Here is a 57,671-nt window from a genome sequence, read left to right as displayed (position 1 = left end):
TGCGATCTATGGTTTGATCATTTCAATCATGATTATCGGAAGTCTATAAAAATGAAATCTTATGTTATCAGTGAGAACCGTGATTCCTATCTGGGAATGCAGCTGGCTGGCATCGAAGGAGCTTATTTAAAAACAAAATCAGAGATTGAAGCAGCATTTAAGGAAGCCTTGAAAGATAAAGACATTGGGATAATTTTTCTGACCGAAAAAGCATCTTTAATGATTGAAGATTTGGTTCTAGAAGCAAAAAAGAAGTATTTTTCACCTTTAATTACGGTCATTCCCGATCGCTATGGATATCAGCGCAGTGAAGGGATGATTATGCAGTATATTAAAGAATCTGTGGGATTGTAAGGATGTGATAAAATGATATCAGTAGAAGAAAAACTCCGGGTATTTACCCAATATCTTTTAGGAAAAGAACGAAAATGGGGAAAAGATATCATCTACGAAGCAAAGGATAAAAAGAAAGCGTTGCTGATTGACTCCGAACAGAAAATTATAAAAGAAAAGCGCGCCATCGAGGAGCGGAGTTATCATACGATATTCAGAGATAAAAATAAAATTATTGCCGAAGGCAAGAATAAAGCTAAAACCCTGGAACTGGAAGAAAAGAATCGAATCCTGCTGGATTTTAATCAGATGATCCGGGAGAAAGCCCGTGATTATCTGACTGAAGATGTGTACGGTAATTATCTGCGCGATTGTGCGATTCAAATTCCCCATGTTTTTGGCGATATAAAGGATATTATTGTCTTTGTCAATGAACAGGATTTCGATCAGATTAAAACCATTATGGATGAAGCATTAGACAGTTTTACCATCGAATACCGCCAGGAATGTACTGATTGCATCGGTGGATTTATTGCGGAAGATGCCGAAGGTCGACTGCATTGTGATTTTACGGTTGAAAATCTGATTAAAAGCAATTATAAACTCATCGGAATGACACTGAACGGGTTTATGGAAAAGCAGGTGAATTAAGTGGCAGTTAAGGAAGAAAACAAAGAAAAGGGCATTATATCTGCTATTAACGGTCCCGTTATCAAAGGAAAAAATATGACAACCTTTAAGATGCGGGAAATGGTAACCGTCGGCGAACAGCGTTTAATCGGTGAAGTCATTGTTTTAGAAGGGGATGTCGGTACCATCCAGGTTTATGAAGAAACCGAAGGGCTGAAAACCGGCGAGGAAATTACCCCCACTGGCAGACCCCTCAGTCTGAAGCTGGGACCAGGGATGCTGAAAAACATGTTTGACGGGATTCAGCGGCCACTGGAGAAAATCCAGGAGATTTCGCCGATTTTCATCCCCGAAGGAATCGGCCTTCTATCCATTGATGACAAAAAACTGTGGCCGGCCGTCATGACCGTTAAACCTGGGGATCTGTTATTGGCCGGCAGCATTTTTGGAACCGTGGAGGAAACTCAAGTCATTCAAAATCGCCTCCTGGTACCACCGAATGTATCAGGGACTGTTATTGATGTGGTGCCGGATGGCTCTTATACCATCGAAGACGTACTGGTAACCATCAGAGATGCCAAAAATGAGCTTCATGAATTGAAGATGGCCCATGAATGGCCGGTTCGTACCCCCCGACCCAATGCCTATCGCCGGGAAACACTAGTGCCGCTGATTACCGGGCAACGGGTTATTGATATTTTCTTTCCCATCGCCAAAGGTGGAACAGCAGCGATCCCCGGCGGATTTGGAACCGGCAAGACGATGACCCAGCATCAATTGGCTAAATGGTCGGATGCGGATATTATTGTCTATATCGGTTGCGGCGAACGGGGCAACGAAATGACTGAAGTTATTGAAGATTTTCCCAAGCTTATCGATCCTCGCTCCGGCAAGTCGATTATGGAGCGAACCGTTTTGATCGCCAATACCTCAAATATGCCGGTGGCCGCCCGGGAAGCCAGTATCTACACGGGTGTTACCATCGCTGAATACTACCGGGATATGGGTTATGCTGTGGCGATGATGGCCGACTCAACCTCACGTTGGGCGGAAGCGCTACGCGAGATTTCTGGCCGCTTGGAAGAAATGCCGGCGGAAGAAGGCTATCCGGCTTATCTGCCATCACGAATTGCCGAGTTTTATGAGCGCGCCGGAAGTATTGAAACCCTGGGTGGCGATGACGGATCGATTACGATTATTGGTGCCGTGTCACCAGCCGGCGGGGATTTCTCCGAACCGGTGACAGAAAATACCAAGCGTTTTGTTAATGTCTTTCTGGCGTTGGACAAAAGCCTGGCCTATGCCAGACATTACCCAGCCATAAACTGGCTGGAAAGTTACAGCGGCTATATTAAAATACTATCAGACTGGTATGAGGACAATGTGGCCGAGGATTGCATCAGCCTGAGAAATAAAATGCTGGAGCTGATGTACGAAGAAAATAAACTTCAGGAAATGGTCATGCTGGTTGGGGAAGATGTACTCCCGGATGATCAGCGTTGGGTTCTGGAGATCGCTAAAATCATTAAAGTCGGTTATCTTCAGCAGAATGCCTATAATAAAGATGACACCTATGTGCCGCTGGAAAAACAGTATGCAATGTTAAAGGCGATTGAATATTTATATGATAGAGGACGGGAAGGGTTGAAATTGGGGGTCCCCACATCACGACTTAAAAACATTGATATTTTCAGTCAATTTATTAAAATGAAATATACCATTCCCAATGATGATTTAAGCGGGATTGACAAGCTGAAAGATGAGATTGACCAGTATTTTGACGTGCTCTTTAAAAAATATGAAAATTAAGGGGGAATAAAATGAAAAAAGAATATTTACAGATCGACAAAGTCGTTGGCCCCCTGATTCAGATCTCAGATGTTGATGATGTTTTCTATGGCGAAGTGGTTGATATTGTCGAAATCAGCACCGGGAACATTAAAAAGGGAAAAGTCATCAAAATTGAAGAGAAAAATGTCATCATCCAGGTGTTTCAAAACACCGCCGATCTGGCAGCGGGAAACAGCATCATCAAATTTACCGGGCAAGCATTTAATTTACCGATGTCGCTGGATTTGCAGGGGCGGATTTTTAATGGCATCGGCGAGCCGATTGACAACGGCAGCGATATCTTCAGCTTGGTTGAAGCAAACATTAATGGTCGCCCGATTAACCCGATGTCCCGGGAATATCCCCGTAACTTTATCCAGACCGGGATTTCATCCATTGATACGTTGGCGACATTGATTCGCGGTCAAAAACTGCCGATTTTTTCGGGAAATGGTCTGCCACATAATGAATTGGCGGCCCAGATTGTCAGACAGGCAAGACTCGGCGATAATGTTGATGAAGAATTTGGCGTGGTTTTTGCGGCTATTGGCGTTAAGCATGATGACGAAAAGTTTTTTAGAAAAAGTTTCGATGAAGCCAATGTAATGGATCGGGTGGTTATGTTTGTCAACTACGCTGATGATCCCATTGCCGAGCGAATCACGACACCGCGGTGCGCCCTGACGGCGGCTGAATACCTGGCGTTTGAAAAGCATATGCACATCCTGGTAGTCATGACCGATATCACCAGTTACTGTGAAGCTCTGCGGGAAATATCATCGGCTCGGGAAGAGGTGCCAAGTCGAAAAGGTTACCCTGGTTATATGTATTCGGATCTGGCCTCTCTCTATGAACGGGCGGGAATGTTAAAAGACCAGGTTGGTTCGATCACATTCTTACCGATCCTGACCATGCCGAATGACGATATTACTCATCCGATCCCGGATTTAACCGGTTATATCACCGAAGGTCAGATTGTTCTCGGCCGAGATTTGTTTCAACGAAGCATTTACCCACCGGTAGCCATTTTGCCCTCGCTGTCACGGTTAATGAAAGATGGCGTTGGGGAAGGATTTACCAGAGGGGATCATGCCGAAGTTGCCAACCAATTGTTTGCCTCTTACTCCAAGGTTCAGGAAGTCAGAGATTTGTCCCAGATTATTGGTGAAGAAGATTTAAGTTCCACCGATAAAAAATACATGGCCTTTGGACGAGCTTTTGAGGCGAAATTTTTGAACCAGGGTTTTGATGAGAGTCGAAATATTATTCAAAGCCTTGATTTAGGCTGGAAACTGCTGGCACTACTGCCATTAACGGAACTGGATCGACTCAGTCCCGAAAACATCGATAAGTATTTTCCCAAGGAAGCATAGGTGGTGTCATGGCCATTAAAATAACACCGACCAAGGCAAATTTGATTAAGGCCAAGGGACGGCTGAAGTTCTCGATCAAAGGTTATGAGTTGCTGGATAAAAAAAGAACCATCCTGATTCAGGAAATCATGCAGTTGGTCAAGGAAGCGGAGTTAATCGAGAAAGAAATCGGTCAGATGTTTCGGGATGCCTATGAGGCGCTGCAGCAGGTATGTATCAGCATGGGGCTCAATCACCTGGAAGAATTTGCCCTTTCGGTAACTCCGGAGATCCCGTTTGAGATTCGGGCCAAAGGGGTTATGGGGGTAGATATTCCCGAAGTTATTTATACCGAACGGCGGGAAAGAAACCTGGCCTTTGGCTTTAATGAAAACAACCCGGCGCTGGATATTGCTATTAAGAAATTCAATGATGTCAAGTATTTATCTTATCAATTGGCGCAGGTGGAGACGACCGCTTATAAACTGTCGCTGGAAATAAAAAAAACCCAGAAAAGCGCCAATGCGTTGGACAAGATCCAGATTCCCCGATTAAAAGGCGAAATAAAATATATTCAGGATACCATCGAAGAGAAAGAGCGGGAAGAGTTTTTCCGGCTTAAAAAAGTTAAAAACAGACGATAAAAAACAAAGCCGGAGCATTGCTCCGGCTTTTAGTTTGTCGCACAACTACCTACCGACCAATTGTTAATCTGTTGTTCGCCGCACCATGCGAAATTAGCTTCGCTCCTTTCGCATTGGTTGCGGGCAGTCGCCAACTATAAGCAAGCTTATGATTGGCTCGTTGCCTGCGCAAAGAATCGGACAGGCGATCCCGTGTCCGCTCCGATGCGTACAACATGATGTAACAATTGTCGGTACTGGGTTAGCTATCTAGCCGTTTTGAACATTATAGACGGCTTCTTTGGGAATCAGGCTGAAATCCGAGGCGGTCAGGAGGGCGATGGCTTTTTCCTGATCATCGGCTTTTAAAATAATCAGGGGCGCACCCTGGTTATTGGGCATGACGAAGGAATAGACGTATTCAATGTTGACGTCATTATCCGAAAGCAGGGCAAAGACATCATGCAGGCTGCCGACCTTGTCGGAGGGGTCAATGGCCAACACATAGCTTTGTTTAACGACGTGACCAGCTTTTTTCAGCGCCTCGGCACCCACTTCGGGTTTATCCACGACGATCCGTAAAATGCCGAATTCAGCGCTGTCAAAAACGGAAATAGCGCGAATATCCACCTGGGCATCTTTCAAGACTTTGGTGATCTTGCTGAGATGGCCTTTTTTATTTTCAATAAAGACCGACAATTGATTAATAAGCATGGTGTTCCTCCTATTGATTTTCTGATCGCAGATCGATGACGCGTTTGGCTTTTCCTTCAGAGCGAACCAGACTTTTTGGTTCGACCAGATGAATGCCGGCGTGAATGCCGAGGATGGTGTGGAGCTTGGACTCGATTTCTTTGTAAAGTTGATCCAGTAGGGTCACCGAGACCAGCAGATCCTGGTTGACTACTTCCACATCGATTTCGATACGATCTAAGTAGCCTTTTTTCAGCACCCGAATCTGGTAATTTGAGCCGATCCCCTTAATGCCCAGGAGCACCCCTTCAATTTGCGATGGGAAAACATTAACTCCACCGATAATCAGCATGTCATCGGTTCGTCCGGTGATCTTCGCCATTCGAACTGAGGTTCGGCCGCAATCGCAAGGGGTGGTGTCCAGCCGGGTGATATCCTTGGTGCGGTAGCGGATCAGTGGTAGTCCTTCTTTGGTAATCGGGGTGATGACCAATTCCCCCACTGAGCCTTCGGGAAGCACTTCCAGGGTATTGGGATCAATGATTTCAGCAATGAAGTGATCTTCATTAATGTGCATCCCTTTAAAAGCCAGACACTCGCCAGAAACGCCGGGCCCGATAAGCTCGCTCATGCCATAGTTTTCAGTGGCGACGATGCCCCAGGCTTCGTTGAGTTTGGCGCGCATTTCTTCAGTTGAACCTTCGCCGCCAAACAGACCGTATTTCAGAAACAGTTCTTCTTTGGGATCAATCCCCATTTCCTGGGCGGCTTCGGCCAGATGCAGGGCATAGGAGGGGGTTCCGATCAGCACGGTGGATTGGAAATCCTGCATGATCATGATCTGCTTCTGGGTATTTCCGGATGACATCGGGATCACCCCAGCGCCGACCTTTTCCAGCCCCTGCTGTAAGCCAAAGGCTCCGGTAAAGAGTCCGAAACCGAAGGTGATCTGGGCGGTATCTTCATTGGTAACGCCGCCCATGGTGGCAATCCGGGCAATCACTTCCCGCCAGACCTTTAGATCGTTTTTGGTATAACCGACCACGGTTGGTTTGCCGGTAGTGCCGGATGAGGCATGATAACGGACAATTTTATTTTTAGGTACGGCAAAGAGGTTAAAGGGATAGTTTTTCCGAAGATCTTCCTTGGTGGTCAGCGGCAATAGCCGCAAATCTTCCAGGGTTCGGATATCCACCGGTTTAACCCCGGCGGCTTTAAACTTTTCATGATAATAAGGCACGTTTTCATAAACGTGATGCAGGGTTTTCTTTAAACGCTTAAACTGGAGTTTTCGGGTTTCTTCCCGGGACATTTTTTCTTTATCAGACCATATTTTCATAAATTCTCCCCTCATCTAAAAGCAGCATGTTGCCAGCATTAATTTATTAGTTAGTTTGTCGGTTTCCAGGAACTTTTCAGTGAGACAATCTGGTTAAAAACCGGGGCGTCCGGTGTTGAATATTTGGGATCGACCGAGAAAAATCCGTTGCGGATAAACTGGAATTTTTCATAGGGGCTCGCCTTCAGCAGTTCCGGCTCAATATAAGCTTTGACAATTTCCAGGGATTTCTGATTGATCCGTTCCAGAAAATTGTCTTTACTAAGGCCGGCATCATCCTCGACCAGATAGTCATAGAGGTGGACTTCAACTTCGCTGGCATGGCTGGCATCTACCCAGTGGATGGTGCCTTTGACCTTACGCTCACAGCCCGCCCCGGATTTGGTGGCTGGGTCGTAGGTGCATTTTAACTCAATGACCTGGCCATCGGCATCTTTGATCACTTCCTGGCAAGTAATGAAATAGGCACCCCGCAGGCGAACCTCATTTCCAGGGAATAGCCGAAAATACTTTTTGGGAGGTATTTCCATAAAATCACTACGATCAATCAGTATTTCCCGACTAAATGGAGTAGAGTAGCTGCCCATCTCGTCATTTTCCTGATTAAGTGGTAGTTCAACCCATTCGGTTTGGTTTTCCGGGTAGTTGGTAATGGTCACCTTCAGAGGATCGACCACGGCCATTAAACGGGGCGCTTTGAGTTTCAGGTCATCCCGGATAAAATGTTCCAGCATCGCGATATCCACGGTGCTGTTGGTTTTGGCGACGCCAATAGCTTCGCAAAATGCCTGAATGGATTCGGGGGTAAAGCCGCGGCGACGCAAGCCAGAGATGGTGGCTAAACGGGGATCATCCCAGCCGTCGACAATTTTCTCATCTACCAGTTGTTTTAAAAAGCGTTTGCCGACAATAGTTTTGGTCAGGTTGAGCTTGGCGAATTCGATTTGTCGGGGCGGTTCGTTCTTAAAATCATCAATGTTCGCCAGCACCCAGTCATAGAAGGGACGGTGATCTTCAAATTCCAGGGTACACAGGGAATGGGTAATCCCTTCGATGGCATCCTCAATCGGATGGGCGTAATCATACATCGGATAAATATACCAGTCTTCGGTGGTGGAATGGTGTTTGGTGTGCAGAATCCGATAGATGGCCGGGTCCCGCATATTCATGTTGGGGCTGCCCATATCGATTTTGGCCCGCAGAATATAAGAGCCTTCCGGCAGTTTTCCGGCCTTCATCTGGGAAAACAGGTTCAGGTTTTCTTCGATAGGGCGGTTGCGGTAGGGACTTTCCTGGCCGGGTTCGGTCAGGGTGCCTCGATAATGGCGCATTTCCTCGGCTGAGAGTTCATCCACGAAGGCCAGGCCTTTGCTGATCAGCTCAACGGCGTACTCGGCCATTTTATCAAAATAGCTGGATGCGAAAAAGAGTCGCTCATCCCATTTGATTCCCAGCCAGCTAAGATCTTCCTTGATCGAATCCACATATTCCATATCTTCTTTAATGGGGTTGGTGTCGTCAAAGCGGAGATTGAATTTTCCATGGTACTGCTTAGCGATGCGATAGTTGAGAAGTGATGCCTTTGCATGACCTATATGTAAATATCCGTTTGGTTCGGGGGGGAAGCGGGTGTGAATGCGATCATTGGTGTAGACTTTGTTGGCAATGTCCTGATCGATTGCATTGGTGATAAAATTCGTCTTTTTTTCCGTGGTCTCCATTAATATCCTCCTGTTTTTCATATTTGCCAATAATACCATAAAGCCGTCTTTATTACAATAAATTGGGTGATGATCGATTTAAATGGGGATTATTTTTTGATGAACAGTCCGTTCTGATAAAAAAGCTCGCCATTGGCATAAATCTCGCCGCCGTCTTTCATGTCGCAGAGCATGTCCCAATGGAGCATCGAATCGTTGATGGGGCCGCATTCCGGGTAGGATTTGCCCAGTGCCACATGAATGGTGCCGCCGATTTTTTCGTCGAAAAGCATGTTGCGGGTGAATTGGGTGATGCCATAGTTGGTGCCAATGGCAAATTCACCAGCATAGTGGGAGCCCTCGTCGGTATTAAGAAGGGCGTGAAGCAAGGCTTCGCCACGTTTGGCACTGGCCTTTACAACCCGGCCGTCTTTAAAGGTCAGGCGGATGTCTTCAATTTCCTGGCCGCTGTAAATACCAGGAAAGGTGAAACGAATGGTTCCGTTTACGCTTTCTTTTACCGGTGCAGTAAAGACCTCACCGCTGGGGAAATTATGGTGGCCGTCGGAATTGATCCAGATCCGGTTTTCGGTGCTGAGGGTCAGATCGGTATCTTTGGCAATCACATGGAAGTCTGTTTTCTGATTTAAATAGGCAACCATGGCCGCTTGTTCATCACGGATTTTCTGCCAGGACGCAGTGGGGTTATCAGTATTCAGGAGACAGGCGTCAAAAACGAATTCTTCATAGTCGGATAGCGACATGTTGGCTTCCTGGGCGCCACTTTCAGTGGGGTAGAGACACAGCGTCCAATCCATTTTACCCCGGGCTACCCGGTCATTGTAAATTTTCGTGACTGGTGCGCTGGAACGGCGTTGCAGCGCAATGCGGTCGCTGGAAACCGCCGCCAGCGACTTCAGGTTATGATCCCCCAGAATGTTTAAAATCTTATCAGCTTTGGCATAGACGGCCATCATCATGGGGGCATTAAACTTCAGTTGGTCATCATTGCCTTCCATTAAAAGAATTTCTGAAAGGCCTTCCGGGTTGAGGATCACGGTGGGGTGAGCGCCGGCTTTTAATACCTCCCGGTAGCACTCTTTAATCAGGGGCATGGCTAAATCGGAGCCCCGGATCACAACCCACTCGTCTTGCTTAACGTAGAGGGAATAATTAACCAGGGTTTGGGCATATTTTATCAGTCGTTGATCTCTCATGATTTATCTCCTTATAATTGAAATAGTATTATTAAATATATCCGAAAAAAGAATTTAACTCAATAAAAAATTAAAAAAACAGGTGACAAATGTAAACGAACATTGTATAATGACCATAGTATAGTTAATGATTACAAGTTCATAAATGGTAAAAAATGTTCAGACAAAATTGTCCATGCTCCATTTAAAAAAGAATAATCAGATCCTGTACATTAAAATTAAGTGGAGGTAACTCATGGAAGACAGAACTTTAATTTGTCAAGATTGTGGCGAAGAATTTGTATTTACAGTAGGTGAACAAGAATTCTACCAGGAAAAAGGTTTTGACAATGAACCAAAAAGATGTCGTGAATGTCGAACAAAAAGAAAACAAACTAGAAGACCAAGAAACAGCAACTTCTAGGAAGTTCTAAAAAAAACAATTAAGATCCCTTTTAGGGATCTTTTTTTCTTGCCGAGCCGCTCAACCCAGGTATGGCAAGAATCATATAAATAAGTTGATGTGATCGATTGAACCCGTAAGAAAAATTCCCATTGAAACGGAAAGAAAGATAAACAAATGATAGACAAGGCTTATGTTTATATCGTAAAATGTAGTGATAATACCCTCTATACCGGATGGACCACCAATGTCGAAGCTCGGATCAAGGTTCATAATTCGGGGATCGGGGCAAAATATACCCGCGGCCGCTTACCAGTGACACTGGTTTATTGGGAAACTCTTGATACCCGGTCAGAAGCCCTTAGCCGGGAAGCGGTCATTAAAAAAATGTCCAAAGGGCAAAAAATAAAGTTGATTGAGAGCCATGAATCCCAAGATCAATAAAGGAGTTTTGATATGAATCGGTTTGTCAATGAATTTCCGGTATACGAAACCCTGGCTAATGGAAATGCCATTATTATTATTTATGATCTGTTTATCATGTTGCTTTTTTTGTTTGAGTTATTTTTATTTTATAATAAAGAACGAATTGCAGAGGAAGTAAAGCAAAATCAAACAAAAAAGATTAAACCGTTCCGACGTTTTCTGGTAAAATTGATTGTCAATTATGAGTATCAGGGGATTATAATGGTGACTGGGGTGTTGCTGGTTATTTCGCTGGTGGTAGTGTCCAGCCATCATCGGATCTTAGTCAGCGAATTGATGGGAATTTTAGGAAGCTTTGGCGTTTTTATTATCATTGTATTTCTGGTTCAGCATCTTTTTATGAAGATCGATCAGTTTCAGGATATCGTTGTCTCACGTTTTGTGGATCTGATCTTTTATCTGGTGCTGGGTCATTACTTTGTCCTGTTTGCGAATTTTATTTCGCCGCCGAGTCTGCCACTGGGTCTGATCGGACTTTCCTTTGCCTTGATTCTCTGTTTTTCGGTGATGATCCGGGCCATTGCCAATCCCAGCATTATCCGGAGTTCGGTTTCAAAGCGGCGAAAATATCATGAAACTGCCAGTATCTTAAAGGGCATGCTGGTACTGGTTGTCAGTGAAATGAGTATCCTCTATCTGATGGTCTATAATTGTTTTAAGATTAATCCAAATTTTTATGTGGCCAATTCAGACCGGGCCCTGGACGCCTTTGATATGCTCTATTATATGGTGATCTCTTTTGCTACCATTGGTTATGGGGATATCCACCCGGTCCGCTTGAATGGGATCATCTACGGCGAACTGGTGGCCATGGTGATCGGTTTAGCCAGTATGTTTAGTACTGCCTGCTTTGTCGGCGCGGTGGTCGCCGGGGCGGCGCAGATGAGCTGGAATCAGAGCCTGGAAAGTGGAAATCAGGATAATTCGACGGATCAGGAAGAACATAATGAACGGAAAAGCATGATCACCGTGGTTCGGGAAAAGTTAAAGAATAAAGAGCTGTAAAGCTCACAGCACGATCGAAATGATAACTACAAAAATAAAGAAAGGTATTAATAATGAAATTTTATCTTGCATTATGGTTTGCAAAATTAATGGGGATTGCCATTAATCTTGTCAGTAAGGATCGGGGAACCAACCTGCCAGGCGAAAAAGCGTTGACAATCGACCCTGATTTTGTAAAACATTTTAAAAATATTGATTACTCGAAGGTTATTTTCATTACCGGAACCAATGGGAAATCCTCGACAACTAACCTGGTTACCCACATTTTAAAAGAAAATGGAAAAAAGATTGTCTCGAATCTGGAGGGCGCCAATTTATTGGGCGGAATTGCCACGATTTTGGCCAAAGAAGCCAGTTTGTCGGGGAAACTCAAGGCAGACTATTATGTTTTTGAAACCGATGAGCGCTATCTGCCCTTGATTTATGCGCAACTGCCAGCTGAAAACATGCTGATCACCAATCTACAAAAAGACCAGGTCCAGAGAAATGGGGATCCGGATTTTATCATCCGTAAATTAAAAGAGGTTGTGAATCCCAAGATGACACTGATCCTCAATAACGAAGAACCGCGATCCCGATTTTTCGAGGAAATCGCCCGTCGCTCCATTTATTATGGGGTTTCCCGTCACGATGAATCATTCACTAAGGGGGCGGATTACCCAACCCAGGCTTGTCCGAAATGTCATCATGATATGAGTTTTGACTATTACAATGTTGACAGCATCGGTGCTTTTCATTGTGACTTTTGTGGTTTCGCTAGTAAAAGCACACCGGACTATCTGGTCACTGATCTGAATTTTGCAAAACAATCCTTTAAGTTGAAGAATGTGGACTTTCATATGCCTTATGATCTGCCCTTTATGTTTTATAATTATGCCGGTTCTCTGGCTGTTTGTGAAGAAATTTGTGGGATTGCTCCGGCCGCTGCGGCCAAGGCTTTTGAAAGTTTTAAAAACATCGGTGGCCGCTTTGAGGTATTGACCTATAAGAATAAAACCATAAAATACATGCGGATTAAACAGGAAAATCCCGATACCCTCCAGAGTGCTTTAAATATCATGGCTTCGGATCAGAGTGAAAAAATGGTCGCCCTGGGTTTGTATGTGGTCAATGATTTCGTACCCCATTACATCAATACTTTTTATGCCTTTGATTGTGATTTCAAACCGGTAGTTGATTCAAATGTGGAGCGATACCTGTGTTTCTCCGAGCACGTTTCTTATGATACCGCCAATCGGCTTATCTATGATGGGGTTTCAAAAGAAGCGATTACGATCATGGATAGTGACGATATTAACGAAATATTTGCCGAAATTGACAAGGCCGAAACCGATAATATTTATTTGATTACCTGGCTTTCTACCTTTGAAAAGATGAAAAAATTCATTGAAGGAGGACAGAATTAATGGAACAGACGATAAAAGTCGGCTGGCTTTTTAATAATATGTTTAACCTTCATGGGGATCGGGGCAATCTGTTGGCCATCCGAGCCGAAGGGCAACGTCGGGGATACCAAGTCGAAGTAACCCAGATTAATCTGGATACAGCGATCTTTAACCCCATGGATTTTGACTTTTTGTTTTGCCCGCCGGGGGAAATTGAGCATTTTGAGGTGGCAGCGATCTATCTTGAACCGCACCGCAAAGAACTGATGGACTATATTGAAACCCGCCCGATGCTGGTTACCGGCACGACGGTGGCTCTTTTCGGCGAAACAATCGAGCGGGATGATCAATCCACGATCAGAGGATTGGGCATTATCGAAATTGAAACCCAGGAAAATCACACTGTTTATGGCGACGATCTTTATTATAGCTGTCAATACAATGGCAAAGAAATGGAAATTGTTGGTAGCCAAATTCAGATGATCGATTTGGACATTAAGGAAGAATCGCCCTTTGGCCGGTTGAAATACGGTTATGGCAATAACGGCGAGACGCGATTTGAAGGCGTCATCAGCGGCAAAGGTATTTTTACCAATACCCTGGGTCCAGTGCTGATTTGTAACCCCTGGCTCACCGAAGAAATCATCAACTTAATCGAATCGAATAAGAACTGGCCGATCTGGGAAGACCATCGGGATAATTTGCTGGAACTGAAATCATTAAAATCCAAGATTGCCCATATTGATAAAAAAGAAATGCGGCTGAAAAAACTCAGCGAACGTTAAGATAAACAGTTGCAAGTAGTTAATTTAGCATTTAATGCAAATGAGAGAAAGAAATTAATCGTGAAAAAGAAAAAAGTAATTATCGGATTGAGCGGTGGCATCGACAGTGCGGCTTCCGCTTATCTGCTAAAAAATGAAGGTTACGAGGTAATTGGCGTAACCTTTAATTTTTTAAATGCCGAAAATACCATTAATGCCGCCAGAAAAGTGGCGGAAAAACTGAAAATTGAGCACCATGTGCTGGCGGCTCAAAGTCAATTTAAGGAAAAAGTCATTGATCCGTTTATAACTGGCTATAAGCAGGGAGAAACACCCAATCCCTGTTTGCTGTGCAATCAGAACATGAAGTTTAAACTGCTTGGTGAATTTGCCGCGGCTAATGATGACGCCATGATTGCCACTGGACATTATGCCGAAGTCCGCAAGTATGAAAATGGCTATCAGCTCTGGTCCAGTCCCAACCCGAATAAGGATCAGTCTTATTTTTTATATCATCTGGATCAGGAACTGCTCGGGCGCTTATTGTTTCCGCTGAATCGTTTTGAATCCAAAGCATCGGTGCGTGAAATAATTCTCGGTATACTGCCGGAGCTTTCCCGGGGTCAAGAAAGCCAGGGAATTTGTTTTATCCCGAAGAAGGGTCACGGTCTGTTCCTTAAGGACGCAGTGTTTGGAAACAACCCCACCGCTCCCGGCAATTTTGTCGATGCTACTGGTAAAATACTGGGCAGACACCCGGGAATTCATCAGTTTACCCTGGGTCAAACCCGTGGCTTGGGGATTAACAGCGATAAACGGCTGGCGGTGGTTGAAGTGAGCCCGGCGACCAATACCGTGGTGCTGGATGAGGAACAGGCTTTATATCAAAATAGCATATTGGTGGATGAGTTGATCGTTCAGTCCCCAAATGGCCTGCCAGAAACAGCTTTCACCTTTAAAACCTGCCGCTGGGGTCACGAATATGAAGGCCGCGTCGAACGACTTTCCCGAACCCGGGCCATCGTTCATAGCCAGGTTCCCGTCCGGGCGCCAGCCCCGGGTCAGGCGCTGGTCTTTTATCAGGGTCGTCAGGTTCTTGGGGGCGGAATCATAAAACGGTTTTAAATTAAGTCTCTTTAGGTTATAATGAGGCCAGTAATTTTTAAGTGAAGAGAAAAAAGACTAAGGAGTTTTATATAGATGGGAAAATTATTTGGTACCGACGGTGTACGCGGAGTATATGAAAAAGAACTGACCCTGGAGCTGGCCTATGGTTTAGGCCAGGCCGGAGCCAGCGTGTTGGGAAGAAACGCTCACCGCCCCAAAATTGTGATTGGTATGGATACCCGGGAATCCGGCAAGGCGCTGGAACAAGCCCTGGCCGAGGGCATTGTGTCCGTCGGCGGTGAGGTGGTGCTGGTTGGAGTCCTGCCAACCCCGGCGATTGCCGTGATCGCCAGAACGCTAAAAGCCGATGCCGGCGTGGTTATTTCAGCCTCCCACAATCCCTATGAATTTAATGGGATCAAATTCTTCAATGGTCAGGGATTTAAACTGGCAGACGCAGTGGAAAATGAAATTGAAACCATCATTCTGGAAAAACAGGAAGTGGTATTAAAAGCCGGCGGCAGTATCAGCCAACTGGAAAAACCGGAAGCCTTTTATCTAGATCATATCAAACGGGCAGTGAAGGGTGATTTTAGCGGGCTCAAGGTAGTGATGGACTGTGCTCATGGGGCATCCTATGCTATTGCGCCGGCGTTCTTCCGCAGCCTCGGTGCCGAGGTCGTGGTCATCGGGGATACCCCCGATGGCAAGAATATCAATGCCGGGTGCGGATCGACCCATTTACAGCCCTTGCAGAGCCGGGTAGTGGATGAAGAAGCCGATATCGGGATTGCCTTTGATGGCGATGCTGATCGTTGTCTGGCCGTGGATAACAGCGGCGAGATCATCGATGGCGATAAGATTATGAACCTGATCGGTGGTGCGATGAAGGCCACTAATACCCTGAAGAAAGATACCGTTGTGGTCACCGTAATGAGTAATATCGGACTGGATATGGCCTTGAATGCGGCCGGGTGCAAAACCATTAAAACCGATGTCGGTGACCGTTATGTTCTTGAGGCGATGATTGCCGGCGATTATAATCTGGGCGGCGAACAGTCTGGCCATTTGATTCTCCTGGATCATAATACCACCGGCGACGGGATGCTTACTGCCCTGATTCTCCTGGAGTTATTGAAACAAGATGGCCGGGATTCTAAGGTCTTAAGTGATTTAATGACAGTTTATCCCCAGATCCTCGTCAATGCCAGAGTCGAAAATACAAAAAAACAGGATTATCTAAAAGATGCTGAGATTCAGAAACGGATCCAGGAAGTTGAAACTCATTTTGCCGGACAGGGACGGGTACTGATTCGGCCTTCAGGAACCGAACCCTTGGTGCGGGTGATGATCGAAGGCAAGGATCAGAACGAATTAACAACCATTGCCAGAGAACTGGCAAGTTTGATCGAACAACGATTGGGCAGTTAAAAATACTGAACTGGCACAAAAGCGTAGTATAAAAAAGTGTTGTTTAGAAATATGAAAAATTAAAACTGTTTTAAGAAATGAGGGCTCTGGTCCTCATTTCTTTGTGTTAAGACCGCTTTTATGATAGAATAATCCAGTATGTATTTGGGTATAAAGAAATTATGGATCAAAACCAAAGACAGCAAAGAAGCGCCAGAACTCAAGTGATGATCCACACAGAAATTGAGTTGACGAGGTCAGGGAGTATCGAAAATTCGGCGGATGCCCTGGAGAATTGCCATGAAAAACTGAAGAGCGATTTTCAGGACAGAGATGGCATAAAAAAGAAAAACAGGTGAAAAAATGTGTGGAATTGTAGGTTATATCGGAAATAAACAGGCTCAGGACGTTTTAATTAACGGTCTTTCCCGATTGGAGTACCGGGGTTATGACTCGGCTGGAATTGCGACCTTGGAGAATGAAGTGATCCGGGTGGAAAAGAAAAAGGGACGGCTTAAAAATCTGGAAGATGTGCTGGCAAAAAACCCCCTTTCTGGCCAGGTCGGGATCGGTCACACTCGCTGGGCAACCCATGGGGTTCCTTCCGATGCCAATGCTCATCCCCATTCCAGTGTCAATAAAGAGATCTCGGTGGTTCATAATGGCATCATCGAAAACTATATGACTTTGAAAGATGAGCTGCAGGCGCTAGGCCATGTCTTTATTTCGGATACCGATACCGAAGTGATCGCCCATCTGCTGAATGAACTTTATACCGGCGATCTGGTTCAAACCATTGAAATCGCCCTGAAACGGATGAAGGGTTCCTATGCCCTGGCCGTGCTTTGTGCCAATGAACCAGATAAAATTGTGGCTGTCCGTAAAGACAGTCCGCTGATTGTCGGGCTGGGCGACGGGGAGAATTTTATTGCTTCGGATATTCCGGCGATTTTAAATTATACCCGGGAAGTTTATCTGCTGGATAACGGCGAAATGGCGGTGCTGACAGCTGACACAATTCAAGTCCTGGACAGTGCTGGCAACAGCATCGAAAAAGAAATCTTTGTCGTCGATTGGGATCCCGGGGATGCCGAAAAAGGTGGCTATGATCATTTTATGATGAAAGAAATGGTAGAACAGCCCAAAGCGATGATGGAAACTTTAATGGGTCGCTGTTGTGACAATGGCGCCTCCTTTACCGGGCTGAAGCTGGATGCAAAGATGATGAAGAACATTAACCGGATTCAGATTGTGGCCTGCGGAACCGCTTATCATGCGGGGATGGTGGGTAAATATTATTTTGAGAAATTTGCCCGAATCAGCGTCGAAACTGAAGCGGCTTCTGAGTATCGCTATAAAAACCCTATCGTTGATGAAAACACGTTGCTGATTGTTATTAGCCAATCCGGCGAAACCGCCGATACCCTGGCCGCAATTCGGTTGGCCAAAGAACGGGGCGCCTGGGTTTTGGCAGTTACCAATGTGGTGGGCAGTTCCATCGCCCGCGAAGCCGATGATGTTATTTATACCAATGCCGGACCGGAAATCGCTGTGGCTTCGACCAAGGCTTATGTCACCCAGGTGGGTTGTATGATGCTGTTGGCCTCATTTTTGGGAAATCTCAACGGGAAAATGGAGAAAGAAGATGCCGCCCGGATTTGTCACGGACTGATGATGACCCCGGGACTCATCGAAAAAGCGCTGGAAACCCAAGACGTGATTAAAGCGTTTGCCGATAAGAACTATAAAATATATGATCTCTTTTACATGGGCAGAGGCGTGGACTTGTATACCAGTATGGAAGGTTCGCTGAAACTCAAGGAGATTTCCTATATTCATTCCGAGGCCTATGCAGCCGGGGAACTGAAGCACGGCCCGATCGCCCTGATCGAAGAGGGCACAATTGTAGTGGCCGTCTGTACGCAGGAAAATGTGTTCGAAAAAATGCTCAGCAATATCAAAGAAGTGAAGGCCAGAGGCGCCCACGTATTGGCAATTGTTCAGGAAGGGCACGAAGATATTGCCTCGGAGGTGGATGAGGTGTGGGTGATTCCGGAGATGGACGATGATATCACCGCCATTCCCACCATCGTTTATCTGCAGCTATTGGCCTATTATCTGGCCGTTGCCAGAGGCTGTGATGTCGATAAGCCCAAAAATCTGGCCAAAAGTGTGACGGTGGAGTAAGTAATCGGGCGTTTTTATCATCTCAGCTCTAGAAATAAACCTTGCATATTTGCCAAATCTAGATTATAATAAAATGTCAAGTGATAAAGTAGCTGTATCTTCTGAGAATTCCCAGTGGATACGGCTTTTTAAATGGATTCGAATAAGTTTATAATAAAAATAGAAAGCAGAAAAACGTGATAAGTAAAAAGTTTAACCAGTACCAACTTAGTGATGAGCTCCTAAAAGCCATCGAAAAACTAAATTTTGAAAACCCTACCAAGGTTCAGGAAGCCGTGATTCCCGTTGCTTTGGAGAAAAAAGATATTCTCTGCAAGGCCCAAACCGGTAGTGGCAAAACTGCCGCCTTTGGCATTCCAATCTGTGAGCTTCTGGACTGGGAAGAAAACAAACCCCAGGCCCTGGTGCTGACCCCGACCCGGGAACTGGCGCTACAGGTTCATGAAGATATTTTTAACATCGGTCGATTTAAGCGCGTGAAGGTGTCAGCGCTTTATGGGAAATCCCCGATTCGCCGGCAGGAAAAAGAGCTGAAACAGAAAACCCATGTGGTGGTCGGAACCCCAGGCCGGGTCATGGATCATATTGAACGGGGAACCTTTATCACCGATGAGATCCGTTATCTGGTCATCGACGAAGCCGATGAGATGTTGAATATGGGTTTTATCGATCAGGTTGAGGAAATCATCAATGAAATGCCAAAAGATCGGGTGACCATGTTGTTTTCCGCAACGCTTGAAAATGAAATTCAGCGCTTGTCGAAAAAATATATGAAGGATCCTCAGATCATTGAGATTGAGGCCGAAGCCAAACGAACCGATGCGATTGAGCAATTTGTTTATAAAACGGGAAATGACGATAAATTGGATGTGTTAAAGGATGTGCTGGTGGTGGAAAACCCCGACAGCTGCATTATTTTCTGCAACACTCAAGAACGGGTCAATGCCATATACAATCTTTTAGGCAAGGATAATAAGGCCTGTGAAAGGATTCACGGCGGGATGGAACAGGATGATCGCACCCTGGTTATGCAGCGGTTTAAAAAGGGCGCCTTCCGCTATCTGATTGCCACCGATGTGGCGGCTCGGGGGATTGATGTACATGAGATTTCGCTGGTCATTAATTTTGATGTACCCTGGGAAAAGGAAACCTATGTCCATCGCATCGGTCGGACGGGTCGTCGGGGTACCAGTGGCAAAGCGATTACCCTGGTTTCGGCAAAAGAAGGCCGCTTATTCCGGGATATTGAGAATTATACCGACAAAGAAATTATTGAAAAAGAATGTCCTACTCTGTCCACGGTTCATTCTCTAAAATCGGCCTTTATGGAAAAGATGCAGGAGAAACCGGAGGAAAAGCTGGACAAAGCCCATGATCTGACCCGGGAAATCACCAAGATTCATATCAATGCCGGCAAAAAAACCAAAATGCGGCCAGTGGATATTGTCGGTACCCTGTGTAATCTGGAGGGTATGACCGCCGCTGATATCGGTGTGATCACCATCCTGGATGTCTCCACCTTTGTGGAAATCCTGAATAACAAAGGACCGCAGGTGTTAAAAGAGCTGCAAACCCGGAACATTAAGGGGCGGCCAAGAAAGGTAACCCTGGCTGAAGATAAGCCGGTTACCGTTGCCCGGAAGAAGCCGATTCGTCGATTTTACTAATTAAATTTAATCTAAGTGCTTAACGTTAAGATGATTATAGTGAGGTGCCCATGGACTATTTAACCGCCATCACCGAGTTTAAACCCAGATCAGCCCAGGAACAGGCCGATCAGCAGACTTTTTTACGATTCATCAAAAATAATCCCGATGTATTGCTGCGGGAAAATAAAATTGCCCATCTGACCAGCTCAGCCTTGATTTTTAATCCCGAACGGGATAAACTGTTAATGATTTACCATAATATTTATCAATCTTGGTCCTGGACCGGGGGGCATGCCGATGGTGAAGCGGATCTGTTGCAGGTGGCGATCCGGGAAGCTAAAGAAGAAACCGGATTAAAACAGGTAACAGCGGCAGTGGACAAAATTATTTCACTGGACATTTTACCGGTTTTTGGTCATGTCAAAAATAATCTTCCGGTTTCGGCTCATTTGCATTTGTCAGTGGCTTATTTACTTTCGGCTTCCGAGGACGAATCATTGACGATAAAGCCGGATGAAAATAGTGGAGTTAAATGGATCGCCATCAATGAACTGGCAAAATATGTCACCGAACCACATATGCAGGTGGTTTATAATAAGATTTTAAATAAGTGTTGATTACTTTTGGTTTGTCGTAATTATTTAGTTGAGATTTAAAAATCACGGAGGGTCTATGTCAATTTCAAAAGCAATTGAATTTTCTGCCAAAGCTCATGAAGGCCATGTCCGGAAGGGCTCTCAAGTTCCCTACATTACTCACCCCTTTGAGGTCGCCAAAATTCTCGGTGAGGCGGTGGATCCGGACAAAAACGAAGCCCTGATCTGTGCCGGATTGCTCCACGATACGGTGGAAGATACGGATACCAGCCTGGAGAGTATTCGCCAGGAATTTGGCGAAGTGGTGGCCGATCTGGTGGCCTCCGATTCTGAAAACAAACTGTTACCCTGGGAAAAACGCAAGCAGAATACCATCGATTTTCTCAAGAGTCGAGCAACTCGGGACATGCAGATGCTGGCCTGTGCCGATAAACTGGCCAACCTGAGAAGTGTCAAAGCAGACTATGCCAGAATCGGTGAAGATGTCTGGGATATTTTTGTCAGAGGTAAGGAAAAACAGGCCTGGTATTACAAAGGCGTTCTGGATGCATTGGCACCCCTGGAGGATTTGGGGATGTATCAGGAACTCAAAATATTGATTAAAGAAATTTTTGACTGAAATTCTGACTGATTTTATTTGATCCTATATCAATGAAGATAAAATATGTTATTTTAAAAAAAGCAGGCTGATTGATTCAGAATGCTTTTTTTTATTTAAAGCCGTATTTTGAAAACACGAATCTAAATATCATCTATTTAACAGAGTGTTAACAATCTCTTTACCTCCTCAAAACCTTTTATGGTTTTTTATTTGATAAGATAACCATGCAAACAACGAAAATAAAGGAAATTTAAAGGAGAAAAAAATGTCAAAAAGTTTAAAAAAAGTTTTAGTATCACTGTTAGTTGGTGCAACGGTGCTGACTCTCGCAGGATGCGGTTCTTCAGGAACAACAACTTCAACATCTAAAGAAGCGATTTCAGGAGAAATTAACGGCGGCGGTTCCACATCGGTACAGAAAATTATCGATGCGGCCGGTTCAGAATTTACCGCATTAAACCCGGAAGCCAAGTTCACCTACAGCGGAACTGGTTCATCTGATGGGATTAAAGGCGCTACAGCTGGTACCTATTCCTTTGGCTGTGCATCCCGAGAATTAAAAACCGAAGAAAAAGGCAGCCTAACTGAACTGATCTTTGCTTATGATGGGATTGCTATTGTTGTCAACCCAGCTAACACCGTAACAAACCTGACCAAAGAACAAATTGGAAAAATCTACATGGGCGAAATTACCAACTGGAGTGAAGTTGGCGGAGCAGATGCACCCATCGTTGTTGTTTCTCGTGAAGATGGTTCTGGAACCCGAAGTGCGGTTGAAGAATTAGTTGGTTTTGCTGAAAAACTGAAAGCCGATGCTACCATCAAAGAAGGTAACGGAAATGTTCAGACAACTGTAGCCGGAAATGCCAATGCTGTTGGTTATGTATCTTTAACCTTTGTCGACAAAACGGTAAAAGCAGTTGATGTTAATAGCGTTAAAGCGTCAGTAGACAATGTTAAGAATAAAAGCTACGCAATTTCAAGACCTTTCCTGGCAATGTATGATAAATCGAAAGTTGACGATGCAACCCTGGCATTTCTTGACTTCCTGATGAGCACCGAGGGACAGGCTATTGTTGAAGAACACGGCGGTATCGCAGTTTAATACAAAAAAACTGAGACTCCTGAAAAGGAGTCTCTCTTCATTAAAATAATCCCATGACAGATGTGACCAGCATGGGTATGAAAAGGAGCGTTTATTTTGCAGGCAATTAAACGTAAGAAACAAAAAGAAACAATAATCGAAGGCTTTTTTTTAATCTGTGCTTTCGTAGCTGTAATCAGCGTTCTGGCGATTACGGTTTTCGTTTTTTACAATGGACTTAAGCCATTTGTATCCAACAGTTATCCGCTTTGGGATTTTTTAACCGGCGTAGAATGGCGACCGGGTTCAAATATGTATGGGATCTTCTATATGATTGTGGGATCCATTTTTGCAACATTCGGTGCAATTCTGATTGGTGTTCCGGTAGCGATTCTCACCGCCGTATATATTTCTGAAATGGCTGGCTCCCGGGTCGGTAAGATGATCCGCTTTGCGGTGGAATTACTGGCGGGGATTCCATCGGTTTTGTATGGGGTTTTTGGTTTGGGAATCATCGTTCCCTATGTACTGAAAATTTCACCCATGGCACAGGGGGAATCTCTGCTGGCGACCATCATGGTGCTGGCCATTATGATTTTACCAACGGTGGTCAGCATTTCCGAAACATCCATCAGTGCGGTACCAAAAGAATATCGGGAAGGTTCCTATGCACTGGGAGCGTCAAAAATACAGACCATCTTCAAGGTTGTTCTGCCAGCGGGCAGATCCGGCATTATGACCGGTGTGATCCTGGGGATTGGCCGGGCTATCGGTGAAACCATGGCCGTCATGCTGGTATGCGGTAACCCCATCGCCGGTATTCCGACCAGTCTGTTTGATCAGATCCGTCCTCTAACCACTAACATTGCCCTGGAAATGGGTTATGCCTCGGGTGTCCATCAGGAACTTTTGTATTCGACCGGGGTGGTGTTATTTATCTTCATTATGATCATTAATCTGGCAGTGAATAAACTGGTTAAGGCAAAGGTAGGCAGTTAGATGGGTAGAAAAGCAAAAGATGTATTAGTCAAAGGTATTATTTATCTGGCCACCGGCATCACCTTAAGTGTATTGCTCTTTATTGTCGGGTTCATTTTTGTTAAAGGGATCGGGTTGGTCAATTGGGATTTTTTAACCCGGGATTACAACGAAAAGGTAGTCTATGCCTTTGTCGAGTCCAACGATGTACCACTAAACATTGACGAAGAAACCTTAAATGGAAAGAATCCCTATGATAAACGGTATGAGACCGCTATAGAAGGCCCCATTTATGTGGAAAATATTGGTGCCGCCATAGCTAAGGTTGCCTATAAAAATCACAGCACCGAGCGGGAGCAGTTCGTCATTACCTATATTGAAAAAGATTCGCCCTTAAAAAGTGCGATAGATTCAACTGGTAAAAGTATCACGATTGGTTGCGATTATATTTTGCAGAGTATCAACGGCAATGATTTTGCCGGGTTGACTCTGGAAGAAGTGGCAACAACCATTGCTGATGAATCCGGGGAACTCAAAATTAAAATAGTTCAGCCTGGCGGTGGGATTAAATCCAATATTATTACCACCCTATATATGGTATTGTTATCCCTTATCGTGGCATTACCCTTGGGGATTTTTGGAGCGATTTACCTGACCGAATATGCCAAGCCCGGCAGATTGGTGAATGCGATCCGCTTTGCCGCCGAGTGTCTGGCCGGCATACCATCGATTATTTTTGGTCTGTTTGGGATGGCTTTCTTTGTAGTCGCTCTAAACTTTCAAATTTCATTGATCTCGGGAAGCCTGACCGTGGCCATCATTCTACTGCCGGTCATCATCAGAAGTACCGAAGAAGCGCTCAAAACAGTGCCGATGGCATTTCGGGAAGGTTCTCTGGCCCTTGGAGCTACCAAGCTTCAAACCATTTTCAAGGTGGTGCTGCCCTGTGCGGTACCGGGTATTGCCACAGCAGTGCTGCTCAGCATCGGCCGGGTAGTCGGGGAGTCGGCGGCGTTACTATTAACCGCCGGAACAGTAGCACAAATTCCCGGGACCCTCTTTTCGCCTGGCAGTACCCTGACGGTACAAGCCTATTATGTGGCCAAAGAAGAAGGTAACATCGAATTGGCCTGTGCTATTGGGATTGTCATAATTGTAATTGTTATTGTACTGAACATCTTGTCCCGGATCACTTCCGACAAGTTGGATGTCTTTAATAAAAAATGAGGAGTAATATGGACGCAAATATAAAGTTTAACACCAAAAACCTGGATTTGTTTTATGGCGATTTTCAAGCTCTTAAATCAATCAATATGGAAATTCGCGAAAAGGAAGTCACTGCTTTCATCGGTCCCTCCGGTTGTGGGAAATCGACCTTTCTGCGCTGTCTCAATCGCATGAATGATCTCATTGATTCGGTAAAAATTAACGGCGAAATCATTTTTGATGGACAAGACATCAACGGGACGATTGATGTGATCAATTTGCGGACCCGGGTCGGGATGGTTTTTCAGAAACCCAATCCTTTTCCGATGAGCATTTATGAAAACATTGCCTATGGCCCGAAATGTCAGGGAATGAAGGATAAAAACCAGTTGGATACCCTGGTTAAAGAAAGCCTGGTGAAGGCGGCACTCTGGGATGAAGTTAAAGATCGGCTGAACAAATCGGCTCTGGGGCTGTCCGGTGGTCAGCAGCAGCGGCTTTGTATCGCCCGGACCATTGCCATGAATCCGGAAGTTATTTTAATGGATGAACCAACCTCGGCCCTAGATCCCATTGCGACAGCAAAGATCGAAGATCTGATGTCCAGCTTGAAAAAAGACTATACCATTATTATAGTCACCCATTCGATGCAACAGGCCGGGAGAATATCTGATAGAACGGCTTTCTTTCTGATGGGTGAGGTGATCGAATTTAATGAAACGCCGATAATTTTCACGAACCCCCTTGATAAAAGGACAGAGGACTATATTACAGGACGTTTCGGTTGATAAGGAGAAAATAAACCATGCGAGTAGAGTTTAATGAAGAACTAAGAATGATCAAAGATGAGATCTTACTGATGTCGGCCATGACCGAGAAAATGCTGTCAGATTCAGTTTTAGCCTTAAAAAGCAAGGACAATGAGTTGGCGCGCTCGGTGATTGACCGGGATGATCTGGTGGATGCCAAAGAAATTGAACTGCAACTGGTTGTCAGTAAAGTAATTGCCACCCAGGGTCCGGTAGCCACTGATCTGCGACGATTGGCTTCAACCTATAAGATTATTACCAATCTGGAACGGATTGCCGATCTGGCAGTGAATATTTCTAAACGGGTGCTGGAATTGTCAGATGTTGTTTATATGAAACGACTGGTTGATATTCCCCGGGCTTGTGAACTGGCCCAAACCTTGCTGAAGCTGTCGATGCAAGCCTTTGTTCACGAAGATATCACCCACCTTAGAGAAGTGGTGGATCTGGAAGACGAGATCGATGCGTTGAATATTCAGATTCATCATGACTGTCTGGCCTATATGATCGATAATACCAAAAATATCCATCAGGGTTCAGTGTTCATTTTTGTCGGCAGTTATCTGGAACGGATTGGCGATCATGCCACTAATATTTTTGAAACAGTCTTCTACATTGTCACTGGTGACTATATTGATTTTAATGATCTGGATGAAGAAACGATTGAACAGACCCTTGAACTACAAAAAAAGATCAATGCCATCGAAAATGAAAATTTGACTGAATAACTTTTTCAAGAAATAATCACATGACAAAGTCGGAGAATTAACTTTTCTGGCTTTTTTTTATTTAGTAATACGGAAGCTTGTTTGATAAGATCGCACTGATTTGGGTAAACTATATTCAAGTCAGAAGTGTAGTTGGGTTGAAATAAATAAGCGGAAAGCGGATAAAAGTATGGTAATTTCATCAAGATCTTATTATAATTGTTATAGGCAGAAAATGATTCTTTACTATTTTGATTGAGTCATTTCCGGATTGAATTTTCTCAAAAGGACTGGAAGCTATAATGAATAAAAAGGATGCACAAAACGCTGCAACAGCAAGTGATTGTAACAAAGACAGTGAAGAAAGATTAAGAAGGCTGGTGGATATCCTGCAGCATCCTTCCGAGTCCATTCAGGAATTTTTGGATTATGCCTTAAAACAGGCCATTGAGTTGACAGAAAGTCAGATTGGCTATATTTATCATTATCATGAAGATCGGAAAGAATTTGTTTTGAATACCTGGTCGGTGGAAGTCATGAAAGATTGTAAGGTCGAAAAACAGGAAACGACCTATAAGCTGGATAAAACCGGAATCTGGGGGGAAGCAGTGCGACAGCGGCGGCCGATTGTAATTAATGACTACCAGGAAAGAAATCCACTGAAAAAGGGTTGCCCCAAAGGACATGTTCCGTTGACAAATTTTTTGACGGTGCCAATTTTCAAAAATAAAAAAATTGTTGGGGTCGTGGGATTGGCCAATAAAGAAACCGATTATGATGAATCTGATATTCTTAACATTACATTGCTAATGAAAGCGGTCTGGACTGTTACTGAGAGTAAAAAAGTAGAAGAAGCGCTCCGCAGCAGTGAGGAAAAACTGAAGACCATTATCGAAACATCACCGGATGGCATTGCTATTTCATCGATGGACGGAATGGTTGAATTTGTTACGGCTCAATCGGTGGCAATGTGGGGATATGACTCGCCCGATGAGATGATTGGCCGGAATATTCTGGAGTTTGTTCATGAGAGTTATCACGAAAAAGCCATTTATTTTATGACTGAAATGATTAACGGTCATTTAACGGGTGCGGCAGAATATCTGATGGTTAAAAAAGACGGAAGTTTGTTTTACTGTGAAACCAATGCGAATGTACTCAAAGATAAGAATAAAAATGCGATTGGGGTTCTTCATATCGAACGCGATATTACTGAACGAAAAAAACTGGAAGAGGAACTAAAAGATCTGGCTATAAAAGATCAGCTCACGGGTCTTTATAATCGTCGTAAAATTGATCAAGTGCTGATGAAAGAAAAGGATGAGGCCGACTATTTAGCAGTGATTATGGCGGATATTGATATGTTTAAACTGGTGAATGACGAATATGGTCATTTGGTAGGGGATCAGGTATTGATGGAGATTGCGGCAATTCTGACAAAGGGTATCCGGAAAACAGATATTCTGGGTCGTTGGGGCGGAGAAGAATTTATTATTATCTGCACCGATACAGATCTGGAAGGGGCAACCGTTCTGGCAGAAAAACTAAGGGAATTAGTGGCTGCACATTATTTTAATGGTGTCGGAAAGAAGACCTGTTCGTTTGGAGTTGCCCAGTTGCGAAAAGATGAAACCATTGATGAATTGCTGCTCAGGTCTGATCTGGCCCTGTATCGGGCCAAAGAACGGGGCAGAAATCGAGTCGAACAAGAGATTTGTCGAGCGAATACAATAAAGAAATAAATTATCACAAAAAAAACAAGGGGTTAATAAACCCCTTGGACATGTTTAAAGACCTCGGTTTTTAATTTCTTCGTCGCACTCAGTGATGGATTCTTTGAGCTTTTTTGATTCAGCGTCAAATTCTTCCATTTGAGCGACAATTTTTCCGCTTGATACATGCATCCCGGATTGCTTAAAAATAAAGCTGCGTTCATTTTCAACATCTTCCAGGTCTTCTTTTAATTTGGCCATTTTATTCTTGAGTTCAATGTCGCTTAGTTTACTTAATTCTTCCATAGTTGTTCTCCTGTTATTTAAAATGATTCTTTTCTTAAGTATAACATGGTCAATTTTTTAATGCAACCGGTTAAACAAGTGACATTAAAATCGATTTAATTATTATCAAGTGTAAATCTTTCGCTTTTTTGTCAGACAGACGGTATAATAGAATTATTGAAATGAGGAATCCTGACCATCAAGAATAACGAAAAGTAACGAACAGGTGCATCCGATTTGTTAAACAATTCGGATGAACACTTGACTAAACGAAAGGAAGAAGGTAAAGAAGTGGCGATTTCAGAAAAACCGCTATTTAAAAAATTAATTCAATTTCTACAAGAAGACAGCATCTTAAATCAAACAGTAAAAAATGAAATGCTGACAAAAAATATGCAGCGGATCATCGGCTTTGAATTAGTCACCCTGCTGGTGAATCTGACAGTGATTGCAATCTTGTCATTTGCTTTTCAACCGACGACATCAGTCGAAACATGGTGGGCCAATCGCATTGTGATGCTCCATAGCGTAAGTGCAATCTGGGTCAGTCTGATGTGTATGATAACATTATATGGCAACCGCAAAAAAAATCGTCTGATCAACACGAAGATTATCCAGAATATATTTTTTATGTACATTCTGGTCTTCGGGATTGCGTTGGTGACGGTTGATCAGGCGATTACCAGTAATATCACGCCATTTCTGTTGGTGTGTACGATTATTGGGGTATTCATCCTCAACCGGCCTATCGATGCGTTTGTCCAATACCTGGTGGCATACATTTTCTTTTTTATTGCCATTGCTCAATACCAGACTGAACCGGCAGTTTTAACCAGTAATCGCCTCAATGGGCTGGTATTTGTGGCAATTGGTATCTGTGCCACAACGCTAATCTGGTATTCGGAAAGAAGCAATATCCTGCAAAAACGGGAGATTCTGGATCAACAGAAAAAACTGGAATTGGTGGCTTACTACGATGACCTGACAGGACTCATTAACAGGCGCAAATGGATTGAACAGCTTAATGAGGAGATTGAGCGAATGAAACGGTATCGTCATTCGAGCAGCATATTGTTACTGGATATCGACAATTTCAAGGCAATTAACGATCAATATGGACATCCGGTCGGAGATATCGTTCTTCAGGAAATAGCTGCTCTGGTAAAAAAAGAATTGCGGATTTGCGATCGTATTGGTCGATGGGGGGGCGAAGAATTTATTATTTTGCTCGTTGAAACCCCGATCAAAGAAGGCATTGCCATCGGCGAAAAAATGAGAACTGTGATTGAAACAATGACGATAGCGGTCGATTCACATTCGATTAAGATAACGCTCAGTATTGGGGTCGCCAGTCTGGATTGTGAAAAGGACTTTTTAACGAGTTATAAGAAGGTTGATCAAGCTCTTTACCTGGCAAAAAATAATGGCCGAAACCGGGTCGAGTTTTGTCAATAAAAATAATAATACAGGAAATTAACAGGAGGATACAATGGAAACTATTCATGAACAAAAAAACAAATTTTATATTGGTGTCAACGAAGAGGAACCCATTGGCTTATTAAATTATCATATAGAAGGTGAGCTATTTATTATTGAGCATGTCTATGTGACCAGGGAACTCAGAGGGCAGGAGCTGGGGGTCAAGCTGGTGGCCAAGGCGGTAGCATTTGCCCGAGAAAATAAGCTGAAAATTATCTCATGTTGTTCCTATGCGGAAAAGGTGCTGACCGAAAATCAGGACTATCATGATATTATGTCGGTTAGTAACGACTGAGCGACTAAAGAATAGCTATAGAATTATTTGATTTAATCATAAAAATAATCTAACTCAGGGAGTTACATATGAATGTTTTAGTTGCCGAAGATGAAAACGATATCCGAAACCTTTTAAAACTTCATCTTGAGGAAAATGGTTATACGGTCTTTAGTGCTGCTGATGGTTTGGAAGCCTTGGCGATTTTTAAAAATAATGCCATCAATTTAGGGATATTCGATGTGATGATGCCCCGGCTGGATGGGTTTAATCTGTTGCGAAAAATCCGGGAAACCAGTCAGATACCGGTAATCTTTCTGACCGCCCGGGGAAGTGAAATGGATAAGGTACTGGGGTTGGGTCTTGGTGGTGATGATTATCTGGTCAAGCCTTTCAGTATGGCCGAACTCATCGCCCGAGTTAGCGCTCATCTCAGACGTAACTATGAATATTCAGATAATAATCAGATGATGAAGCCCCACCTGAATGTTGGGAACTTATGTCTTGATGAGGACGGCTGTTGTCTTTATGTGGATGGCGTTTTGGTGGAACTCAGTGCCAAGGAGTATTTGATCCTACAGTTTTTAATGAAAAACCCGGACAAAGTTTTTACTAAAAAGCAGCTCTACCGGCAGGTTTGGGAAGAAGAGCTTTACTATGATGATAACACCATTATGGTTCATATCAGCCGGTTGCGCAATAAATTAGAAGCAGATCCCAGAAATCCGGAGTATATCAAGACAATTCGCGGAATTGGCTATAAATTCCAGCTACCCAAGGTTCCCTAGAATGAAAAAGAGGATTCAAAATCGCTTTGTCGCGGATTACATCCTGATGTTTTTAATCTCCACCCTGATTGGTGTTTTTGCGGTGACGCTGTTAAGCTTTGCCAGCGATGTGATCTCCAAGAATCTGGTTAATCATAACTACACGGCAGCAAAAATCATGACCGATGATCTGTCAGTTATGGATGTGGAGCCGGTGCTGGCAAATGGCGGTGGGGTTCAAGTGGTCACTAAAAATTACGAGGTCATTTTCAGCCAGGGAATAAACAATTTACCAGCGATGTTAAACCCGGAAACATTTACCGACTTTTTAACCGCCAGTCACGCCAAGGGTAACCCCTACAGTTACAGTATTGCTTATAATCCCAGAGCGGAATTCTGGTTAGTGGTCACCTTTCCCACCTCCATTCGCATTGATTTTGCGATTGTTCATAATCCTGATTTTTCATCGGTGGATACCCAGGGGGTTGTCGGCGTCATTCTGGCCATCATTTTGTTTTACTTAATTTTATTGGGAATCAGTACGGTTATTTATTCGAAGCTGACCTCACTGAGTATCATTAATCCCCTTAAAAAGCTGTGCAGCAGTGCCAGCCGGTTAAAAGCAGGGGATTATACATCACGCGTTGACTTGAATCTGGATAATGAATTCGGAGAACTGGAAACCATTTTTAATGAAATGGCTGATGAAATTGAAAAAGAAATTGCCTTAAGAAAACAAAGCGAAGAAAATCGGAAGAAGCTGATTTTGGACATTTCCCACGATCTCAAAAATCCCCTGGCCAGTATCATGGGCTATGCAGAACTCTGTTTAATTAAAAAGGAAATGACCACGGAACAGCGGCAGGCTTATCTGACCACGATCTATAATAACAGCAGCCGGGCTAACCGTCTGATGACTGATCTGTTTGAACTGTCTAAAATCGAAGCCCCGGACTACATATTAGTTAGGGAAAAGCTGGATTTTGTTGAATATCTGCGGGAACAAATGGGTGCAGCCGTGGCAGGTCTGGATAGCGCCGGATTTTTTTATGAATTCGAGCTTCCCGATCACGAGATTACGGCAGCAGTGGACCGACAGCAGATGAGTCGGGTGTTTGAAAATCTTGTAGATAACGCCATCAGCCATAACCCAGTCGGCACCCGGATTGACCTGATTATGATAGATCATCCTGATATGATTGAGGTTCGTTTTAAAGATAACGGGGTCGGAATCCCTGTGGAGTTAAGTGATCAGGTTTTTGAGCCCTTTGTTAGGGGCGATCCGGCCAGGTCTTCAGAAAACGGGCGGACCGGTTTGGGTTTAGCCATCGTCAGAAAAGTGATGGAAGCCCATGGCGGATCCATCAAACTGGCAATTGAGAATATGGTCGGGAGTGAATTCATTTTGCTTTTACCAAAGAGTTAAGATCGAGTTAAGATTAAAAACAGCTTCATGTATGAATCGCTTGCTATAGTAATGGTAAGGGATTACATGAAGCTTTTTCATGTGACTCCATTAAAATGTGGAGGTAGAGAAATTGGAAACATTGGACAGTCATTTTTATAATTGGTTTGGGGTATTATTTTTTATGGTACTTTACGGAGCGATCTTGTTGTTTATGCCATTTTACAAAAAAATGGATCAGAAGCCGGCGGGCACCTATCTGGCGTTTGTGATCGCCTTTGCCATCGAAATGCATGGAATCCCCTTCAGCATGTATGTGATTTCCTGGATGATTGGCAAAAATCTGCCCGAAGGGGTTTTATGGGGACACACGCTTTTTGATGCCATCGGTTATGGGGGGATGTACATTAATATTGCCTGTGGGGCAGTTGGCATATTTTTAATCATGAATGGCTGGTATAATATTTACAAAAAATACTGGTCCAAGGAAAATGGAACCGGAACCCTGGTGGAAACCGGAATTTATAAATATATTCGCCATCCCCAGTATACTGGTCTACTGTTATTATCATTCGGGATGATGGTGGAATGGGCGACCTTGCCGCTGTTGATTTTATACCCGGTGATGGTTTTTATGTATGTTCGACTGGCAAAAAAAGAAGAGCAGGATATGATTGCCGAATTTGGAACAGATTATCAGGATTATATGCAAGGTACAAAAATGTTTATTCCTTACCTTGTTTAATATATCAGTACGATAATAGGATATCAAACAGTAAAAAGACAGGTATTTACCTGTCTTTTTGCTGTTATACCATTGCTTTTAGTAATTTATAGCCGTATAATGAGCGAGCCGTGAAAAAATAACAAAGCAGTCTATAAAGCTTGGCGAAAAACGTTTACATGAATTCGAAAGTGGTATATTATTACAACGAGTTTGTTTAGGTATTAAAGATAAAATGCTTTGCGAAGCCAAGTGAAGCAGAACAATAAAAGGGAAAAGAAAGGGGAAACTATGAAATCAATCCGGCTACGTCTTATCACATTGTTTACCGCACTCGTTTTGGCAGTTACAGGCATTTTGGGGGTTGTCGTTGTCAATCAGTTTGCCAGTGTTCTGGAAGAGGATGCCCATGCAGAATTACAGAATATGGCAGAAGTACAAGCGCGATATATTCAAGCCAGAATAGATAATCAATTAAACTATATGGAGGGTCTGGCTCAAAATTCAATTATTCTGAATCCGGCTGTGCCTCAGGAACAGCGGGTTGCTTTTTTTGAAGGCGAAGCCGCACGAGTAGGCTATGATGCCTTTGTTTTAGCGGATTTGGCTGGCAACGGTGTTACCCAGAGTGCTGCTGGCGATACGGTTAACGTTGCTGACCGAAGTTATTTTAAAGGGGCGGCCGCTGGTGTTCCGACGGTATCTGATATCACAATCAGTCGGGTAACCGGAGAACCGGTACTGCTATTTGCGACGCCGGTCTATCAAAATGGCGTGATTACAGCAGTCCTTTATGGAAGACGAGAAGGGAAAACCTTAAGTAGTATTGTGAGCGAGGTTACCTATGGGGAAACGGGCTTTGGCTCGCTGATAAACAATGATGGAATTGTTGTGGGCAATGCGAATCTGGATCTGGTTAAGCAGCAATTTAGCTTTGCCAAAGCAGATGAAGAGAATTCAGATTATACCGAGTTAGCTGAATTGGTGCGAAGTAAGATAATAACCCGGGAACCGGGGTCTGGAGATTACAGCCTTGAAGGAAAAGAATTTTTAGTTGGTTTTGCCCCGGTCGAAGGTACCCCATGGATATTGTCAGTAGCCATGGATCAGGCTGAGCTCGATGCCCAGGTGGCAGAAGTCAGAAATACGATTATTACCGTAATTATTCTGGCAATTATTGCGGCGGCATTTGCTGTATTCCTGATCAGCGGCACGATCGCCAAACCGATTGTGGCAACGACCGAAGAATTAAACCGTCTGGCGGGCTTTGATTTTCGGCACAATGAACATTCCAATGCCGGTAAGTATATTAATCGTCAGGATGAAATTGGCACCATGCTCAAGGCTGTGGCAACCATGCAGCAGAATGTTCAGGATAATCTGATCGACAAACTTGAACATATTTCCCAGGGGAACCTGGATGACGAAATTATCATGGTCGGTGACAATGATCAGGTCGGACCAGCCTTGCAGGATACCCAGGGAGCCATCAAAACGCTGATCACTGACACCAATATGTTAGTTAGTGCTGCAGTTGAGGGCCGGCTGGATGAACGGGCTGATGCATCAAAGTATAACGGTGATTACCAGAAGGTTATCGCTGGGGTCAACCAGACCCTTGATGCGGTGGTTGAACCCATTAAAGAAGCCTCCGGTGTTCTGGAAGCCATGGCAAAAGGTGATCTGGAACAAGATATGCAGGGCGATTATAAAGGGGAACATGCCGCTATTAAAATCTCTGTCAACAAGACCTTCGCCAGCATTAAAATGCTGGTCAGCGATACCAATCATTTAGTGGATGCAGCCGTGGCTGGTGAGCTCGATACCCGGGCGGATCGATCCAAACATCAGGGCGAATACGCCAAAATTATTGCCGGTGTCAACGCCACCTTAGATGCGATGGCAGAACCCATTAAAGAAGCTTCCGGAGTGCTTGAAGAAATGGCGCAGGGTAATCTTGATCAAGGCATGGAAGGCAATTACAAAGGGGAATATGCCATTATCAAGGATTCCGTTAATCGTACCTTTGACAGCATCAAAATGCTGGTGGGTGACACCAATAGTCTGGTCGAATCGGCAGTCGCCGGGGATCTCAATGCCCGTGCCGACACACTCAAACACAGCGGTGAATATGCCCGGATTGTGGCCGGTATTAATGCCACACTGGAAGCCATGGTGGCACCGATACAGGAAGCCAATACGGTGCTGGAAGAAGTGGCCAATGGCAGCCTGAAACTGAGAATGGCAGGGGAATACAAGGGCGAGCATTCGGCCATCAAAGATTCACTCAACAGTACGCTGGACTTTTTACAAGGGATTGTTGATGAAGTCTCTGATATTTTAGATCAGATGGCCAATTCCAATATGGCCGTCAGCATCACTGGCGACTATAAAGGCGATTTTGAGCCAATAAAAACGGCCCTTAACCACATTATTGAATCTTTCAATGGGATCTTAAAAGATATGAACGAAGCGGCCGATCAGGTCTCGGCCGGAGCCTCACAGGTATCGGATGGCAGTCAGATGCTGGCTCAGGGTTCAACCGAACAGGCCGCCGCCATCCAGCAATTGAGTTCGTCGATTGATGAAATTGCGGATAAAACAAAAGACAATGCCAAACGAGCCAGTGAAGCTAACATGCTATCCACCACAGCTCAGGAAAAAGCGCAAAGAGGAAACGACAGCATGCGCCAGCTCCAGGAATCCATGGCTGAAATCAACCAGGCTTCTGGCAATATTTCAAAAATCATCAAGGTCATCGATGATATTGCTTTCCAGACCAATATCCTGTCGCTGAATGCCGCTGTGGAAGCAGCCAGAGCCGGCCAGCATGGCAAGGGTTTTGCTGTGGTAGCAGAAGAAGTTCGTTCCCTGGCCGCTCGAAGTGCGGAAGCAGCCAAAGAAACCACCGTCCTGATCGAAGGTTCGGTGAAAAAGACCGAAGGCGGTACGGTCATCGCTGATGAAACAGCCATTGCCCTGGAAGAAATTGTGGCAGAAATTACTAAAGCAGCCCAATTAGTTCAGGAAATTGCGGAAGCATCCAATGATCAGGCCACCAATATCACCCAGATTAATCTGGGCGTGGATCAGGTATCGCAAGTTGTTCAGGGAAATACGGCAACAGCCGAGCAATCGGCGGCAGCCAGTGAAGAATTATCCGGTCAGTCGCAGTTGCTCAAGGAAATGATCTCGCAATTTAAACTTAAGAGATAAAATTTAAAGTAAAATCAAAAACAAAAAGACAAGGAAAAATTTCCTTGTCTTTTTGTAGGTACAGGTGCTTTTTCCTTGGCAAATGAAAGCGCCGTCAGAGAAAATGCTTTTTATTCTTCTTTAGCCCAATCATCAAAGCCCTGCATGACCTTATCATAGGTCTGCTGGGAGATTTCGGGAAGTTCCCCGCCAAAGGCTTCTTTGGCACTTTCAAAACCTTCTTTAAAAGCATTTCGGAGGGTTTCAAGCTTGCTTTTATCACCGCCGGAGAGAGCCTTGGCAAAATCAACAATCCGTTCTGAAGTTTTGTTTACGCCAAAATAGCCGTCTTCGGAAATCGCTTCCTGGGCAGCCGCCTGAGTTTCAGAATCTACCGTGATTTCAACGTCTTTTCCGGCGGCTAGATCTTTCAGAACCTGATTAACCTTTTTGCCCTGTTTTTCAATCATGGCTTCAACCATTTTTTTGAATGACTCGGTATTGCGGGAAAAATCTGCCTTCATTTCGTTTATCTTTTTACGGTCGACGGTGTAGGTTCCGATGTCTTCGGAAGTAGCGGTGCCAAGCTCAATGGAGTCAAGTTTTTGCACAACTGGCTGGACTTTATCGACAGCCTCGGGTTCAACTTTGACGTCAGCATTCTGGGTGACTCCTTTTGTCTGAATCGCTTGATTCAAAGCTTTGTTCGCATCAATTGCATTTGTATTCATAACAGCCTCCTTTATAAATATTAAAATAGTTTATTAGCTTCTCTAGACTATATCGACAAAAAGCAGCTAAAAATAACATTATTTTTAAAATAATAACAGATTTTAAAAATGTCCCTTCAGCAGTTACACTGAAAGGACATTTTTTATAGTACCTGTTTTAAGGGGGACAGGGCTCTTAATGGTTTGTCAGGATGTTTTGCGTTTGCTTCACAGCTGTCACCGTGCTTTTTATATAGTAGATCAGATTCGCAGGAAACAGGTTTAATATGATCAGCTGCCACATTTTGCAGGTAAGTCGCAAAGTATTCATTAATTATGGCGGTGTCATCTGGTTCATTAGAGCTGCTCGCCGCAAATCCGGAAAGAAAAGCCAACCATGGCCGGGTATTTGCTTTCATGTCTTTAATCCACTTCATTTTTATGAACCTCCTGTTATGTAGTTGAAATTTTTGTAAAGGGAGACTTGAGTAGTCGCTGTGGTTTTTATCAAAGAAACTCTGATTTATATTCATTCGTTCTTACTATTAATATCGCCATTTTTTGATATTACTTTAGGTTAAATGATCAAATAAGACAAAACTGGGAAGAATATTAAAATAATTAAGATTCTGTATTGAGAAAAAGCAAAGGAAATTTAAAACGCTATTTTTAAATAAATAACGATAAAAGCAAAAAACAAGGTGATCGAGAGGCACATTTCATTAAAACCAAGTTCGAATGAATTAATGAAAGCCAGGCGATTTGTCTTTTTAAATAAGCCGCGATAAATAAGCAAGCCCAGGAGTATTGATCCAAAGAAAAGTAGCATTTTTATAACGTAAGACCGAAGGTCAACAGTCAAATCGACGTTAAAAAGGATGGCAATCAGTTGGCTGCCAAAAATACCACCGAGAAAACACAGTATGCTCAGGGTTAAGACAACCGCTTTTTCCAAAATATCGGAGTCGGCAGTTTCTTTTTTGCCCGAATGGCCGAAAAGCAACTGGCCATATTTAATAAAGACAACAATGGTTCCCAGATTGATTAGAATTAGACCATATTCAATCCAGGTACCGCTTGAACCAGAAGCGATTAAATATTTAGAGATACTGCCGTTAAATAAAGGGGCACCAATAATCCCCAGAATTGACAAGATGGTCGCCACCCCGACGGCTGGCATGTGTTCAAAGACACCGTTTACCTCGTTAAGATTCCGGGTCTTGTACTCAGAGATGATCATCCCGGCAGTGAGAAACAGGGTCGATTTAAAAATAGCATGATTCATCAGATGATAGAGTCCGCCCCAGTAAGCCACCGGATTGTCTAGGTTAATACCAATCATAATGACGCCAATCTGAGAAACGGTTGAATAAGCTAATAGGAGTTTGATATCTTTTTGAGCTAAGGCCAAGATAAAACCGGCGATGGCCGTGACAAATCCGAGGATCATAAAAAGTTCGGAGGTATCAATCAGGGGTGAAAAAGCTATCTGTAACCGCAGGAACACGTAGATGCCGGTTTTAACATATAAACCGGATAAGATGGCCGAAACCACCGACGGGGCACTAGGGGTACCGTGAGCCTTCGGCAGCCAGCTGAAAAGCGGCATTAAAGCAGCTTTTAAACTTACTGCGGTAATCATAAAGGCATAAGGCAGAATCAGGCTTTGGGGGTCTTTAACCTGGCTGAGAGCCGTTTCCAGAGCATAAAAATCGAGCACACCAATTTTTTTATAAAGCATCCCCAGACCCATCAGGAAAAATGACATCGCAACCACATTGATCAGAAAATACATCAGCCCATCATAAATTGCGACATTAGCCTTCTTATACATGATCAGAATGGTGATGATCAGGGTGGCGGCTTCAATCAGAACAAAAATGTTAAATAAATCATTTGAAAGAAAAATACCAATAATCAAGCTTTCCAGACTGAGAAAAAGAAAGAAAAAAAGGTGGTCGGCATAGTTTTTATTGTGAACAAAGATTACCATCGCCAGGAATAAAAAACAGCTCAGAAGAATCATCGCCGAGGCCAGTAGATCAGCTCTTAAGGTGATCCCGATGGTATCTGGCCAGCCGCCAATATTTTCCAGGATGGTGCCATTTTTACGCACATCAACAAAGATCTGGGTGACGTAAACCAATAAGGCCGCCTGAAAAAGAGCGATGATTTTTTTTGCGGTATTGATGGATATCAGCTTGGCGACGGTGCCTAAAATAATCGGTAATAAAATAACCCAATGCAAATTAATCATAGCGATTCCTTTTTTTCATAATTTTTTGCCAGTTGGTGGATCTAAAACGATGATAGAGATGAATAAACATCGTCAAACTAGCAGCCGTTACCCCAATGCCAATGACAATATCCGTAATCATTAAGGCCTGGGGGAGTGGATCTGCGACTTGTAGGGTCTGGGCGATATCGCCAATCGGCGGGATGCTACCCGGGGCTGTATTGGCTGAAACAAAATATAAAATAACAGCCACCTGCATGATGCTGATGGACATAATCGATTTGATGATGTTTCTTCTGGCGATCAGGCCATAGACGCCCACAAAAAAAAGTAAGATGCTGATGGATTCTCCGTTAATATAGATCATTAAATACCCCCTTCATAAAAGGCAAACCTAAAAAAAATGATGGTAAAACCGCTGCAGACTTTTAAGCCGATTAAAAAATTCATGACGATAAGATAGGTCAGGTTCATCAGTTCTGAGTGGTTGGCGGTGGTGGCGAATAAAAAAAAAGCCGGGTAAAGAATAATGCAGACAAAAAGAATCTTTTCCGCCGTTTTTAGGGTTTTTAGTTGGATGCAACGATCCGGCTCGACCAGATATCGGGTGATAAATACCGAAGCCAGCACGGCGCCGCCCTGGAATCCGCCACCGGGACTGGCATGACCATTTAAAATAATGTAAAATCCAAACAATAAAATAAAGGGATATAAAAGCCCTGTCATTTGCGAAATAATTTCAGAACGGTCAGTCATCGGTGCGCCTCCACGAAAAAATAATGACGGCCGAGACACTGACGAGCAGAATCAGGGTTTCAAAAATACTGTCAAAAACCCGGTAATTAAGATAGATCGCCGCTACTGCATTTTGAGTATGGGTGTCGGCATGGAAATTTTCCAGATAAAAATCAGCGATCTGGGGATTGGCTACCAGATTGGCATCAAAATTAATAAAAAGCACCAGACTGGCAAGAGCCATGGCAAAAATCATGATTATAACTCTACGCTTCATTATCATCTCCTTCTTCACATCGAATTAAGTGAATGTTCAAGTCACCATGGTTATCATGTAAATAGTTTTCAACGGCGTCAATCTGATAGTCTTCAGCACAGCCATAAATCCAAATGTCCTGATCGGTATGATGGATGGCAAGATCAAATTTTTTCTGATCGAGAATGGTTTCAATAGACTCTCCAGAATAAATAATCTGCGGTTCCATTTCGCATTTGATCAAAAAAGCTTCGAGATTATTTAAAAACGGAGCATTGTTTTTTATGTAGCTAATATTATGATCGTTCTCGCTTTTAGAGTAAAAAATAGAGAAGACCTGATATTTTCGCAGTGCCACCAGATATAAAACCGTGGTGATCGTGCTTCCGATAATGGCTTCAGCAATGGCCACATCGGGAGCGCCATAGAGCAGATAGACAAAAGAGCTGACCAGTGAAAAAATACCCAGATAGACAACCGCCCGGCGCAGTTTTTTAGTATTCAGAGCAATGAGTGCCAGAACCACCAAAGTGATCAGAAAGATATTTTCGGTCATGGTCGGCTCCCCTGGTTAATGGCATAGCCACTTAAAAAAGCAGATCGGGCGATGGCGTGGGTGGACAGCGGGTTGGTGATCATCACCATCAGGGTAATTAGCAGGATTTTCATGGCGGCATAGCTGAACCCGGATAAAATAACGAAACCGATCATAATGGTCAGAAAGCCAACCGTTTCGATTTTGGCGGAGATTAAAATTCGTGAATAAAAATCTTTGAATCGAAACAGACCGACGACCCCTAAAGCCATAAAAATAAGGGCAATGGTGATGAGCAGATAAGCCAATAAATCGATCATGAGATGTCTCCTTTTTTTTCGATAAAGCGGGCAATCAGCACCGTGCTGATAAATCCTAGCAGCGCATAAACCAATGCCACATCCAGCAAATAGGATTGTTGCGTAATGATGGAAAGGATGACGATGGACATGATAATTTTGGCTGAAATGGCATTCAAACCGAGTAGACGATCCCAAATGGTGGGACCCAGAATGACCCGAACTAGCACAAGCGTAATATAGATGGCAATGACGAGTAGGGTTGTTTCTAAAAAGGTCATGAGTCGATCCTCCTTAAAATCATTTCGTAGGGGGAACAGCTTTTGCCTTCAGTAATATCGGTAAAGGTATTTTCGTCCTGAAAAGCCAGGATTTGAAGCAGGCGGCCATTCTTGCTAATGGTCACGGTTCCGGGAGTTAGGGTAATAGCATTGGCCAACAGACAAATACCCAGCTCGTTGCTGATACAGGTTTCATATTCGATGATCTTCACGGCGTCCTCACCTTTGATAATTTTTATAATAGCGGAAAAGCCGGATCGGTAAATTTGAACGAATAAATACACGGCGTAATGGAAAAGAACTTTGGGTTTAATGCCATAAGCACCGAGATAATCATCTTCCAGCAGATAACGATTGGTGAAGAGAAGGGCGACTGCTGAAAAAAACAGGCCGGTCAGGATTTGTGAAAAGGCCAAACTTTCATTTAAAATAAGCCAGAAGCCGGTAAAAATTAGAATCAAAACCAGGGTGCGAACCATTTTTTTCATATGAGCTCCTTTAATGTTGCGAAGATAACCATGGGCGTGGGTGTCATTATAATAAAGATAAGTCGCTTGATGTTAACGAATTTCATCGCGAACAAAGTCGGGGGAAACTGAATCAAGACCGCAGCGTCGGCATATGAAAATAAGGCCTGGATTAGAGTAACCAAGCCTCATAAATGTGATGCTGATAATTAACTAATACTTGTCCATCTCCATATCATCGAGGATGATACTTGGTTCCGACTTTGGTGCTGTAAGCGGTTTTACCGATGGTGCAGAAACTGCCCTGGCTGTTTTAACAGAGTCGCTTTTAGCTTTTAACTGGAAGGCATCCACCATATGTTTAAGCATTTCAGCTTGGCCAGAAAGTTCTTCACTAGCTGCAGCGCTTTCTTCAGCGGTGGCAGAATTAGTCTGAACAACCTGAGATACCTGTTCAATACCCTGGGTGATCTGAGCGATTTCAGAAGCCTGATCATTGGAAGCCTGGGCAATGGTGCCAACTAAACCAGCAACCTTATCAATTTGATCAAGAATCTCCTTCAAACTTTCGGCAGTGTCATCAGCAATTTTTGTACCGACGCTGACCTTGTCAATGGAGCCTTCAATTAAGCCGGTGGTTTCCTTGGCGGCTTCCGCACTTCGGGCGGCCAGGGTTCTAACTTCTTCTGCGACTACGGCAAAACCCTTGCCATGCTGACCCGCTCTGGCTGCTTCAACGGCGGCATTTAGAGCCAGAATATTGGTCTGGAAAGCAATGTCATCAATAACCTTGATAATTTTAGAAATATTGTTTGATGAATCATTGATATCGTCCATGGCACCGATCATGGTTGACATTTGACTGTTGCCTTTTTCGGCGTTGGTTCGAACATTGACAGCCAGTTCATTGGCTTCATTGGCATTCATGGCATTTCGTTTGGTCTCAGCAGCCACTTCTTCAATGGAAGCAGTCAATTCCTGGATGGCACTGGCCTGTTCAGTGGTTCCCTGGGATAAGGCCTGGCCGCCGTCAGAAATCTGTTTGGCGCCCATATCAACCTGGCCGGCGGCCACGTTGATTTCGGTCATGGTCTTACTGAGATTGCTGGTAATATCATTGAGGGCAGTTTTTATCGCCTGGAAGTCACCCAGATAATTGGTGGTGATTTGCTGATCCAGGTTTCCCCGTCCCATTTCTTCAAGGGTATGGGCAATTTCATCGACATAACGTTTCAGGAAGGCAACGGTTTGATTCATGTTATCTTTGATGAGCGTATAATCGCCGTTATAGTGACCAACCATACCGGTGTTCAGATTTCCCTGAGCCAGTTCTTTTAAGGTGGCAGAGGCTTCCTGAACTGGTTCGACAACGGCATCCAGGGTGGCATTGACGCCGTCTACAATCCGGGCAAAATCGCCCTGATGGCGGCTGGCGTCAGCTCTTTTATCCAAGCGACCATCAACACCAGCTTCAGCCAGCATCGTGGCATCGCTGATCAGGTTGTCGACAGATGTTTTAACTCGCCCCAAAGTATTGATGATTTCCTGGAATTGAGCACTGACTTCAGTGGTGTATTCGTCAGCTTCACCAATCGCCATATCAAAGGCCAAATCCCCTTGAGATAACCGGATCAGATTGTCGCCCAAACGGGATACTTCGTTTTTGGTATAGGTGCTTACCCGGATAATTGGAGTTAAGTCAGTGACAACTTCGACGAAGCCAATATTTTCGCCTTTTTTGTTTTTTAGATAGGCGGTATCCTGTTTATTGCTGCGGCCGACCCATTCGAAATAGCTGTCATTCAGGCCCTGGTCAACCAGACGTCTAATACCGCAGTTTTCGGTGCGGCAAATGTCGGCATTGGCATTGTAGCAGTCCATGCCACAGGCCGAATCACGATCATTAATGACTCCGTTGGTTATCATGAAATCTTCAAACGGTTTGTTCATAAAGGTCCATTTCATATCATTATCGGTAACGTGAATGGGAAAGGGAACGGCATCAATAATGGCTTCATACCAGACCATTTTGTCAACAACGGTATCCAGAGTGGCATTAACCCCTTCAACAATTTCTTTAAAACCGCCGCTAAATGCATCAGCGTCGCCGCGGGTTTGCCATTGGCCGGCGATGGCCGCATGGGACAGCATGGTTGCTTCACTGATCAGACTTCGGATTGTTTCGATGGTCAGTTTAAGAGCTGGAGCCAGCTCATCCTGAGAATCTCTTGGTTCTACATTTGTAGTGACATTGCCATTGGAAATCTGATTCATAGTTCCAATAACAACGGTTTGGATATCATCAGAAAAGGTATCCATGGATTCGGCCATTTCGCCAATTTCATCTTTGCGGTTCATATTTAGACGCATGGTAAAATGTCCCAGACTCATTTCTTTGATCATATGATTGGCTTGTTGCAGCGGTTTGCTGATCATCGAACGGAGCACTAAGCCGAAGATGATGGCAACCGCAAAAGCAATCAGGGTTACAATAATCATGGTGGTCATGGCGGCATTGGCTGCGGCTGCATCCAGTTCTGCGCCCTGTTGCGCTTCTTCCAATTTCATCGGCACCAGCTCATTGATCAGATCCATTTGTACCGATGCCGCTATTTCGTAAGCACCGGTATCGGCGAGTAGGGCGAAGGCTTCGGCATCCCGGTTCTGGATCGCCAGGGCTTTTACTTTTTCAAATTCCTGGGCTAAAACTTTTCGGGCTTCCACAAATTCGTCAAAAACGGCCTGCATCTCCGGATCAACAATGGTTTCCTGGAAAGCAGCGGCGGCCTCGTCGATTTCGCCGTTGCGGATGATAACCTTATCCGCATTGGACTGGATCAGCTCCGGACTGTTTTCAATAATCATATCCCGGACGATAACCCGCATCCGCTGATAGGATGTCGAAATTTGACCAACATCTGCAATTGGTACAGTCATCTCGTCATAAAGTATTTTGTTGGAGTTTTGAAGATTCTGCAAGTTCATGATTCCAAGGATTCCGACTACCCCAGTGATTAGGGCGACAATTATGAAACTCACCATTAATTTCGTCCCAATCTTCATATTGTACATCCATTTCATTTTGATGCCCTCCTAATATTAAGGCTAAAATTTTCCCTCTTCCGAATTCTATTTACCCAAATCAAATAAACAATAACAGCAAAAGAGAATAAGGTGATATAAAAAAAAGAAAAATATCGGAAGGCGGCTGAAAAATGAGACCGTGCAAATATGCATTGAACAGCAATAAGCCCCCAGGTTGTTCTGATCGAACAACCTGGGGGCTTGGTGTTAATATGAGGTAAAATGAATCATTAAACTGCTTTTTTACAAGACATCTTCATAAAAGTTTTGAATCATACCCAGATCTGCTTCAGTATTTATCCATCTCCATATCATCCAAAAGGATGCGTGGTTCAGCGGCTGATTTAGCAGCTGAGGGTTCCGGTTTTGAAACGGCGGCAGCTTTAAACGCAGTTTGGGTTGCAGTCTTGACTTTAAAGGCGCCCACCATTTCTTTGAGCATATCAGCTTGACCTGATAGTTCTTCGCTGGCGGCGGCGCTTTCTTCAGCTGTTGCTGAATTGGTCTGAACCACCTGTGAAACCAGTTCAATGCCTTGGGTAATCTGGGCGATTTCCGAGGCTTGTTCATTGGAGGCCTGAGCAATGTCACCGACCAGGCTGGTGACCTTTTCAATTTCAGCAAGAATTTCTTTGAGGCTGATGGCAGTTTCATCGGCAATTTCGGTACCCATGTTGACCTTGTCAATGGAGCCTTCGATGAGACCGGTGGTTTCCTTGGCAGCCTCAGCGCTTCTGGCGGCTAGGCTTCGTACTTCTTCAGCGACGACGGCAAAACCTTTACCGTGTTGTCCAGCCCGGGCGGCTTCAACAGCGGCATTCAGAGCCAGAATATTTGTCTGGAAGGCGATGTCATCAATAACCTTGATGATCTTGGAAATATCATTGGAGGACATATTAATATCGCTCATAGCAGATATCATTTTTGTCATTTGAGTATTGCCGACTTCGGCGTTGGTGCGAACCTCAATCGCTCGTTCGTTGGCTTCGTTGGCGCGCATGGCGTTTTTCTTAGTTTCGCCAGCGACCTCTTCGATGGAGGCAGTCAATTCCTCAATCGAGCTGGCCTGTTCGGTGGTGCCCTGCGCCAGCGCCTGACCGCCGTCAGAAATCTGTCGGGCACCGACTTCAACCTGTCCGGCAGCGACATCAATATCGGTCATGGTATGGCTGAGGTTGGTGTTGATATCATTGAGAGCCGTTTTAATGGCCTGAAAGTCACCCAGATAATAAGTGGTGATTTCCTGATTCAGATTGCCGCGACCCATTTCTTCCAGAGTGCTGGTTATTTCGGTAACGTATTGGCTCAGGAAGTTGATGGTTTGGTTTAAGGCATCTTTTATCTGGGCATGATCGCCACGGTAAGCACCGGCCATTTTGGTGTGCAGGTTCCCTTGGGACAATTGGGTGAGGGTAGCCGAGGCTTCTTCAATGGGAGCAATGACGGCATCCAGGGTCTGATTAAAGCCGTTGATGATTTTTCCGTATTCACCGGGGAATCCGGAGACATCGCCGCGGTTGCTTAAATTACCTTCAATAGCAATACTGGCCATTTTTTCAGTTTCAACCACCAGTCTCAAAATATTCTGAATCATCCCAAGAAGGGCTGGAATCAAGGTATCATTGTCACTGCGTTTGCCAATTTCTGACAATACTTTCAGATCACTCATATCACCATTGGCAATATTCGTCGATACTTCAACGACACGCATTAATCGGGTATGGACGTCATTAATCGAATGGCCGATTTCAGCATAGATGCCCAGATAATTGGTGGGCATGGTTTCTGAATAATCATTGAGGCTCATTTTTCTAAGGACCCGGTTACTTTCTTCCAGAGCACCCAAGCCGTCAATACAGGCATTGATGTTATTTTTTAAAGTATTAAAGTCGCCATTGTAGGTTGCTGTAATTTTTTCTGGAATTTGCCCTTTTCCGATGCGGTCAACATAGTCGCCAGCCACATTCAGTGGCCCTACCACAGCGTCGAGGGTATTATTGACACCGTCGACAATGTCTTTGAATCCGCCTTTGAACGCTTCCGCATCGCCCCGCGTGGATAGTTGTCCAGCAACGCCGGCTCGGGCCAGCATGGTGGCTTCGTCAATTAAACCCCGGATCGATTCGATGGTCTTTTTAAGGGCCGGCTTGATTTCATCCTGATTGTCAATGATTTCAATGTCAGCTGAGACATCGCCATCAGAGATTTGGTTCATCACTGCAATTACCTCAGTTTGAAGGTTATCGGCAAAACTATCCATGGCCATAGCCATTTCGCCAATTTCATCATTGGATTCCATATTAAGCCGAGCGCTTAAATGACCCAATCCCATTTCTTTGATCATATGATTGACTTTTTTAATCGGATCGGTAATCCGTTTGGCGATGAAATAGCAGAAGATAATGCTGATGGCCAAAACGACAATGGAGATCAGCACACTGCTTAAGATAGCGCCAGGCAGGGCTGACAGAACCTCGTCGGATTCCACTGCGAGAACCACCGTCCAATCCATGCCAGTCACCTTTGCGGAAGCCATGTAATACTCCTGATTGTTCAGGGTATAGGTCGAAGTGAAAGAATCTTGTTCCAATGCTGATCCAACCGCAACGCCGAACGCTTTATAGTTGGCATCTGTTTCGGCCAGAGTAATGGGGTTCATCTGATTGACAACATTATCCCGCTCGGGATGGGAGATGGCGGTACCGGTTGAATCAATAATATAAGTATAGCCGGTTTCACCGAATTTCATATTATCGGTGATGTCATTTAAGAACCAGGCATTGGCCACTGCCACCAGAACCCCGGCAATGGCACCATTTTCATAAATCGGCACTGAGTAGGCCATGATCAAGGCACCGTTGTCATCAGGGTTCACACTGATAACCGGATTCATGGTTCCCCGTTCACCAGCGGCTGAATCATGAAAATAATCCCGTTTGGTGATATCGACAATCTGCCCCCGGTCACCGTAGCTGTCGGACAGGTAAAGGTTGCCATTGAGATCAGACACTCCTATTCGCAGGAAGCGGTCGGAACTGCTGACGTCGTTTTTCAGCATTGCCATTTTTTCATTGATGGGGACGCTGCTGGAAAAAATCTTATCCCGGGAGGCGATCCCTTCAAGATAAATATAATTTTGTTCGTTGCGGCTGCTGATGATTTCAGCTGAATTCTGAGCCTGGGTAGTTAGTGATTTCTCAGCTTCAGTCACCACAGCATTAGTTAAGGCATTAATAGAGACAAAGGTAAAGACAGCACATACAACTAGAATCAGTCCGGAAAAATAAACCATTAGTTTTGTTCGAATGTTTTTCATAGATATCACCCCTTTTGTGTAAAAATAATTCTTGTCCGATAAAAATCAAATAATTGCTTTTGCTTTTTTAAAACTTTTGTTACAGGATATCCTTTTTTTCCTGATTGATCAATGGCTAATTCTGCCAAACAATAAATTTCTTTTAAAATTATGATTTGTTTTAGGTTGTATACCCTTAAAGGATTTTTTCATTCGTTCTTATTAGAAATCATGATGGAATAGTCAAAAAAATGACAAATGAAAAAAAAATCCGCTTCACGTAAATTAAGTGGTGTTAATTTACCCTTAAAACAAAAAAAAGAAATAGACATATTTTCTCTGATTTGTTAAGATGAAGTTACAGAAAAAAGGCGATTTGATCGAAATCAGGCGATGGCCGGAAACAATCACTTGGCCCAGGCATTTTATGCCCTGAAATAATAAAAACAAATAGCAGGAGGAAAAAATGGCAATTTTTGAACGTCTTAGTGACTTGTTAAAGGCGAATGTAAACGACATGCTGGATAAGGCTGAAGATCCGGAAAAAATGGTAAAACAGATTATCATTGACATGGAAGCTCAGGTTAATAGTGCCACCCAGGCATTGGGTGCGGCGATGGGCAGTGAAAAGCAGGCTTTAAAACAATTGGAATCGGCTAAAGCAGCTTCAGAAGACTGGAGTAAAAAAGCCAAAACCGCATTATTGGCTGGCAATGAAGAGCTGGCCAAAAAAGCCCTGGCGCAAAAAACCAGCGTCGATGGTGATTTAGTTCAGTTCCAGGCTGCCTATGACTCGATGAGCATGCAAGTTGGCCAACTGAAAGATCAGGTACGCCAATTAAAATCCAAGCTGGAAGAAGCCCGGATGAAACAGAACATGCTGATTGCCCGTTCTAAAATGGCCGACGCCCAAAAAAGTGTCAGCACCTCTTTAAATAGCACCGACAGCACCAGTGCCTTCACCAAGCTGGACAAGATGGAACAGAAAGTGAACGCCAAAGAAGCTGAAGCCCAGGCCTTTACCGAAATGGCGGGCGAAAATACCAGTCTTGAAGACGAGTTTGAAGCACTGGAACAAACATCAGCGGTTGATGATGAACTGGCCAAGCTTAAAGCTGAATTGGGAATAGCATAGAACGATGGCATTTATTATTGGAATACTGATTATGGTTGCCGGGATTGGCTACGCTGTTTACGTTTTAAATAAAAGCAAGACAAAAGCCCAGGAAATCCAGTTTCAACAGACAACCTGTATTAAAGATGTTTTGGATATTGTTGGCGATCTATCCAGTCTGGATGAGAATTACCGGCATTACAGTGAGGTGAAGGGTCACCTTCACAGTGTTTCAGGGGATGTCGAAGCACCATTTTCGCAACGGCCAGTAGCCTATTATGAAAATGAAGTATTTTCCGTGCATGAAGAAACCAGAACCGAACGGGATGATGAAGGAAACACCAGAACCATTACGGATAAGGTGGAAAGCTCTTTATCCAGTGAAAAAAGTCCGGTGGAAGTTTATCTTTCTGACAGCAGCTCAGAAGAAAAAGTATATATCGATATGGCCAGTTTTGGTGGCGATGTGGACTTAATGCCAGGCTGCAACCGCATGGAATCATCAGATTCCAACTGGGTCAGAGATAACTTCAATTTTAGCTTTTCAAACACCAGAGGATCACGTTTTCTGGGCTATCGCTTTTTTGAAGAAATTCTCCCGGAAGATCAGCCGATGTATATTCTGGGGGAAATTCATAAACGGGGAAACCGGTTGTACGTGGGACGTTCGGTGACAACTAAAAAACCATCACATGTGACCTATAAATCAGAAGAAGAATTACTGGATGATGTAAAAAACGAAAAATTTATCGCATTGGCTATTGCGATCGGCAGTGTCATTGCCGGAATTGCCGTGATGTTTCTATTTTCCTAAACCAAATTGGTTTAGGTAATTACTAATTATAAAGTAAACCCCCGATGATTTGAATAATCATCGGGGGTTTTGCTAAAGTGAATTATAAAAATCATTCTAGGCTTGAAGCTGCCAGTTTTTGCAAACATCAGACCAGGCCACACAGTTTGAATATTTTTCGAGCTCATCAATGGTTAGTTCGATAACGCTGTTGTTGCTGCCACAGGCCGGAAAGACGGTGTCGAATCGTTGCAGTGAGTGATCCAGATAAACCTCCACATCAGCATTGATCGCAAAGGGGCAGACGCCGCCAATTCCATGACCGATGCAACGGTCCACTTCTTCAGGGGAGAGCATCTTAGCCTTGGTTTTAAAATGAGCCTTAAATTTGGCGTTGTCAATTTTGGCATCCCCGGCGGTTACCACCAGCACACATTTATCCGCCAATTTAAAAGACAAGGTTTTAGCGATTCGCTCCGGAGCACATCCCAGCGCCTGAGCCGCCAGTTCCACCGTTGCCGATGAGGTTTCAAATTCCTGAATTCGAGAATCCAGATTCCATTGTTTAAAATAGTCCCGCACTTTTTCAATTGCCATTTTGCTATGCTCCTGTTCATATCAGATTTATTAATCATAATTAATGTGTTTCAATTTTATCATATTTTATTTTAAGAACAAATGGTAAACTAAAATCATCAGACTCCAAATAAAAAAGCAGTGATCCCGGATGGATGCACTGCTTTTTTTATATTAGGAATGAAAAGAAAAAGGGGAGATGTTTATCTCTTGAATAAATAATACCCCTCTAACCTTTAGCGAAACTTGGAATTCAGTATTTTTTAAGAAAAGTTAAGAGTTATGAATGGGCATTGATAATTAGCGATTGAAAAAAAAGTCTCTTGCGGGTATAATTTTAGTATCTGAAAATGAAAAAGGTCTGAGATAAAGACCGAACTTAGCTTAAATAAAAATAACAGGAGCACCCCCCCAAAAATCACTCGATTAAAAAAAAGAACGGAAAGTGCAAGAGGTAATATCTATGAAATTTAAGAAGGCAATCGTCTTCCTGCTCGCAATGGTTTTAATTGGAAGTTCCTGTCCCCTGGGGGTTATCGCAGAAAGCCAGACCATCGTCATTCAAAGTCTGGATGAGGTCGCAAATCTTGATGGTAGTTCAACTATCAATGATCAGATCATCGTTATTTATAAAGATCAGGCCACAATTGGAAGTCTTGCCTTGACCAGCCAGGAGATTAAGGGCGGCGAAACATTAAATGATCAGGTCGATATTATCGAAGTCGCCGATTCTGCAAATACGGACGCCCTGATTGCCCAATTATCTGAAAATCCCAATGTGCTGGTGGCCGAAAAAAATTCGTATATCCAGACATCAGCACTGCCAAATGATCCCGATTTGTCTAAAGCTTGGCAGTTTGAACGGATTGGCGCCGATGAAACCTGGAACAAGGTCAATAATACAGAAACCGTGGTGGTAGCTGTTATTGATACCGGTCTGAATACCCAACATCCTGACATCGCCGATAACGTGATAACTGGCTATGACTATGTCGAAGGAACCACCGACATGGTCGATTTATCCGGACATGGGACACTGGTCTCAGGCTGTGTAGCGGCGGTGGTCAATAATGGTATTGGCATTGCCGGGATCGTCGGAGCCGCTAACATCAAGGTGGCGCCGTATCGGGTTGGCGGCCTGTCGGATGGCGATAAGAATCTCGATGTCGGTTATATTTGCGCCGCCTTGTATGATGCAGCTGCACGATCAGATGTAAAAGTCATCAATATGAGTTTTGGTGGATATATGGTTTCATCGGCTTTGCGAACAGCTGTGGAAAATGCTGCTAATGCTGGCAAGGTGCTGGTGGCGGCAGCCGGAAATGAAGGCAGTAACGCCAATTACAGCGGCGAATTGGCGGTCCCGGCATCCTATAATAATGTCATTTCAGTGGGGGCCACCGACAATACCAATAAGATTGCCTATTTTTCTCAGCACAACAGTTTGGTTGATTTGTGTGCGCCCGGCTACAAAGTATATTCGACAAATCATGACGGAACCTATGAAGAAGCCTCCGGTACATCCTTTGCGAGCCCCATCACAGCCGGAGCTTGTGCAGTTTTAATGGCAGCGGATTACACGATGACCAGTACCCAGGTTGAAACCCTGCTTAAAGAAACGGCGCTGGATTTTGGCGCTAACGGCCGAGATGACTACTACGGTTATGGCATGATTCAACTAGATGCCGCCATGGCGAAGGTTACTCCGAGCAATCCATTAAGGATTGACACCTTTACGGTTGATAAAGCAACCGGGCAAACGCTGGGAACACTGCTTACCCTGAACGCCGCTGCCAGTGGTGGCGAGGGTGATTATCAATACGGATTTTATTATGATTTAAATGGCAAAACCACCTCCATCCAGGATTATAGCAGCACTGCCACAGCTACCTTTACGCCAACTGTAGCGGGAATCTATACTCTGTCGGTGCAGGTACTGGATGGAAAAGGCAACACCGTTAAAGAATCGATTGTCAATTATGTAGTGAAAGACAAAGCGGCACCTGCCATTGAATATCGAACCCATGTGCAAAATGTTGGTTGGCAGAGTCTCGTTGCTGATGGTGCGGTCAGTGGAACTGAAGGGAAGTCGCTGCGGCTGGAAGCGATTGAGATCAATACCATTACCGAAAACTATGACCTTGGAGTGAAATATAAAACCCATGTTCAAAACATCGGCTGGCAGAATTTTGTGGCTGATGGCGCTTTAAGCGGAACCGCAGGGAAATCGCTGCGATTGGAAGCTATCGCCATCGAACTGACCGGTACTGACGCCGATCTTTTTGATGTTTATTATCAGGTTCATGCCCAGAATGTCGGCTGGATGGGTTGGGCGAGCAATGGCCAACAAGCTGGAACCGCTGGTTTTAGCTATCGACTCGAAGGCATCCGCATTGAGATTGTGCCCAAGGGCAGCGCCGCTCCCGGCTTGATAGTTAATCCTTTTATTGAAAAATGAAACTTTTAGATAAGATCTGGGAAAAATTAAGCGGGCTGGTTGAGGCGTTATCGCGATATCCACTCACCGTTGCTTTTCTGGCGGCGGCGGCGGTTGTGAATGCCATGGCTATTCATCAGGAGGTCGATTACACCAGATATTTACTGACCTTTCTGGTTGGGGCTTTTCTGGGATTTGCCCTCCAGGCTGCCTGGGAGCGTTTTTTTGACAAGACTTCCGTTCGGCTTGCCGCAATGGCTTTAGGTCTGGTACTGACCCTGGGTTATTTTTTGATTGTCAGACAGTATACCAGTACCAGCACGGAAACCTGGATTCGCACATCAGTGGCTCTTTTCGCACTGTTGATTGCTTATATCTGGGTTCCGGTGATAAAAAGCGAGATCAACTTCAACCAGGGGTTTATGGCTGCCTTTAAAGCTTTCTTTAATTCCCTGCTTTTTTCAGGGGTGTTGTTTACCGGGATCACCCTGATTATCACGGCGATTGATCTGCTTCTTTTTAGAGTATCTGATAAATCATATTTGCATACCTTAAATAGTGTCGGCATTCTGTTTGCACCAATTTACTTTCTCTCACTGATCCCCGTTTATCCCGGTGCTGCGGATAATAACCGGTCTCCAGATCAATTGGAACAGAACCGGGAAAAGGTTCGCCGAGCCTATCAGTGCCCGAAATTTCTGGAGGTGCTCGTCTCCTATATTGTCATTCCGCTGTTGACGGTATATACGGTTATTCTGATAATTTATATCGCCAGAAATATCACTGGCGATTTCTGGATCGATAACCGCCTGGAACCGATGTTGGTGAGTTTTGCGATTGCCGTTATTCTAATTTATATTCTGGCCAGCAGCCTAGAAAATAAAGTGGCCGAATCATTCCGAAAGATCTTTCCCAAGGTGCTGGTTCCGATTGTCTTGTTTCAGATTGCGGCCTCGCTGTTGCGAATTCAGGAAACCGGGATTACCTACGGTCGCTACTATGTGATTCTCTTTGGCATTTTTGCTGCTGTTTCCGGTATTCTGATGTGTTTTATGGCGGTACGTAAAAATGGCATCATCGCAGCGCTGTTGATCGGATTTTCACTGTTTTCCATTATTCCGCCAGTAGACGCCTTTACCATCAGCCGAACGAGTCAGACCGGACGGCTCACTGATATCCTGGTTGAAAACAAGATGTTGGAAAATAACACAATTAGTCCCAACGCATCGTTATCCGAAGCGGATAAAAAAATCATCTCTGATTCAGTCAACTACCTGGTTATGATGGAATACGCTACAGATATTTCCTACCTGGGCGAGGATTTTGATGTTTACGAGGATTTCTATAATACCTTTGGTTTTTATCGCTATGATGAAAATCCATACCGTCAGGATTCGGTTTATCTAAATTTAAACCAGCAGTCACCCCTTAATATTTCAGATTATGAAACATTTGTGGTAGCAAATTTCTATACGATGGATGAAAAGATGGATCCGATTATCTGCAACTTTGAGTCAGCTGGAAAAACGTATACCCTTTCTCGAACAAAAACAGGTGCTGCTGGGGCATTAGTGCTAACCGATACAGATGATCAGGAGCTGATGCAGATAGATATGAAAGAAGTATTCGATCAATTTGATACTTCCCAGAGCGGTAATTACAAGATCAGCAAAGATTTTATAAATGCCGATGAGGCCACCTATACCGAGGAAAATGACCAGGCCGTCATCTCCCTGGTAGCGATGTTTGTAGCCATTGAAAAATCAGGATCAGAACCGCTGTACAATGGCGATTTTTATGTATTGGTTCATATAAAATAGACAAAAAGTGGGGGAACCCTCACTTTTTTTATGCTTTTATTCAGATTAATATTTGTTAATTTATGCGCCAATAATAATGACATAAAAAGACCAGCTCCGGCTTTTACCCATTGGGTTAGTGCCGGGACTGGTCTTTTTTGAGTCTATCGCTCAATGGATCGGTTCTATTTTTTTACAGTATCAATCAATAACTTTAGGGTGGTTTTGATAAAATCATTTTCTTTTACATCCAGAAATTTCAAATATGATTGACCGGAAAGAGAGAACATATAGAAAAACCCCGTTAGTGTAAAGATGAAAGAACCCATCAATTGTGGTGCGTTGATATCATTTCGTAAACTCCCATCCGCTTTGCCCAGTACAAAAATCTGGTTGATAGCCGCAAACATAATTTTATTATGGGCATAGAATTGCGCTTGATAGGGTAGTTCTATATCGGCATTTTGGGATCTAACCCGTCCGATTTTGCCCATCAAGGACAATACCCCTGGTTCTCTGCAATAAAATGCATAAAAAGCAGCGCAGGAAAGCTCAAGCTTTGCGAGTCCGGTTTGGCCTTTTTCGCATTCACAACTGATCTCCCGCCAGAGTTTCTGATAGCCGTTCAAAATGACCGCAAAGAAAAGATCATCCTTGTTCACAAAATATTTATACAGGGTGCGTTTGGTCAGATTTGTCGCTTGGGCCAGGTCATTCATGGTGGTCGCTTCGTAGCCGGACAGCGAAAATAAATGATCAGCCGAATCGATGATGAAAGATTCCTTTTTTTGCTTCTCCTGGTTGCGGATCGATAAATTTTCCATTGGATCTTTCCTTTCTGTTGACATTAAAGTATACTGACGGTATACTTTAATGTATAACGACGGTATACTTTATTCTAGTGCTTGAAGTGCGCAATGTCAAGATGGAGGAAAAATTGATGAATATTTGGGTAATAGTTTTGGGAACGATTGGCTTTTTCGGATGTTTAATCCTGATGGAATTTACCAATCTGGGAGTACGGGGCATCCAGCAATACGACCCCGGTTTTAGTCTGCTGGACATGCGTTTGCGGTATGATGCAAACACCATCTATCAGGTCTTTGATCAAATTGGGGAGCAGGGACAAAAGTCCTACAAACACTATTTGCTTTTGGATTACTGTTTCATTGCCTGTTTTCTGATAGTAATGTTGACCCTGTCGTTTCGGGTTACAGCAGATCCGCTGCAACGAAATATACTGATTGTCATGGCCATCGCCCGGGCATTGTGCGACATCCTGGAAAATACTTTACTGATCGTGTTAATCAATAACTATCCGCAGCAAAATATGTTGCTGGCAACGGTCTGTTCATGGGCTACTACCATTAAGTTTGTTTTTATGTTTCTCTGGATGGGAATGCTAATTCTTGCCGGGATCATAAACTTTTGTAAATAGTCAGGATTGAGCCACGGGTGCCGTATTTATTTTGCTCAGCAAATACCGCTTCTTATACTTAATTCGGGCGTACTTGCCGATTTTATTAATCATAATGGGATTAACCACGCCACCGATGACGCCGACAAGGGGTAGCCCCTGGATAAATTTGGCGGTCAGCAGGGTATTGGATAAAAGATCAGAAGTCTCCTTCATTACAGCTTCCAGATCAATGTTTATTTGGGTGTGGGCGTCGATATTCTGACCTAAGCGCTCAATTTTCTGATCATAGCCTTTGCGCTGGTCTTCTTTTGACATGGCGGTGCAGATCAAATAAAGCAGATAGGCTTTTTCCTCATCTGAGGCATATTGAAAGCCGTAAGACAAAGCGATTTCATTAATGGTTTTGACGATAACGCCAAGAAACAGGGGGATATCCGGCAGCCCGATCCCCAACAAACCCAGAACGCCACCTTCTATGGCGGCAATGGATTCATTGATGATTTTGGAATGTTGTGACGGTTTATCCAACGTTTTCAGGTGTTTTTTATTCATATACTTTTCAATGGCATAATTATGCAAATCATAGGCCACGTCAATTTTTTCTTTATTGTAAGTTTTTTCGATTAACGAACTTCCTTTTTCAAAGACTAAATGAAAACCCACATAGAAGGCCGCATCCAGAGTTGATTGTAATTTATCAGGTATTTTCGCCTGGATTTTATTGACCACAGGGGTAAAATTTGACTTGATAAACTCACTGTCAGTTTGATTCAAAAACTTCTGTTCCTGTTTTTCAAGAATGGCCAGTTGTTTTGATAGGATAAGGTCTTTCTTCATATTTGCAACTCCAATCGGTTGATTTAATAAAAACTATCTTACCGATTATTCTATCATGTTATCTTTAAAAAACACTTGGGGAAAAAATTAGCAGATTTTTCTGACCGGAAACTGGATTTCCGTCAGCCAGTCTTCAGCGGAATCTTTGTTCCAGAGCCCATCGATGTACGACTCTCGGGGATTGTCAATGATCTCATAGCCGTTGTTCTCGACCCATTTGAGGACAGCGTTATAGGCTTTGGGGAAACCTTCATAGGGACCCTTATGAAGCACACAGGCGGCATTCTCCACGCAGTCGATGACTTTGAAAGTCAGCAGTTCCGAGTCCGCTTTTTTTTCGGTGACCGCCTCGCAGATTTCCACGTCGATATCGGTTTCACGGTATTCACCGTCATGATAGATATTAAAGCAGTATTCCGGAACCGCACAGACACAACCCAGCCGCTCCATTTCGGCTCCCATGGGGGGGATGACATGAAATAGGGCGTCGTATCCGGGAATCATCGTCCGCATCGAAGCGACAATCACCTGGGGGAGTTCCTTGAGAATAATATGATATTCTCCTGTTGACGCCTCGCTTTTACTCAAATAGGATTCAACCTGGGCGAGGCGTAGGGTATCCGCAGCGATTTTTTTGATAATCTCCAGCTTCTTTTTTTGAAGCAATTCTTTTTCCGGAACACCACCCTGGATCTGTTTAATTTCGTCCAAGGTGAATCCCATTTCCCGAAGCGCCAGAATCTGGTGCAGGATGGGGAGCTGTTCGGATGTATAATACCGGTATCCGGTAAATTTTTCGATGAAAGCCGGGGCCAGCAGACCAATTTCGTCATAATGACGAAGGGCTTTGATGGTGACCCGGTTCATTTTAGAAAACAGACCG

At 44.0% G+C, this 57,671-nt stretch carries 56 protein-coding genes (2 of these 56 cut by a window edge); 34 read left to right on the top strand and 22 right to left on the bottom strand.

Annotation, left to right across the window (positions count from 1 at the left end):
- The 6 genes in view from Q7J41_RS12585 to Q7J41_RS12560 are tightly spaced (at most 12 nt apart) and all read left to right on the top strand, a layout consistent with a single transcriptional unit that may run on beyond the window.
- Window positions 1-49 carry the final stretch of an ATP synthase subunit C gene (locus Q7J41_RS12585; protein ID WP_304888631.1) on the top strand. Its footprint begins 392 nt before the window's first position, so the window shows 49 of its 441 coding nt (coding positions 393-441); its start codon lies off the left edge, out of view; it ends in the stop codon at window positions 47-49.
- 2 nt (window positions 50-51) lie between these two features.
- A complete protein-coding gene (locus Q7J41_RS12580; protein WP_304888629.1) occupies window positions 52-354 on the top strand; it encodes a V-type ATP synthase subunit F in 303 nt (100 codons plus the stop codon).
- Window positions 355-366: 12 nt separating this feature from the next.
- Window positions 367-984 (top strand): V-type ATP synthase subunit E, encoded by a 618-nt coding sequence (locus Q7J41_RS12575; RefSeq protein WP_304888627.1) that lies wholly within the window; start codon window positions 367-369, stop codon window positions 982-984.
- Window positions 985-2,772 carry a V-type ATP synthase subunit A gene (locus tag Q7J41_RS12570; RefSeq protein WP_304888626.1) on the top strand — a complete coding sequence of 596 codons (1,788 nt, stop codon included), beginning with the start codon at window positions 985-987 and terminating at the stop codon, window positions 2,770-2,772.
- Between the two features lie 11 nt (window positions 2,773-2,783).
- Window positions 2,784-4,166, top strand: coding sequence for a V-type ATP synthase subunit B (locus Q7J41_RS12565; protein WP_304888622.1), 1,383 nt, complete (start codon window positions 2,784-2,786; stop codon window positions 4,164-4,166).
- Between the two features lie 8 nt (window positions 4,167-4,174).
- Entirely contained in the window at window positions 4,175-4,789 is a 615-nt protein-coding gene (locus Q7J41_RS12560) for a V-type ATP synthase subunit D (RefSeq protein ID WP_304888620.1), read from the top strand.
- A gap of 249 nt (window positions 4,790-5,038) precedes the next feature.
- Here the strand turns inward: Q7J41_RS12560 and Q7J41_RS12555 are convergent, their stop codons facing one another.
- From Q7J41_RS12555 to Q7J41_RS12540, 4 genes are all read right to left on the bottom strand, one after another.
- Window positions 5,039-5,482, bottom strand: coding sequence for an amino acid-binding protein (locus tag Q7J41_RS12555; RefSeq protein ID WP_304888619.1), 444 nt, complete (start codon window positions 5,480-5,482; stop codon window positions 5,039-5,041).
- A 10-nt stretch (window positions 5,483-5,492) separates the two neighbouring features.
- Window positions 5,493-6,800 (bottom strand): phenylacetate--CoA ligase family protein, encoded by a 1,308-nt coding sequence (locus tag Q7J41_RS12550; RefSeq protein WP_304888617.1) that lies wholly within the window; start codon window positions 6,798-6,800, stop codon window positions 5,493-5,495.
- A 50-nt stretch (window positions 6,801-6,850) separates the two neighbouring features.
- Window positions 6,851-8,521: a glutamine--tRNA ligase/YqeY domain fusion protein gene (locus tag Q7J41_RS12545; protein WP_304888616.1), complete on the bottom strand. Its 1,671-nt coding sequence runs from the start codon at window positions 8,519-8,521 to the stop codon at window positions 6,851-6,853.
- 89 nt (window positions 8,522-8,610) lie between these two features.
- Window positions 8,611-9,717, bottom strand: coding sequence for an aminopeptidase (locus Q7J41_RS12540; RefSeq protein ID WP_304888614.1), 1,107 nt, complete (start codon window positions 9,715-9,717; stop codon window positions 8,611-8,613).
- 235 nt (window positions 9,718-9,952) lie between these two features.
- Between Q7J41_RS12540 and Q7J41_RS12535 the strand changes: the two genes are divergently transcribed.
- The 17 genes from Q7J41_RS12535 to Q7J41_RS12455 all read left to right on the top strand — a co-directional run bounded on the left by Q7J41_RS12535 (window position 9,953) and on the right by Q7J41_RS12455 (window position 27,815).
- Entirely contained in the window at window positions 9,953-10,120 is a 168-nt protein-coding gene (locus Q7J41_RS12535) for a zinc-ribbon domain-containing protein (protein WP_041668887.1), read from the top strand.
- Window positions 10,121-10,276: 156 nt separating this feature from the next.
- Window positions 10,277-10,543, top strand: a complete 267-nt coding sequence (locus Q7J41_RS12530; RefSeq protein WP_304888611.1) for a GIY-YIG nuclease family protein — start codon at window positions 10,277-10,279, stop codon at window positions 10,541-10,543.
- A 12-nt stretch (window positions 10,544-10,555) separates the two neighbouring features.
- A complete protein-coding gene (locus Q7J41_RS12525; RefSeq protein ID WP_304888609.1) occupies window positions 10,556-11,590 on the top strand; it encodes a potassium channel family protein in 1,035 nt (344 codons plus the stop codon).
- Between the two features lie 53 nt (window positions 11,591-11,643).
- Window positions 11,644-12,996, top strand: a complete 1,353-nt coding sequence (locus tag Q7J41_RS12520; protein WP_304888608.1) for a Mur ligase family protein — start codon at window positions 11,644-11,646, stop codon at window positions 12,994-12,996.
- On the top strand, window positions 12,996-13,760 hold the full coding sequence (locus Q7J41_RS12515; protein WP_304888607.1) for a type 1 glutamine amidotransferase: 765 nt from the start codon (window positions 12,996-12,998) through the stop codon (window positions 13,758-13,760). The genes Q7J41_RS12520 and Q7J41_RS12515 overlap by 1 nt, the downstream gene beginning before the upstream one ends.
- Before the next feature lie 60 nt (window positions 13,761-13,820).
- A complete protein-coding gene (mnmA, locus tag Q7J41_RS12510; protein ID WP_304888605.1) occupies window positions 13,821-14,864 on the top strand; it encodes a tRNA 2-thiouridine(34) synthase MnmA in 1,044 nt (347 codons plus the stop codon).
- 75 nt (window positions 14,865-14,939) lie between these two features.
- On the top strand, window positions 14,940-16,277 hold the full coding sequence (glmM, locus tag Q7J41_RS12505; RefSeq protein ID WP_304888604.1) for a phosphoglucosamine mutase: 1,338 nt from the start codon (window positions 14,940-14,942) through the stop codon (window positions 16,275-16,277).
- 342 nt (window positions 16,278-16,619) lie between these two features.
- On the top strand, window positions 16,620-18,443 hold the full coding sequence (glmS, locus tag Q7J41_RS12500) for a glutamine--fructose-6-phosphate transaminase (isomerizing) (RefSeq protein ID WP_304888602.1): 1,824 nt from the start codon (window positions 16,620-16,622) through the stop codon (window positions 18,441-18,443).
- 176 nt (window positions 18,444-18,619) lie between these two features.
- Window positions 18,620-20,110: a DEAD/DEAH box helicase gene (locus Q7J41_RS12495; RefSeq protein ID WP_304888600.1), complete on the top strand. Its 1,491-nt coding sequence runs from the start codon at window positions 18,620-18,622 to the stop codon at window positions 20,108-20,110.
- Window positions 20,111-20,160: 50 nt separating this feature from the next.
- The gene (locus tag Q7J41_RS12490) at window positions 20,161-20,709 is read left to right on the top strand and encodes an NUDIX hydrolase (RefSeq protein WP_304888598.1); all 549 of its coding nucleotides are present in this window, start codon (window positions 20,161-20,163) and stop codon (window positions 20,707-20,709) included.
- Between the two features lie 55 nt (window positions 20,710-20,764).
- Window positions 20,765-21,307: an HD domain-containing protein gene (locus Q7J41_RS12485; protein WP_304888596.1), complete on the top strand. Its 543-nt coding sequence runs from the start codon at window positions 20,765-20,767 to the stop codon at window positions 21,305-21,307.
- A gap of 247 nt (window positions 21,308-21,554) precedes the next feature.
- Window positions 21,555-22,394: a phosphate ABC transporter substrate-binding protein gene (locus Q7J41_RS12480; RefSeq protein ID WP_304888594.1), complete on the top strand. Its 840-nt coding sequence runs from the start codon at window positions 21,555-21,557 to the stop codon at window positions 22,392-22,394.
- 96 nt (window positions 22,395-22,490) lie between these two features.
- Window positions 22,491-23,372, top strand: coding sequence for a phosphate ABC transporter permease subunit PstC (gene pstC / locus Q7J41_RS12475; RefSeq protein ID WP_304888592.1), 882 nt, complete (start codon window positions 22,491-22,493; stop codon window positions 23,370-23,372).
- Window positions 23,373-24,578: a phosphate ABC transporter permease PstA gene (gene pstA / locus Q7J41_RS17810; protein WP_370651016.1), complete on the top strand. Its 1,206-nt coding sequence runs from the start codon at window positions 23,373-23,375 to the stop codon at window positions 24,576-24,578.
- 8 nt (window positions 24,579-24,586) lie between these two features.
- On the top strand, window positions 24,587-25,345 hold the full coding sequence (gene pstB / locus Q7J41_RS12465) for a phosphate ABC transporter ATP-binding protein PstB (protein ID WP_304888590.1): 759 nt from the start codon (window positions 24,587-24,589) through the stop codon (window positions 25,343-25,345).
- Window positions 25,346-25,362: 17 nt separating this feature from the next.
- Complete coding sequence (phoU, locus tag Q7J41_RS12460) at window positions 25,363-26,094, top strand: phosphate signaling complex protein PhoU (RefSeq protein ID WP_304888589.1); 732 nt, start codon at window positions 25,363-25,365, stop codon at window positions 26,092-26,094.
- Between the two features lie 281 nt (window positions 26,095-26,375).
- Entirely contained in the window at window positions 26,376-27,815 is a 1,440-nt protein-coding gene (locus Q7J41_RS12455; RefSeq protein ID WP_304888587.1) for a diguanylate cyclase, read from the top strand.
- 45 nt (window positions 27,816-27,860) lie between these two features.
- Here Q7J41_RS12455 and Q7J41_RS12450 read toward each other — a convergent pair whose 3' ends face one another.
- Window positions 27,861-28,091 (bottom strand): hypothetical protein, encoded by a 231-nt coding sequence (locus Q7J41_RS12450; protein WP_304888586.1) that lies wholly within the window; start codon window positions 28,089-28,091, stop codon window positions 27,861-27,863.
- A gap of 240 nt (window positions 28,092-28,331) precedes the next feature.
- Here Q7J41_RS12450 and Q7J41_RS12445 point away from each other — a divergent pair, with 240 nt between their 5' ends.
- The 6 genes from Q7J41_RS12445 (at window position 28,332) to Q7J41_RS12420 (ending at window position 35,935) form a co-directional block, all read left to right on the top strand.
- Window positions 28,332-29,525: a GGDEF domain-containing protein gene (locus tag Q7J41_RS12445; RefSeq protein WP_304888584.1), complete on the top strand. Its 1,194-nt coding sequence runs from the start codon at window positions 28,332-28,334 to the stop codon at window positions 29,523-29,525.
- Window positions 29,526-29,559: 34 nt separating this feature from the next.
- Window positions 29,560-29,844, top strand: coding sequence for a GNAT family N-acetyltransferase (locus Q7J41_RS12440; protein WP_304888582.1), 285 nt, complete (start codon window positions 29,560-29,562; stop codon window positions 29,842-29,844).
- A gap of 68 nt (window positions 29,845-29,912) precedes the next feature.
- Window positions 29,913-30,611, top strand: a complete 699-nt coding sequence (locus Q7J41_RS12435; protein ID WP_304888581.1) for a response regulator transcription factor — start codon at window positions 29,913-29,915, stop codon at window positions 30,609-30,611.
- A 1-nt stretch (window position 30,612) separates the two neighbouring features.
- Window positions 30,613-32,016 (top strand): HAMP domain-containing sensor histidine kinase, encoded by a 1,404-nt coding sequence (locus tag Q7J41_RS12430; RefSeq protein ID WP_304888579.1) that lies wholly within the window; start codon window positions 30,613-30,615, stop codon window positions 32,014-32,016.
- A gap of 112 nt (window positions 32,017-32,128) precedes the next feature.
- Window positions 32,129-32,740 (top strand): isoprenylcysteine carboxylmethyltransferase family protein, encoded by a 612-nt coding sequence (locus Q7J41_RS12425; protein ID WP_304888577.1) that lies wholly within the window; start codon window positions 32,129-32,131, stop codon window positions 32,738-32,740.
- Between the two features lie 270 nt (window positions 32,741-33,010).
- Complete coding sequence (locus Q7J41_RS12420; RefSeq protein ID WP_304888575.1) at window positions 33,011-35,935, top strand: methyl-accepting chemotaxis protein; 2,925 nt, start codon at window positions 33,011-33,013, stop codon at window positions 35,933-35,935.
- Between the two features lie 110 nt (window positions 35,936-36,045).
- Here Q7J41_RS12420 and Q7J41_RS12415 read toward each other — a convergent pair whose 3' ends face one another.
- The 13 genes from Q7J41_RS12415 to Q7J41_RS12355 form a co-directional block, all read right to left on the bottom strand.
- Window positions 36,046-36,645: a hypothetical protein gene (locus tag Q7J41_RS12415; protein ID WP_304888573.1), complete on the bottom strand. Its 600-nt coding sequence runs from the start codon at window positions 36,643-36,645 to the stop codon at window positions 36,046-36,048.
- Window positions 36,646-36,788: 143 nt separating this feature from the next.
- Entirely contained in the window at window positions 36,789-37,061 is a 273-nt protein-coding gene (locus Q7J41_RS12410; RefSeq protein WP_304888571.1) for a hypothetical protein, read from the bottom strand.
- Window positions 37,062-37,279: 218 nt separating this feature from the next.
- Window positions 37,280-38,881 carry a complex I subunit 5 family protein gene (locus Q7J41_RS12405; protein WP_304888569.1) on the bottom strand — a complete coding sequence of 534 codons (1,602 nt, stop codon included), beginning with the start codon at window positions 38,879-38,881 and terminating at the stop codon, window positions 37,280-37,282.
- Complete coding sequence (locus tag Q7J41_RS12400; RefSeq protein ID WP_304888568.1) at window positions 38,874-39,227, bottom strand: sodium:proton antiporter; 354 nt, start codon at window positions 39,225-39,227, stop codon at window positions 38,874-38,876. Before Q7J41_RS12400 ends, Q7J41_RS12405 begins: the two co-directional genes overlap by 8 nt.
- A complete protein-coding gene (locus Q7J41_RS12395) occupies window positions 39,227-39,616 on the bottom strand; it encodes an MnhB domain-containing protein (RefSeq protein WP_304888567.1) in 390 nt (129 codons plus the stop codon). Before Q7J41_RS12395 ends, Q7J41_RS12400 begins: the two co-directional genes overlap by 1 nt.
- Window positions 39,609-39,872 carry a hypothetical protein gene (locus tag Q7J41_RS12390; protein WP_304888565.1) on the bottom strand — a complete coding sequence of 88 codons (264 nt, stop codon included), beginning with the start codon at window positions 39,870-39,872 and terminating at the stop codon, window positions 39,609-39,611. The genes Q7J41_RS12395 and Q7J41_RS12390 overlap by 8 nt, the downstream gene beginning before the upstream one ends.
- Window positions 39,862-40,407: a DUF4040 domain-containing protein gene (locus Q7J41_RS12385; RefSeq protein ID WP_304888563.1), complete on the bottom strand. Its 546-nt coding sequence runs from the start codon at window positions 40,405-40,407 to the stop codon at window positions 39,862-39,864. Before Q7J41_RS12385 ends, Q7J41_RS12390 begins: the two co-directional genes overlap by 11 nt.
- Complete coding sequence (gene mnhG, locus Q7J41_RS12380; protein ID WP_304888561.1) at window positions 40,404-40,706, bottom strand: monovalent cation/H(+) antiporter subunit G; 303 nt, start codon at window positions 40,704-40,706, stop codon at window positions 40,404-40,406. Before mnhG ends, Q7J41_RS12385 begins: the two co-directional genes overlap by 4 nt.
- A complete protein-coding gene (locus Q7J41_RS12375; RefSeq protein WP_304888560.1) occupies window positions 40,703-40,966 on the bottom strand; it encodes a monovalent cation/H+ antiporter complex subunit F in 264 nt (87 codons plus the stop codon). The genes mnhG and Q7J41_RS12375 overlap by 4 nt, the downstream gene beginning before the upstream one ends.
- Complete coding sequence (locus Q7J41_RS12370; protein WP_304888559.1) at window positions 40,963-41,454, bottom strand: Na+/H+ antiporter subunit E; 492 nt, start codon at window positions 41,452-41,454, stop codon at window positions 40,963-40,965. The genes Q7J41_RS12375 and Q7J41_RS12370 overlap by 4 nt, the downstream gene beginning before the upstream one ends.
- A 192-nt stretch (window positions 41,455-41,646) precedes the next feature.
- Window positions 41,647-44,514: a methyl-accepting chemotaxis protein gene (locus tag Q7J41_RS12365; RefSeq protein WP_304888557.1), complete on the bottom strand. Its 2,868-nt coding sequence runs from the start codon at window positions 44,512-44,514 to the stop codon at window positions 41,647-41,649.
- A gap of 292 nt (window positions 44,515-44,806) precedes the next feature.
- Window positions 44,807-47,833: a methyl-accepting chemotaxis protein gene (locus Q7J41_RS12360; protein WP_304888555.1), complete on the bottom strand. Its 3,027-nt coding sequence runs from the start codon at window positions 47,831-47,833 to the stop codon at window positions 44,807-44,809.
- A 5-nt stretch (window positions 47,834-47,838) separates the two neighbouring features.
- On the bottom strand, window positions 47,839-47,961 hold the full coding sequence (locus tag Q7J41_RS12355) for a hypothetical protein (RefSeq protein WP_304888553.1): 123 nt from the start codon (window positions 47,959-47,961) through the stop codon (window positions 47,839-47,841).
- Between the two features lie 317 nt (window positions 47,962-48,278).
- Between Q7J41_RS12355 and Q7J41_RS12350 the strand changes: the two genes are divergently transcribed.
- Both Q7J41_RS12350 and Q7J41_RS12345 read left to right on the top strand, forming a co-directional pair.
- The gene (locus Q7J41_RS12350; RefSeq protein WP_304888551.1) at window positions 48,279-48,947 is read left to right on the top strand and encodes a PspA/IM30 family protein; all 669 of its coding nucleotides are present in this window, start codon (window positions 48,279-48,281) and stop codon (window positions 48,945-48,947) included.
- Between the two features lie 4 nt (window positions 48,948-48,951).
- Window positions 48,952-49,740: a GIDE domain-containing protein gene (locus tag Q7J41_RS12345; protein ID WP_304888549.1), complete on the top strand. Its 789-nt coding sequence runs from the start codon at window positions 48,952-48,954 to the stop codon at window positions 49,738-49,740.
- Window positions 49,741-49,836: 96 nt separating this feature from the next.
- Here Q7J41_RS12345 and Q7J41_RS12340 read toward each other — a convergent pair whose 3' ends face one another.
- Window positions 49,837-50,316 (bottom strand): YbaK/EbsC family protein, encoded by a 480-nt coding sequence (locus tag Q7J41_RS12340; protein WP_304888547.1) that lies wholly within the window; start codon window positions 50,314-50,316, stop codon window positions 49,837-49,839.
- Window positions 50,317-50,758: 442 nt separating this feature from the next.
- Between Q7J41_RS12340 and Q7J41_RS12335 the strand changes: the two genes are divergently transcribed.
- Complete coding sequence (locus Q7J41_RS12335) at window positions 50,759-52,753, top strand: S8 family serine peptidase (protein WP_304888545.1); 1,995 nt, start codon at window positions 50,759-50,761, stop codon at window positions 52,751-52,753.
- On the top strand, window positions 52,750-54,552 hold the full coding sequence (locus Q7J41_RS12330; protein ID WP_304888543.1) for a DUF4153 domain-containing protein: 1,803 nt from the start codon (window positions 52,750-52,752) through the stop codon (window positions 54,550-54,552). Before Q7J41_RS12335 ends, Q7J41_RS12330 begins: the two co-directional genes overlap by 4 nt.
- A 164-nt stretch (window positions 54,553-54,716) precedes the next feature.
- On the opposite strand, the gene Q7J41_RS12325 is transcribed toward Q7J41_RS12330, so the two are convergent.
- Window positions 54,717-55,355: a TetR/AcrR family transcriptional regulator gene (locus Q7J41_RS12325; protein ID WP_304888541.1), complete on the bottom strand. Its 639-nt coding sequence runs from the start codon at window positions 55,353-55,355 to the stop codon at window positions 54,717-54,719.
- Between the two features lie 116 nt (window positions 55,356-55,471).
- On the opposite strand from Q7J41_RS12325, the gene Q7J41_RS12320 reads away from it, so the two are divergent.
- Window positions 55,472-55,969, top strand: coding sequence for a hypothetical protein (locus Q7J41_RS12320; protein ID WP_304888539.1), 498 nt, complete (start codon window positions 55,472-55,474; stop codon window positions 55,967-55,969).
- Here Q7J41_RS12320 and Q7J41_RS12315 read toward each other — a convergent pair whose 3' ends face one another.
- Both Q7J41_RS12315 and Q7J41_RS12310 read right to left on the bottom strand, forming a co-directional pair.
- Window positions 55,970-56,788 (bottom strand): EcsC family protein, encoded by an 819-nt coding sequence (locus tag Q7J41_RS12315; protein ID WP_304888537.1) that lies wholly within the window; start codon window positions 56,786-56,788, stop codon window positions 55,970-55,972.
- 87 nt (window positions 56,789-56,875) lie between these two features.
- Window positions 56,876-57,671 carry the 3' portion of a MerR family transcriptional regulator gene (locus tag Q7J41_RS12310; RefSeq protein ID WP_304888535.1) on the bottom strand. The gene runs 53 nt beyond the window's last position, so the window shows 796 of its 849 coding nt (coding positions 54-849); the start codon falls outside the window, past its right edge; it ends in the stop codon at window positions 56,876-56,878.

Origin of the sequence: Acetobacterium sp., from assembly GCF_030652775.1 — a bacterium.
Classification (GTDB): Bacteria; Bacillota; Clostridia; order Eubacteriales; family Eubacteriaceae; genus Acetobacterium.
The sequence above is the reverse complement of the archived record's forward strand: the minus strand, read 5'-3'. Positions and strand labels throughout refer to the sequence as shown.

What these genes read in the sequence shown, in the direction of transcription:
- Q7J41_RS12525 (WP_304888609.1), top strand. Translation starts at nt 10,556, where the DNA reads ATGAATCGGTTTGTCAATGAATTTCCGGTATACGAAACCCTGGCTAAT.
- Q7J41_RS12450 (WP_304888586.1), bottom strand. Translation starts at nt 28,091, where the DNA reads ATGGAAGAATTAAGTAAACTAAGCGACATTGAACTCAAGAATAAAATG.
- Q7J41_RS12435 (WP_304888581.1), top strand. Translation starts at nt 29,913, where the DNA reads ATGAATGTTTTAGTTGCCGAAGATGAAAACGATATCCGAAACCTTTTA.
- Q7J41_RS12545 (WP_304888616.1), bottom strand. Translation starts at nt 8,521, where the DNA reads ATGGAGACCACGGAAAAAAAGACGAATTTTATCACCAATGCAATCGAT.
- Q7J41_RS12325 (WP_304888541.1), bottom strand. Translation starts at nt 55,355, where the DNA reads ATGGAAAATTTATCGATCCGCAACCAGGAGAAGCAAAAAAAGGAATCT.
- Q7J41_RS12405 (WP_304888569.1), bottom strand. Translation starts at nt 38,881, where the DNA reads ATGATTAATTTGCATTGGGTTATTTTATTACCGATTATTTTAGGCACC.
- Q7J41_RS12455 (WP_304888587.1), top strand. Translation starts at nt 26,376, where the DNA reads ATGAATAAAAAGGATGCACAAAACGCTGCAACAGCAAGTGATTGTAAC.
- Q7J41_RS12580 (WP_304888629.1), top strand. Translation starts at nt 52, where the DNA reads ATGAAATCTTATGTTATCAGTGAGAACCGTGATTCCTATCTGGGAATG.
- Q7J41_RS12490 (WP_304888598.1), top strand. Translation starts at nt 20,161, where the DNA reads ATGGACTATTTAACCGCCATCACCGAGTTTAAACCCAGATCAGCCCAG.
- Q7J41_RS12315 (WP_304888537.1), bottom strand. Translation starts at nt 56,788, where the DNA reads ATGAAGAAAGACCTTATCCTATCAAAACAACTGGCCATTCTTGAAAAA.
- Q7J41_RS12360 (WP_304888555.1), bottom strand. Translation starts at nt 47,833, where the DNA reads ATGAAAAACATTCGAACAAAACTAATGGTTTATTTTTCCGGACTGATT.
- Q7J41_RS12550 (WP_304888617.1), bottom strand. Translation starts at nt 6,800, where the DNA reads ATGAAAATATGGTCTGATAAAGAAAAAATGTCCCGGGAAGAAACCCGA.
- Q7J41_RS12535 (WP_041668887.1), top strand. Translation starts at nt 9,953, where the DNA reads ATGGAAGACAGAACTTTAATTTGTCAAGATTGTGGCGAAGAATTTGTA.
- Q7J41_RS12410 (WP_304888571.1), bottom strand. Translation starts at nt 37,061, where the DNA reads ATGAAGTGGATTAAAGACATGAAAGCAAATACCCGGCCATGGTTGGCT.
- glmS (WP_304888602.1), top strand. Translation starts at nt 16,620, where the DNA reads ATGTGTGGAATTGTAGGTTATATCGGAAATAAACAGGCTCAGGACGTT.
- Q7J41_RS12365 (WP_304888557.1), bottom strand. Translation starts at nt 44,514, where the DNA reads ATGAAATGGATGTACAATATGAAGATTGGGACGAAATTAATGGTGAGT.
- Q7J41_RS12565 (WP_304888622.1), top strand. Translation starts at nt 2,784, where the DNA reads ATGAAAAAAGAATATTTACAGATCGACAAAGTCGTTGGCCCCCTGATT.
- Q7J41_RS12555 (WP_304888619.1), bottom strand. Translation starts at nt 5,482, where the DNA reads ATGCTTATTAATCAATTGTCGGTCTTTATTGAAAATAAAAAAGGCCAT.
- Q7J41_RS12320 (WP_304888539.1), top strand. Translation starts at nt 55,472, where the DNA reads ATGAATATTTGGGTAATAGTTTTGGGAACGATTGGCTTTTTCGGATGT.
- Q7J41_RS12395 (WP_304888567.1), bottom strand. Translation starts at nt 39,616, where the DNA reads ATGACTGACCGTTCTGAAATTATTTCGCAAATGACAGGGCTTTTATAT.
- pstB (WP_304888590.1), top strand. Translation starts at nt 24,587, where the DNA reads ATGGACGCAAATATAAAGTTTAACACCAAAAACCTGGATTTGTTTTAT.
- Q7J41_RS12560 (WP_304888620.1), top strand. Translation starts at nt 4,175, where the DNA reads ATGGCCATTAAAATAACACCGACCAAGGCAAATTTGATTAAGGCCAAG.
- Q7J41_RS12415 (WP_304888573.1), bottom strand. Translation starts at nt 36,645, where the DNA reads ATGAATACAAATGCAATTGATGCGAACAAAGCTTTGAATCAAGCGATT.
- Q7J41_RS12440 (WP_304888582.1), top strand. Translation starts at nt 29,560, where the DNA reads ATGGAAACTATTCATGAACAAAAAAACAAATTTTATATTGGTGTCAAC.
- Q7J41_RS12340 (WP_304888547.1), bottom strand. Translation starts at nt 50,316, where the DNA reads ATGGCAATTGAAAAAGTGCGGGACTATTTTAAACAATGGAATCTGGAT.
- Q7J41_RS12480 (WP_304888594.1), top strand. Translation starts at nt 21,555, where the DNA reads ATGTCAAAAAGTTTAAAAAAAGTTTTAGTATCACTGTTAGTTGGTGCA.
- Q7J41_RS12420 (WP_304888575.1), top strand. Translation starts at nt 33,011, where the DNA reads ATGAAATCAATCCGGCTACGTCTTATCACATTGTTTACCGCACTCGTT.
- Q7J41_RS12485 (WP_304888596.1), top strand. Translation starts at nt 20,765, where the DNA reads ATGTCAATTTCAAAAGCAATTGAATTTTCTGCCAAAGCTCATGAAGGC.
- mnhG (WP_304888561.1), bottom strand. Translation starts at nt 40,706, where the DNA reads ATGATCGATTTATTGGCTTATCTGCTCATCACCATTGCCCTTATTTTT.
- Q7J41_RS12370 (WP_304888559.1), bottom strand. Translation starts at nt 41,454, where the DNA reads ATGAAAAAAATGGTTCGCACCCTGGTTTTGATTCTAATTTTTACCGGC.
- Q7J41_RS12430 (WP_304888579.1), top strand. Translation starts at nt 30,613, where the DNA reads ATGAAAAAGAGGATTCAAAATCGCTTTGTCGCGGATTACATCCTGATG.
- Q7J41_RS12330 (WP_304888543.1), top strand. Translation starts at nt 52,750, where the DNA reads ATGAAACTTTTAGATAAGATCTGGGAAAAATTAAGCGGGCTGGTTGAG.
- Q7J41_RS12375 (WP_304888560.1), bottom strand. Translation starts at nt 40,966, where the DNA reads ATGACCTTTTTAGAAACAACCCTACTCGTCATTGCCATCTATATTACG.
- Q7J41_RS12520 (WP_304888608.1), top strand. Translation starts at nt 11,644, where the DNA reads ATGAAATTTTATCTTGCATTATGGTTTGCAAAATTAATGGGGATTGCC.
- pstA (WP_370651016.1), top strand. Translation starts at nt 23,373, where the DNA reads ATGGGTAGAAAAGCAAAAGATGTATTAGTCAAAGGTATTATTTATCTG.
- phoU (WP_304888589.1), top strand. Translation starts at nt 25,363, where the DNA reads ATGCGAGTAGAGTTTAATGAAGAACTAAGAATGATCAAAGATGAGATC.
- Q7J41_RS12530 (WP_304888611.1), top strand. Translation starts at nt 10,277, where the DNA reads ATGATAGACAAGGCTTATGTTTATATCGTAAAATGTAGTGATAATACC.
- Q7J41_RS12345 (WP_304888549.1), top strand. Translation starts at nt 48,952, where the DNA reads ATGGCATTTATTATTGGAATACTGATTATGGTTGCCGGGATTGGCTAC.
- Q7J41_RS12385 (WP_304888563.1), bottom strand. Translation starts at nt 40,407, where the DNA reads ATGACCGAAAATATCTTTCTGATCACTTTGGTGGTTCTGGCACTCATT.
- Q7J41_RS12540 (WP_304888614.1), bottom strand. Translation starts at nt 9,717, where the DNA reads ATGAGAGATCAACGACTGATAAAATATGCCCAAACCCTGGTTAATTAT.
- Q7J41_RS12575 (WP_304888627.1), top strand. Translation starts at nt 367, where the DNA reads ATGATATCAGTAGAAGAAAAACTCCGGGTATTTACCCAATATCTTTTA.
- Q7J41_RS12400 (WP_304888568.1), bottom strand. Translation starts at nt 39,227, where the DNA reads ATGATCTATATTAACGGAGAATCCATCAGCATCTTACTTTTTTTTGTG.
- Q7J41_RS12390 (WP_304888565.1), bottom strand. Translation starts at nt 39,872, where the DNA reads ATGAAGCGTAGAGTTATAATCATGATTTTTGCCATGGCTCTTGCCAGT.
- Q7J41_RS12350 (WP_304888551.1), top strand. Translation starts at nt 48,279, where the DNA reads ATGGCAATTTTTGAACGTCTTAGTGACTTGTTAAAGGCGAATGTAAAC.
- Q7J41_RS12335 (WP_304888545.1), top strand. Translation starts at nt 50,759, where the DNA reads ATGAAATTTAAGAAGGCAATCGTCTTCCTGCTCGCAATGGTTTTAATT.
- glmM (WP_304888604.1), top strand. Translation starts at nt 14,940, where the DNA reads ATGGGAAAATTATTTGGTACCGACGGTGTACGCGGAGTATATGAAAAA.
- Q7J41_RS12515 (WP_304888607.1), top strand. Translation starts at nt 12,996, where the DNA reads ATGGAACAGACGATAAAAGTCGGCTGGCTTTTTAATAATATGTTTAAC.